Origin of the sequence: Marinomonas sp. ef1 (assembly GCF_002806845.1) — a bacterium.
GTDB classification, from domain to species: domain Bacteria; phylum Pseudomonadota; class Gammaproteobacteria; order Pseudomonadales; family Marinomonadaceae; genus Marinomonas; species Marinomonas polaris.
The window spans coordinates 1-49044 of sequence record NZ_NHTT01000023.1; the positions used below are offsets into that span (position 1 = coordinate 1).

Sequence of the window (49044 nt, forward strand, 5' to 3'; positions counted from 1 at the left end):
AGAAAACCAACCACATGTAGGTCAGACTTCAGGCCATCAAAAGCCTAGTTAAACCAAACCAAAACCCTTGACGCGCTAAAGCACGACCTACAACAAACTTGACGCACTAACGCGCGACCTAAAAAATCATTTTATTAATGCATTACTGTTTCATGCGCTCAGCAAGGTTCCCTTGCTCATAAGCTTCTTCTTCAATATGACTAATATTGACGACTATATTTTCCGCGCGCTCAATACTGTTAATACTTAATGCGTCGACATCTTGCATCTTTTCATTAAGATCTCTAGCTACACTAGCTTGCTCTTCAGAGGATACATTGATCTGTGCCGTCATCTCTACAACACGTTTTATAGCCGCTTCTATATCACCCATTTTCTGAGCCACTTTATTAACGCTATCAACACCTTCTTGTGCAACCGCAGTGCCTTTATCAATAGTATTAGTTACATCTAAAGTGTTTTTCTTCAGCTCTTCCGTCATGCTATGAATACTTTGTGTGGCATTCTGAGTGCGAATTGCCAATGCTCGAACCTCATCCGCAACCACCGCAAAACCACGCCCAGCTTCACCCGCACGAGCAGACTCAATGGCCGCATTCAACGCCAACAGATTTGTTTGCTCAGCAATACCACTAATAGAATTAACCACTTCGTTAATGCTATCACTGCGTTCAGCTAATATCGCGACAACTTTTTTAGCATCCGAAATGTCTTGATAAACCTGACGCATAGTCTCACCCGTTTGCTGAGCCAACAAACGACTCTCACGAGATAATCCACCGACAGACTCAGTTGCCTCAACCGCCACATGAACATGCTCTGCAACATCAGTCACACTAGACAAGAGTTGAGAACTCGCCGCAACCACTTCCTGAAAGGTATTTCGTTGCTTATTGAAATTGACCAAATTCGTTGTCACACTGGCTTTCGCATCCGATGCTCTTTGACGAAGCTGTTGAGCACCCTCTTTTAGGCGATAGCGAAAAGTATTACCAGCCGCTTCTTGATGAATTTTTGCAAACTTGATCGCGGCTTTGGTTCCAACCGTTTTACAGTATAAATACTGACCTATTGGGTTATGCGACTCGGACGATAAGCCAGAGACAACCGAGTGCAAAGACTGAGCCTGGAAATAGGTTAACCACATCCCGAACAAAGCCAAAATAGGCCCAGCAACTTGCAAAGCTAATACGTTAGACAATAAACCAATAATGGCCAATAAAATAAAACTGGACATTAAAGGCCAAGAAGCATTGCTTAAATGCGCAGATACCTTGGTCGTTATTGGTAACAAACCTTTTCCCGCATTAATACGATCATAAATAGACTGAGCATGTTGAATTTCATCTCGCGTTGCTTTGCGGCGAACAGATTCATAACCAATCACTTTACTGCCATCTAATAGCGGACTTACATGAGCACTTACCCAGTAATGATCTCCATTTTCACAGCGGTTTTTTACCAACCCCATCCAACTCTTACCCTGTTTCAAATTGGCCCACATATCAGCAAAAACCGCTGCTGGCACATCAGGGTGACGGATAATATTATGTGGCGAGCCAATCAGAGCTTCACGCTTATAACCTGCTATCTCACAGAAAACATCATTCACAAACGTAATGCGTCCCTTCACATCTGTACTGGAAACTAACACGTAGCTTTCGGGAAAATCATTTTCTTTATTTGTTACTGGCATTTTTCGCATAAACAACTCTCGATTTTTTATATTAGTTATTTTTATCACGTATGCTGGATTGTTACTATTTGTAAATATACCCTAAAAATATATCACATTGACTTATTCATCATCAAAGTCTCGGTAAGCATCCGGCGCTAAATCTTCAAAGCGAGTATATTTACCCACAAATGCCAATCGGCATGTACCAATTGGACCATTACGCTGCTTACCGATAATAATTTCAGCAATACCTTTATGCGGTGTATCTTCGTGATAAACCTCATCTCGATATACAAAGGAAATAACATCGGCATCCTGCTCAATTGCCCCAGATTCACGCAAATCAGAGTTAACTGGGCGCTTATTGGGTCGATTCTCCAAACTACGGTTGAGCTGAGAAAGCGCCACCATAGGGCATTCCATTTCTTTGGCTATAGCCTTAAGAGAACGAGAGATTTCAGAGATCTCATTGGTACGACCTTCAGTGAAACCTGGAATTTGCATCAACTGAAGGTAATCGACCATGATCATTGCAACACCACCGTGTTCACGAGCAATACGTCGCACACGTGAGCGCATTTCTGTTGGGCTAATACCACCAGTATCATCAATAAAGAGCTTGCGATCTTTTAGCATTTTTACCGCAGACATTAACTTATCCCAGTCTTCCTGAACCAGTTGCCCAGAACGCATTCGAGTCTGATCGATTCGACCAAGGGAAGACAACATACGCATCATGAGTGATTCAGCAGGCATCTCCAAACTGAATACAATAACGGGCTTATCACTAATCATGGCGGCATTTTCTACCAAGTTCATCGCAAACGTCGTTTTACCCATGGAAGGTCGCCCTGCCACAATAATTAAATCCGACTTCTGCAACCCTGCCGTCATAGCATCTAAATCAGTAAAGCCCGTACTTAAACCTGTAATGGCACCTTCTTGATGGTACAGCTCATCAATTTTATCGACGGTGGCACTTAAAATATCTGCTGCAATTCGCGGGCCGCCTTTTTTCTCTCCACCCTCAGCTATTTGAAATATTTTTCGCTCAGCTTCATCCAATACTTCAGCAGCAGTCATACCTTCTGGATGAAAAGCTCGCGCAGATATATCGTTTGTTGTAGAAATAAGACGGCGCAAAATAGAACGCTCACGAACGATATCAGCATAGGAAGCGATGTTGGAGGCACTTGGCGTGGCTTCAGCAACCTCAATTAAATATGCCATACCACCAATAGATTCTAGATCGCCACGCTTATCTAATCGCTCACCAATGGTAACCACATCAATAGGTTCTGATTCGTCAGCTAGGCGAGCAATAACGGTAAAAATTGCCTTATGCTCTGGACGATAAAAATCATCAGCAATAACAAGCTCGGAGACTTTCTCCCAAGCTTGGGGATCCAACATCAATCCGCCAACAACTGAACGCTCAGCCTCAATGGAATACGGTGGTAATTTAATAGAAGCGACTTCAGAATCATTTAGTTGCACGCAAAATACCCATACAAATACAGAAAAAATACAGAAAGATTAGCTTATCACGCCAACAAAAAAAGGGCATCTTGCAAAGCAAGATACCCTTCTCTTATTTAAGAAAGATTCGCATCTTTCTTAAGTAATTTACCGAAGCAAATTACTCAGCGATTACTTCTAAAGTAACCGTTACAATAACTTCAGAATGAAGTTGAACGTCTACTTCGAAAGAACCTGTGTGACGAATCGCGCCTTCTGGAAGACGGATTTCAGCTTTCTCTACTGCTACTTGCGTAGAAATAGCATCAGCGATGTCACGAGTACCGATAGAACCAAAAAGCTTACCTTCATCACCAGCATTTGCAGCGATAGTGAAAGTTTTGCCTTCTAATGTTAGAGCACGAGCTTCAGCAGCAGCTTTACGCTCTGCAGCTTGCGCTTCTAATTCAACACGGCGCTCTTCAAAGCTAGCCAAATTAGCTTTAGTAGCCATTACAGCTTTTTTGTTCGGAATCAAAAAGTTACGAGCATAGCCTGGTTTAACAACTGCAACGTCACCAATACCGCCTAGCTTGTTTACTTTGTCGAGTAGAATAACTTCCATCTCGATCACCTCTAATTAATCATTAGCTATCACTTGAGTTGGACGCCTTACCTTGTATTCTAGAACGAATATCTACAAAGCTATCAATCACACAAAGTGCGACAAGAATATTTGCAAAGTACACATTCAGTACAAAAAAACCTACAAGATAAAATGCGATCAGTCCAACAATCCCAATTTCTTTTTTTGCTAAAACACCATGCACTAGAGCGAGCCCCGGCAACACCAAAGCAGGCACAGCGGCTTGGGATAAAATACTAAAGGATCCACCTAAGCTTTCACCTATTAGAATCATTCCTCCCAATACCAAACTAAACACTACTGGCAATCTTAACTGATGAAATTCAGTACGTAATCCGCCTGGATTATAGAGCCCTGCTTGCCATTTTCTTGCCAAAAACAAAGAAATAATAGCAATAACCACTTGGAAGATGGATATAGCCATCACTGCCTGGTTAAAAATTAAATTTCTATCAGGAACTTCAACACCTTCTTTCGTCAAAACACTCTGAACCAACGTTACCGCCAAATTCAAAATATCTGCCATCAAAAGAGGCTGAAGCAGAGTACTAATAACCGCCAAAAAGCTGCCGACTAGTAGCACCCAACTCCATGACATTGTTGATCTAAGCAAATAGCTCAACAACATCACATCAACTAATACCATGAGCGCCGTAGCATCTCCTTGGAACATCCACAACACAAGTGCTGGTAGACAACCCCAAGCTAATACAGGTATTCCTTCTTTTACACCTTTACGAAGCACCACCAATCCTAAGATTGCAGCCGCCAGCCAAAACATCATAGGAATTAGACCAAACACCATCACACCAATAATGGCATTCAAGCGTTTTTTCATTACCCATTTAGCTAAACCACCCATAGTAGCGCTTCTTTCAGCCTATTAATTAAAGTGGCTGTCAGTGTAAGGAAGAATAGCAATGTAGCGAGCGCGTTTGATTGCAGTCGCTAGCTGACGCTGGTAACGAGCCTTAGTGCCAGTAATACGGCTAGGAACGATTTTACCAGTTTCAGTGATATAACCTTTCAGTGTGTCTAGATCTTTGTAATCGATCTCTTTAACGCCTTCTGCTGTAAAACGGCAGAACTTACGACGACGGAAAAAACGAGCCATGAGTGTCTCCTAATAAAAATAGATTAATCTTCAGATTCTTCAGATACTTCGTCAGAATTGTCGTGGTTACGCTCTTCACGTTGAGGAGCAGAACGACGATCTTCACGACCTTCAGAAGCTTTAATAGGAGATACGTCAGTTACCGCTTCTTTACGACGAATCACCAAGTTACGGATGATGGCATCGTTGTAGCGGAAAGTGTCGTTTAGTTCAGACAAAACACTGTCAGAACACTCAATGTTCATAAGAACATAGTGTGCTTTGTGAATTTTGTTAATTGGGTAAGCTAGTTGACGACGACCCCAATCTTCAAGACGGTGAACTTGACCACCATCTTCAGTGATTAGGTTAGTGTAACGCTCGACCATTGCTGGTACTTGCTCGCTTTGATCTGGGTGAACCAGAAAGACGATTTCATAATGACGCATTTAAGCTCTCCTTATGGGTTCTTAGTCTCCACGCTCCCCCTGTTAAAAAAGCTGTGAGACAAGGAGTATTGATTTACAGGGACGCGCATTATATAGCACTAGTGAACAATAAGTAAACGAAATCAACCAAAGTAATACTCGCACCACCCTTCTTAGTCTAAAACAGTAAAAATAAAACCTATTTTAGTTTGGTTATTTTACAGCCTCAATTAAAGACAATAGAATTAGATTCTTCATAATTCACTCTAACCCACGGATATGGACATCATGAAAAAAATATTTTCTGCGCTATTACTATCCACGCCTGTTGTTGCTCAAGCTGATGCTAACTTAGGCGTCATTGGAGCTATATCAGAATCCGTGTACAAAGAAACAGATAATCAAGCTAAATTCCTGCCAAACGTAGGTTATGAAGGTGAACACTTTTTCCTTCAATTACCTGAAATTGGCTATCGCTTTTTACCCAAACAAGCACCACAAAACTTTGCTATCGGCTTATCCTACGAAAGTTCGAACTTTGACCCTGATGACTCAGATGATATAAACATCCAGCAATTAGATGATAGAGATGACAGCATCATGGCTTTTGCTAGTTATCGAGCGGGGCCGATTTCAGCAAAAGTTGCTCAAGATATCAGCGGTGAACATGATGGCTACTATGCACAAATCGCCTTAGGATATCCACTTCCTGTCGGGGCATGGAAGGTCATCCCTTCTATATCATATCGCTACATGGACAGTAAAATGAGCAACCACTTATTTGGCGTCTCTCAAAGCGAATCAGTAAATACTGGTGGTGCTATCGCTGCATACGATTCAGGTGCCGTTTCTCAAATCAGATATGGGGTAAGAGGCATTTATCCACTTTCAACAAGTGTAAATCTGATGTTAGGCATCAATCACACTAAATTCGATAGTGAAATTTTAAAAAGCCCTATGGTAGAGGACAATACGATCACATCTATTCTAGCTGGTATTATCTTTTCATTTTGATAGATACAACATAAATATCGCCTCACAGGTAAATCTGAGTTTTCGGAATAATAAGTCATGAGTAAATTTTCCAACAACACCCAAGCCATGCTGTTTGGCCTTGGGGCTGTGTTACTTTGGTCGACCGTAGCCACTGCGTTTTCGATATCACTCAAGTACTTCTCGCCAACACAGTTATTGCTTGTTGCGAACATCGTCTCATTGATTTTTTTAACAACCCTGATTACATTAAAGGGTGAAACAAAGCGATTAATTAGCTTCGCCAAGCAATCATGGAAATCATCTTTATTTTTTGGCGCAATCAACCCCTTTCTTTATTACCTAATATTACTTCAAGCTTACAACATGCTTCCCGCACAAGAGGCACAAGCGATAAATTATACTTGGGCCATTATGCTTAGCTTTATGGCCGTCCCAATACTCAAACAACGCCTAAAAAGCGCGGACTATATCGCAGCTGCGGCGTGCTATTTTGGCGTACTTTATATATCTACTCGCGGCCAGATAGCGTCACTAGAGTTTTCAAACGTCACAGGTGTTGCCTTCGCTCTTCTAAGCACTATTATTTGGGCACTTTATTGGTTATTGAATACGAAAGACAAACGCCCTAGCTTAATCGGTCTAACGCTTAATTTTGCCTTTGCACTCCCCTTAATCATGATATTTGCAGGCGTAACAGGTGAACTAAACCACTGGAATAATGACGGATTATGGGGCGCAATTTATATTGGTTTATTTGAAATGGGGCTAAGTTTTGTATTGTGGAATAGAGCATTAAAACTAACAACTAATGCCAGCCAAGTAGCGAACTTAATATTTCTATCCCCATTGCTATCAATTATCTGGCTTTCACAATTCGCAGGTGAACCTATCTTACGCTCCACACTCATTGGTTTAGCTTGTATTCTAGTTGGCCTATTTATTCAAAACTGGGCAAAAAGAAAAAAACAATAAGGACAAAAAATGCCAGCATTCATCTACCTATTACTGCCTATATTTTTCTGGTCAGGCAATTACATTTTAGGACGATTAACCGTTTCCAATGGAATAGACCCGTTTTCAATATCTTTCTTACGCTGGAGCCTTGCCTGCCTAATCATTTTGCCTTTTGCTTACAAGAAGCTTTGGCGAGAACGAAGCATTATCGTAAAAAACTGGCCTTTGCTTGTTCTTTTTGGCTGGCTTGGCATTTGCAATTACAATCTTTTCCTTTATATAGGGCTCGGTACCACAACAGTCACCAATGCAGTACTACTCAATTCCATCATGCCGGTGATGATACTAATTACAGCTCGTCTACTGTTGGGGAATAAAACATCTTGGTTACAGAATACTGGCATACTTATTTCCACCCTTGGTGCAATTACGATCGTTAGCCGCGGCAGTTTAGAAACCTTTTTACACTTGAGTTTCTCACAAGGCGACTTATGGATTATTACCGCGGCTATTAGCTGGGCTATTTATTCGGTACTCATTGCAAAACGCCCGAAAGAAATGTCTTTGATTGGTTTCTTTGCCTGCACAGCAATTATAGGAACCTTGTTTCAGGCTCCACTATTCTTCCTATTTGGACATAGTCAACTAACTGACTTCACAGTAAGTAACTGGGGCGCCATCATTTATATGGGGCTATTTGCTTCAATTGGGGCTTTTTTATGCTGGAACACTGGCGTACAGAAACTCGGTGCGGCAACCGCAGGACACTTTATCCACCTCCTCCCAGTATTCAGTATCGGCTTATCAGTGATATTCCTAGGCGAACAACTGCTTAGTTTCCATTACATCGGTATAACATTAATTTTTTCAGGAATATTTGTGGCGACAATACTAAACAAAAAAAAGCTGCGAACGGCCTAGCCTCTATTTCGCGCCATTCGGGTACTAATCAAAATGCTTGAAAAAATAAACAACATTCCAAGAATGGCGTAAATGTCAGGGACATGGCCCCAGACAACCCATCCCCAAAACCCACTAAACACCACACCAACATAACTAACGGGAGAAACAACACTTGCTGGCGCATAGGTATAAGCCAAATTATAAAGGTACATACCTACATACAAAGTGATGGTGACCGCAGCCACCAGAGGCCATACAGCAATAGGTAAAACCAAAGAATCACCCTGCACTAACATCAATGGTAGAGACAATATTGTCGACACGAAAAAATACACAAACAAGGTTTCTTGCCCAGATACTTGCTGGGATAGCATTCGCGTCGTCACCATAGACAAGGCCAAGCCTATCGCGGAAATAAACCCAACAATATGCCAAGGATTTAAGTGGTCCGGCGTAGGCTGAATAACAAATGCCACACCAATAAAACCGATTATAAGCGGTAACCAACGCGCCTTTGGAATTCTGATTTTATGCAGTATTAGCACCACAAAAGGAACACACAATGGCGCGCAGGTTCGAAGTAAAGAAGCTTCCACCAAAGGAATATGATTCAACGACCAATAATAAAAAAGAAAACCAATGAAGCCACCAAAACTGCGCAAAAAGTGAATTTTCCACACAGAAAGCGATCGTTTTTGCCAGCGTCCGCGCATTTGGGGTAGAAGTATTAAGGCACAAAATAAACTCTGCCAAAAAACCAGGGTTGATACCGCGATCATGGTTTGAGCCTGTTTGGCAGCCAATGCAGTAAGCGACATAACAAACGCATAAGCGATTGTCATCACAATGCCTTTCTTTAATAACTCGTTATCATCTAACACTAAATCGCTCTTTCTATGTAAGTGAAACAGGAAGACTGTTTAACTCAATCAAGCTAGATTGTCGAGCTATTAGCTCCTTCAGCGCTCGGCAATCCAGAACTAGGCATTCCAAGGTAACGAGAAAAAAGCGGATGAGGCTCGATTTGAGATAAAACAGATACGGGTTCATAAGCTGTAACACGACCTTGCTCAATCAAGATAACTCGTCCGCCGACCAAACTCGCTTCTTGCGGCAAATGCGATACCAACAAGGTGGTTAATCCCAATTCTAGCGTTACATCATTGACCAAGTAGAGCATTTCTTCACGTAATGCAGGATCCAAAGCACTAAAAGGTTCATCGAGTAACAGGATAGGTTTTTTTCGTACCAATGCCCGTGCAATAGCGACCCTCTGGGCTTGCCCGCCAGACAAAGCCTGTGGATAGCGGTCTTTTTTATCAACAAGCTGTGTTTTTTCAAGCGCCCACTGAATTCTTGTTTTTTGCTCACCGCTTAAAGAGAGAGAAGGAGACAAACCAATGGCGACATTTTGCCAGACGGTTAATTGCGGAAATAAATTATCACTTTGAAATAAGGTCGATATTGGCCTTTCGTAAGGGGGTAAAGAAAGCAGTGATTCTTCGTTGAAAAAAAGCTCTCCACGGCCGTCTAAAAAGCCACCCAATAAATGCAATAGCGTACTTTTTCCTTCGCCACTACCACCAAGTAAAGTGGTGACACCAGGGGAAATCTCCACACAATAATTGGCATGAAAATTCTCCCAATCATATTGAAGGTTAATTTTTAACACGTGCTGTTACTCCACCAATAAAGCGAGACGAACAATAAAACAAGATCAAGCATAGAGAAATTAATACCACAGCAACACAAGCCCCCTCTTCCAACCGATAAGAGCCAATCAATTGAAACAGATATAAAGGCAGAGACACCAAACTCTGACTTCCAAATAACGCAATCACTCCCATGTCACCCAAAGACAATAACAGCGCATAACCAAATGCTTGCCCGATACTGGCTCTCATTAAAGGCCATTCCAGACGCCATCTAGACCAAGAGCGAATCCCCAAACTCAAGTATACATTTCGAAAACGCCGCTCTTGTTGATACATAACTGGCATCAAAGCTCGCAGCACGAAAGGCAGCGCCATGACCGCGTTGACCCATACCACAATCCAATAACTCGATTGCAGCCCCCAGCCAAAATCACGCAGTGTCAAAAACAAGCCAGTGGCAATCACCAAACCCGGCACCATTAAAATCATATTCCCTAGATGCTCGATTTTATTCGGAAAAAAAGCAAAATACTGACGCGCCATACAAAACCGCGCCAGCACACCAAAACAGACACCAAGCAGCAAACTTACCAGAGCCGCTGGAATAGCAATTTGCAATGAAACAAGCACAGCATTCCACAAAGCAACAGACTGTAATGTCTTCAAAAAAATAGGCGAGATAATCGGATCAAAAATCGCTAAAAAAGGTGGAATGACCAATACAAACGCACAGAGTAAGGCCAAAAAATCTGCCGACTTAGCCCAAAAAGAATCTTTAAGTGAATAATTCTTTACCGCCAATAAACTCACATCTTGACGGTTAATCGGTGCGATCCGATAAACAACAACCGCAAATAAAGTGCATATGGACACCTGAAGCAAAGCTAAAAAACTGGCTTTGTTGAGGTCAAAATCAAATCTAAGCGCCTGATAAATGGCCACTTCCAAGGTACTATATTTTGGACCGCCACCTAAGCTTAACACCACAGCAAAGCTAGAGAAGCACAACATGAAAATTAGTACAAAGGCTCCAGGCAGAACCTTTTTCATGTAGTGCCATTCAATCCAACGAAAGGCCGCCCAACGAGAAAAACCTAACTGCGAAGCCTGACGCCACTGCCCTGATGGAATTAAGTCATAACCTTGCAACAAAAGGCGTACGGCCAACGGCATATTAAAAAATACATGGGCAAGCAAGATACCCACCAAACCATACAAGGGAACTTGCACCCCAAACAACTGATTCAGCCACCCGGTACGACCATAGACAACCACCAAGCCTAAAATCGCCACAATGGTTGGCACCACCATGGAAACTGAAAACAATTGCAGTAAAGCAGATCGGCCATAAAACTGGCGATGAATAAGACAAGAAGCAACAGGAATAGCAATAAGTAAGCTAATACTACTGCTTAGCAGCGCTTGCCATAAGGAAAAGCGTACAACCCGCCAAAGATAAGGCTGCTGCATATAGCCAAGCCAAGAGTGTAATTCGCTATAACGCAAAAGAGCCGCCAAACTGGCAGCTCCCATTAGCAGGAAAAAACCAACACCTAATAGCGCCGGCAATAACCCTTTGACGGTTCGAAAGAAAAACAACTTAACGTCGATTATCGAGTCGTGGCATTTAACCACTCATCAATCCAAGCTTTACGATGTTGCGCCACGTCTTTTGCCGGCAGAACCAAACTCTTTACCGGTTTTAAAGCACTGTCAAAAGCCGCTGGTAATTTTTCATCTAGCTTAACCACGGGTAACATCCAATTGCCCGTTGCAACTGTCAATTGGAAACCTGACTGCAAAATAAACTGCATAAACTGCTTCGCCAAGGCAGGATGAGGCGCACCTTTCATCATCGCTGCCACTTCGATTTGTGGATAAAGACCTTCACTGGCTGCAGCAGCCATATACTTATTATCCCCTTCCGCAACAATGTGATAAGCAGGAGATGTGGTGTAACTCAACACAACATCCGCTTCGCCTTTCAAAAATAAACCATAGGCGTCAGACCAACTTTTCGTTACTGTCACGGTATGAGAAGCCAAACGCTCCCATGCTTCAGCAGCATTATCGCCATAAACAGATTTCACCCATAACAACAGACCAAGCCCTGGCGTGCTCGTTCTTGGATCCTGATAAATAACACGCAGGTTTTGATTATCTACCACTTCTTCCAAACTAGTTGGCGGACTTTTAAGCGTTTCAGAATTGTAAATAAAAGCAAAGTGACCTTGATCAAATGGCACGAAGGTTTTATCCGACCAGCCACCAGCAATAGTGATAGCTGAAGTATCAACAGCATGGTTCGCCAATAGACCTGTCTGTTTTGCGGCTTCCATTAGATTTAGGTCTAACCCCAAAAGTACATCAGCTTGTGACGACTTCCCTTCTAGTTGCGCGCGGGACAAAATACCAACCGAAGAGTCCAATGCGACAAAATTCACTTCACAGGCACATTCTTTTTCGAAATTAGCTTTTATCTTCGGACCCGGCCCCCAATCGGATGCAAACGCATCATAGGTATAGATATTCAGAGTATCTTTGGCTAATGTTACAGGCGAAAAAGCTACGCCAAGACTAACAACAGCCGCAGAAAAAAGAGTGGTTAACAAAAATGGTTTCAAAGTGTCGCTCCTAAAATAAGTGAGCGGCGTACAGGGGAAATGGCAAGGATGATTTTTGAGCTACTATATATGTCGGCAGTTCAACTTGCTATCTCGATTCCTACGCCAGCATGATCTGGATCAGGTTCGGTGGGTTAGCAGACAATCTGCTTCTCAGCTCTAACATTTACTAAATGCTAAAGCACCCCATGAGATAATGAGCGTTTATTGTAAAGAGTCGATCAACGGAAGTCTATTTCAGCAAGCACTCTGGTGACTGCACCTTGATTTTTTTCTGCAAAACGCAATGCAGTTTGACCGAGACGGAAACGCTGAGACGATTGCCCCGCAAGATCCACAACTACTTTTGTCAATTGCGCTTCGTCTTGACAACGAATAGCGCCATTCACCTGCAAAAGCTGTTCAGTAATATCCATAAAATTAAAGGTATAGGGTCCAACTAAAATTGCCTTTCCAAGCAAGGCGGGCTCAATCGGATTGTGGCCACCGCGTTTAATCAAACTGCCACCAACAAAAGCCATATCAGATGCTTGATAGTAATACATCAACTCTCCCATGGAGTCGCCAATCACCACATCAAAATTAGCCCATTGATCGAGTGCCGTTTGAGTACGAAGAGCGACTCGCTCAAAAGACTGCATAGCTAAAGCTTGTACTGCTTCAAAGCGTTCAGGATGACGAGGAACCAGTACCAATAACGCATCTGGATATTTTTGTAGCAGCGCCTTATGAACGCGCAATAGCATTTCATCTTCACCTTGGTGAGTACTTCCTCCCACCCAGACAAACCTTGAACCTAACTGTCGACGCCAGTTAGCTTGAAATACTTCAGGCGGCACAGCAAGATCGAATTTAATACTTCCTGTCACTAATACTTTTTTTGCTCCCAACGCTTCAAAGCGCACTGCATCAGCTTGTGCATGCGCCAAAAAACAATCCGGTAAAGCAAATAAGGGGCGCGAGATAGCTGAAAACTTCTGATAGCGCTGGAAAGAACGCTCACTCAAACGAGCATTCACTACCTCAACACGTAGACCTCGCTGCTTAGCCAGTTGTAACAAGTTAGGCCAAAGTTCGGTTTCTACAATTAATAAATGCTTACAGGTTAGTTTTTTAAGTGCCCTTTTAACACTTGAGCGCCAGTCCATTGGCAAATATCGATGCTCTGCAAAAGGAAAGGTTTTTACTACTTGCTCTGCCCCCGTCGGTGTCATAGTGGTAATTAATAATCGCTGTGTAGGGTATTTTTCACGCCACTGAAGTACCAAGGGGCGTACAGCAAGCACTTCGCCCACAGACGCACAATGAATCCATAAATCCGCTTCAACAGAAGGCCAAAAGCCAAACGCTTCTTTAGCACGATAGTGCTGATAGGTTTTCTTAAAACGCCGTATTTTCGATAAAATAACCGGCGTTAATAAGACTAGTAAAGAACGGTACAGCCACATAATTAAGCTGGTGTCTCGCTGAATTGCTGATTATGAAGCTGTGCATAAGCACCATTCATCGCTAACAACTCACTGTGCGAGCCTTGTTCAATGATCTCACCATGATCCACAACCGCAATAATATCGGCATTCTCAATGGTCGATAATCGATGGGCAATAGCGATAGTGGTACGATTCGCCATTAGACCATCCAGGGCAGTCTGAATTGCTCGCTCTGATTCCGTATCCAATGCTGACGTCGCTTCATCCAAAATCAAAATAGGCGCATTTTTCAAGATAGCTCTAGCTATCGCAATACGCTGTCGCTGACCACCAGACAAGAGAACACCATTCTCGCCAACCATGGTATCTAGACCATGATCAAGCTCTTGAATAAAGTCCCAAGCATTGGCTGCTTTAGCTGCTTCAATGACATCTTCTACACTGGTATCACGCAAATAACCGTAGGCGATATTATCTCGAATCGTGCCATTGAAAAGTACAACTTGTTGATTTACCAAAGCGATATTAGAGCGCAGCTCAGTCAACTTATAATCATTGATACGAACACCATCTATACTCAAAGAACCATCATCAATATCATAAAAACGCGGAATTAAGTTCGCTATAGTAGATTTACCACTACCTGAACGCCCTACTAACGCCAAAGTTTTTCCAGCTGGCAAAGACAAACTAATATTTTTTAATGTCTGTTTCTCAGCACCAGTGTATTTAAAGGACATATTATCCCACTCAATATCCCCCTTAAATCGGGTTGCGGGTGTTAATCCTTTATCAACCTCTTCTGGCAAATCCAAGAAATCAAAAATACTGTAAGAAGCGGCAATACCTTTTTGCAATATACTGTTTACATCTGTCAGCTGACGAATAGGCTTACCTAACATACCAGCAGCAGTCAGGAAGGCGATAAAATCGCCTGGAGACATATGTGAACTGATAGAAGGGCTTAAAGCAAACCAAATTAGAATCGCCATCATCAGCGCAAGAATGAACTGCACAATCGGAATATTAAGAGATTTAGTCATTTCCATTTTTAACTGAGAACGACGATTTTCATTCGCAGCCTTATGGAAACGCGATATTTCATACTGGCTACCGCCAAATATTTTAACCACTTCATGACCTTTAATCGCTTCTGATGCCACATCAGTAACACCACCCATCGCATTTTGAATTCGAGTACTCAGTTTGCGAAAACGCTTAGATGCATAAGAAACAATTAAGCCAATTAAAGGCACAACCAATAAAAACAATAAAGAAAGGCGCCAGTTCATATAGATCATATAACCTAACAAACCAACAACTGTTAGGCCTTCACGCAAAAGAACACGTATTGCCTGGGTAATAGAGCCAATGACTTGTTCAGTATCGTATGTCAGCTTAGCGAGAAGTCGTCCAGTAGGAATAGAATGATAATAATTAGAAGGTAGGAGTACGAGCTTATTAAACATGCTGGTACGTAAATCAAAAACCACATTATTGGCAACTTTCGCCATAAAGTAGTTACCCAAGAAAGTACCTATCCCTCGAGCAATAAAAACCCCCAGAATAGCCAAAGGTATTAATAGACGACTATCTGATATTTGCCCTACAGAAACAATATCTACAATATGCTTTAGTAAAGCAGCTAAAGCTGGCTCCATCGAAGCATAAATGACATAACCTATTATACTAAGAACCAAATACAACCAAGATGAGCGCACATAACCCAAAAGGCGAAAATAGTTTTGCATACCAGAAACAGGAGCTTTTGGAGCCGGAGTTTCGATTTCTATATTTTCTTTATCTTGCATTTATAAATTCGCTTTTTCGATGATAGAGGTAGTTGAGTAACCATCAACAAAAGTCAAAACTTTCACTTCCCCTCCATGAGCTAAGACATGATCAGCACCAACAATTGTTTCTATGGTGTAATCCCCACCTTTAACCAAAACATCAGGCGTTAAGAATTCAATAATTTCTTTTGGTGTGTCTTCGTCGAACCAAGTTACCCAGTCAATAGAGCCCACGCCTTCAAGCACAGACATGCGGTGAATTAAGTTATTAATTGGACGTTTTTCGCCTTTAAGTCGCTTAACTGATGCATCGGTATTGACGGCAACAATTAAACGATCTCCAAGCGCTTTGGCCTGCTTCATGTAAGCAATATGTCCAGGATGAAGAATATCGAAACAACCATTCGTAAAAACAATCTTTTCACCATTCATCTGCGCCAGTTTAATTTGCTCAAGCAGATCTTCTGGAGAAAGCACGCCAAAGTTTGTGTTATGTGAACGCTGAAACATGATGGCGTCTAGTCGCTCAGCACTGATTGATGCCGTACCCAGTTTTCCAACGACATAACCCGCTGCTTGGTTAGCGTATTCAACAGCATCAATAAAACGCTTGCTCGTAACATAAACCGCTGTCAAAACTGCAACAACGGTATCGCCAGCGCCCGTAACATCAAACACCTCTTTGGCAGCCGTCGCCAATGAAAAAGGAGGTTTATCATCACTCAATAAAATCAAACCGTCTTCACCACGAGTGACCAATAATGCTTTCCAGCCAAATTGCTCGCGCAGAGCTTTGGCTTTTTCTTCCAACTCTTTCGTTGAGCGGCATTTACCCACTATCGTTTCGAACTCAAGAAGGTTCGGCTTAACTAAGGTTGCTCCTTGATAGATTGAGAAGTCATTACCTTTAGGGTCAACAAAACTAGGCACTTTCGCCGCATTTGATAATTTAATCAAAGACTGAACATCAGCAAGGCAGCCTTTTGCATAGTCAGAAAAAATGACAGCATCAGATTCAGGCAAACACTCCTCGACGACTTTTGCCAATGCTTCATTTTGAGAAAGACTGTCTTCACGCTCTTCAAAATCCAAACGAATAAGTTGTTGATGACGACTCATCACACGCAATTTAGTGATGGTTGGTAAGGTTTCTGAGCGAACAAAACGACAAGTCACCCCTACCTCTTCTAGGCAACGAGACAAAACATCAGCATTTTCATCGTTGCCGACTACACCTACTAACGTTACAGATACACCTAATTTAGCCAAACCAAGTGCTACGTTTGCGGCACCACCGGGGCGATCTTCAATACTGGAAACCTTAACGACTTGAACCGGAGCTTCAGGAGAAATACGCGAGGTGCCACCATGCCAGTAGCGATCTAACATCACATCCCCAACAACAAGGATGTGTTTATCTTTAAAATTCAAATACGAAGAGTTCATAGGCACATAATAATCGATTTTTAGAGACACTCATCTTATCATACTCCCACACCAAGTTGGACATACCTAAAACATACGAAATAAGGCTTTTACACAATGCTGAATTCCGCTCTATTATCTAGCCAATCGTTCTTATTTGATGAACTTTTAAACAATTGGTCTTGTTATGGTATCAACAAGGAAGATGGCTATAGTTATGAAAGCATGAACCATGACTGGACCAACAATAGTGTTGGCCGTGTTCGTTTATTAACTCAATGTCGTCAGCTATATACTTTTAGTCATGCCTGCCAGATCAAAAACATGCCAGAGTGGCAAGTGAAGCTAACCCCGCTTTTCGACTTCATCACTTCTCATTATTTTATCGATGAACGCTGGATTTTTTCGTTGCATGACGATCTTTCAATCAAAGACACACAATCAGACGCATATGCTCTTGCTTTCGTATTACTGTCTTTTAGCCATTATTACAGAGTAACAAAAGATGATCGCGCTCTTATTTTTATGAAAAAAACGCATCTCTTTTTATTAGATAATATGCGAGCCCTATCAGGTGGTTTTTATGAATCCTATCCTGTCGATACAAGCCAAATTCGTCGCCAAAACCCACACATGCACTTACTAGAAGGTTATGTTGCTGCTTTTAATACAACTAACGATGACGATTATAAAGAGGCTATCCAATCTCTACTTTCATTAGCACTTGAACGTTTTTATCACAAAGAAACGAAGACACTACGTGAGTTTTTTAGTGCTGATTGGAGTATTGACCCTCAAACAGGCAATCAAGTAGAACCTGGGCATCACTTCGAATGGGTCTGGTTGCTTTACCAAGCAAATAAAATAATCCCTAACCCCGACTATACTGACTTAGCACAACAACTATGGCTAACAGCAACCAGACATGGACTAGCCAACAATGGCGGCATTTACAATCAAATAGACGGAGATACCAAGCACCCCCTTGATAAAGAAAAACGTATCTGGCCGATTACCGAATATTTAAAAGCAGTCACAGTAATGCCGATTGGCAAAGAAGAGAAAATCGACCGTTTAGAGAAATGCATCAATTTTGCTCAGCAGCACTATTTTCTAACAAACGGCCGTTGGAATGAATACCTTAACGAAGACAACACACCAAAAAACTATCCGCTTCCCGGAACCAGCAGCTATCATATTTTTCTCGGCCTGACAGAAGTGATAGCATGGGCAAAAGCAAACAACGGTTTTCTGGGCTCTTTCTAGTTTTAGCTTACTGGCTTAGGCTTATACGTAAACTTAGCAAAGGCAAAACCTTAGATATTAGGACAAATATATTATGTATATAGTAACTGGTGGTGCCGGATTCATTGGCAGTAATATCATCAAGGCCTTAAACAACAAAGGCATCAAGAATATCCTTTTGGTAGATGATTTGACGGACGGTAAAAAATGTCTAAACCTGTCCGATCTTGATATTGCTGATTACATGGATATGTATGACTTCTTGGATGCTATTAAGAACGATACATTAGGCATTAACCCTATTGCCGTTTTCCATGAAGGTGCTTGCTCAGCAACCACAGAGTGGAACGGTAAGTATGTTATGGACGTGAATTATCAATATTCAAAAGCGGTACTAGATTTTTGTTTAAAACATGATGCACCATTTTCCTATGCGTCTTCAGCTTCTGTTTATGGTTCTGGCCCCGTTTTTCAGGAGTCCCGTGAAAACGAAAAGCCACTTAACATGTACGCCTACTCAAAATTCCAATTTGACCAATACATTCGCGCTATTTTGCCGAAAGCGAAAAGCCAAATTGTTGGTTTCCGCTATTTCAACGTGTATGGACCTCGTGAGCAACATAAAGGCAGCATGGCAAGCGTGGCTTTCCACCTTCGTAACCAAGTACTTGCTGGCGAGAATCCAAAGCTTTTTGGCGCTTACGATGGCTACGAAGCTGGCGGTCAAAGCCGTGATTTCATTTACGTTGAAGATTTGGTTAATACCAAACTTTGGTTCCTAGAAAACCCAGAGAAGTCAGGTATTTTTAATCTAGGTACAGGTAAAGCAGAGCCTTTCCGCACAATCGCTGAAACTGTTATAGCCCATTATGGAAAAGGCGAAATTGAATACATTCCCTTCCCTGAACACTTAAAAGGGGCTTATCAAAGCTTCACTGAGGCAGACATATGCAAGCTTCGTAAAGCTGGATATGAAGGAAATTTCCGTGGACTAGCGCAAGGCGTTCAAGATTACTTAGGTTGGCTCGATACGAATGGCTAAATATTTAATTGTTGGCCCATCTTGGGTTGGTGATATGGTCATGGCGCAGAGCCTCTTTATTACGCTAAAACAGCGTGATGAAGAGGCTATCATAGATGTCATTGGTCCAAACTGGTCATCACCTATATTGGCTAGAATGCCAGAGGTTCGTAACGCAATTACCTTGCCCACAGGTCACGGTGAATGGGGGATCAGTACGCGCCACAAACTAGGGCATTCACTCCGTTCAGAACACTATGATCACGCAATCGTGATGCCTCGTTCATGGAAGTCTGCCCTGGTACCCTTTTTTGCTAAGGTTACGCATCGCGTCGGCTTTACTGGTGAGCAGCGCTACATTCTGCTAAATGAGCGTCGCAAGCTAGACAAAAGCATTTTAAATCAAACCGTAAAACGCTTTACATCTTTAGGATTGCCTAACGAGTTAGCCTATCCACCTATGGATATCCCGTTACCTGCGTTACGAGTTGACTCAGATAATCAGAAAAAACTCTTTCGATTACACAGCTTATCAAATAGACCTGCAATCGCTCTTATGGCGGGTGCAGAATTTGGTCCTTCTAAACAGTGGCCTATCGCTTATTTTCATGAGTTAGCCAAAAGCGCCATTGAAGCGGGTTATCAAGTCTGGGTATTAGGTGGACCAAAAGACCAAAACGACGGCGAGGCAATCATTAGCCACCTAGGTGAGTTTGCCGTAAATCTTTGTGGAAAAACCCAATTGGTAGACGCTATAGATTTACTGGCGGTAGCAGAAAAAGCCGTTAGTAATGATTCTGGATTAATGCATATTGCAGCTGCCGTTGGCACTGAAGTACATGGAATCTATGGATCTACAAGCGAATTATTTACACCACCTCTCACAAGCAACAAGACCATTCATAATCTTCACCTTGAATGCTCTCCTTGCTTTAAAAGAATCTGTCCGCTCGAGCACACTAACTGCCAGAATCAACTGACTCCTGACATGATTATAAGGACAGTCATCACCCAATGAATCTTGTATTACTCAGAAATAGGCCACATTTTGGAGCTCAAATAACCAGTATTCCGGTGCTGTTTTTCTTCTTCCAAAACTACGGCAATCAAGACCTGACTCTTTTATCAAAAAGCAATGTCGGATGGATTTACAACCAGCTGCCTTGGGTAAAAGAATGCATTCAGTCAAAAAGTAGACTCGAAGATCTTAAAAAACTTAAGCATTGCGACAACCTGCTTAATTTGAGACCTAGCAATCGCCTTCCTGTCATTTTATATAAATTTATTAAAGGTGGGAGAGTCTTCGACTTTGTAAAAAATGATTTTCTTATCCACTTAACTTCTGAAAAACATAACGTTTTATGTGATACAGAATACAGAGCGCTAGCTTATCTAAAAATCTTCATTAGAGATGAGCGTGCCCTACTGAATGCCCTAGCAGCGCCCTTTTTAGCGTTATTACAAGACTCCAATTTGAATCTAGAAAGAGCAGAACTAAACATACTTATAATGCCTGGTGGCGGTGCTGGTGAAGGAAAAAAATGGGGAATTGAGAACTTTATTAGCGCTGTACAATCCATTGCCAATACACTAGAAAAAAATTGTCATCTCCATATTCTATTAGGGCCAGATGAGAAAAGAGAAATTCAATACATGCAGGAGCTGAATATCAAAAACTCATCTCTTCACGTAAACATCCCTCTTAACGACATAGCAAAGCTAGTCGATCACTGTGACTTAACAATAGCAAATGACTGTGGGCCATCTCACATAGCGCAATGCATGCAAAAACCATATATAGGTCTATTTAGAGAGCCTAATACTGAGTGGTTTCTAAGCCATGCAAAGTCGGTTAAAGTGCTCCCACAAAAAGGAAATGACATCAAAACCATTACCACCAAAAGCGTCACCGAATACGCTGTTAATTTATTGAAGAGCCAAGCATGAAAATTTCAGGCAATATCATTACCCTCAACGAAGAGAAAAATATCGCCGCTTGTATAGAATCTATGCGAACTGTCTGCGATGAGATTATCGTAGTTGACTCAGGAAGCACCGATAATACGATTGAAATCGCTAAAAGCTTAGGCGCAACCGTAGTAAAGCAGCCCTATCTAGGCGACGGCATCCAAAAAAATGTCGCACTAAACCACACTCAAAATACTTGGGTACTAAGCTTAGATGCTGATGAACGCTTAACACCAGAAATGACACAAGCCATTCAGCAGTTAGACCTAGAATCTACTAGCATTGAAGGCTACTCATTTCGCAGACAAAATATGATTGGCAACCGCTGGATCAAGCATTGCGGCTGGTACCCTGACCGCTGCATTCGGTTATACAATACAGACAAAACTCGCTTTGCCGATGTCAAACAACACGCCAGCGTGCAAACTAAAAACGTCAAAAATATCGATGCCGATATCATCCACTATTCCTTTAAAAATATTGGCGAATTATTTGCCAAGCCTGGTCGTAATTTCAGTGGAAGAGCAGCTAAAATCATGTACGCAAAAGGCAAGCGCGCGAATTGCTTCTCTCCTTTTACTCACGGCCTAAATGCTTTTATCCGTAAGTATATTTTTCAAAGGGGATTCATGGGTGGCGTAGATGGAATGACAGTAGCATTGAGTGCGGCGGTCAATAGCTATCTCAAATACGCTAAACTGCTTGAATATCAACGCGATCCTAGCGTCACAAAACAAGACGACTTTAAAAACATCTGGTAACAAAACAGGCGATACACCTTGAGCAAAATGCTAACAGTACTTCATGTCAATCTCGCTAAAGGCTTCCGTGGCGGCGAGAGACAAACAGAGCTTCTTATAAGAGCCCTAGCAAAGCACTTTAAAATAAAGCAATTGCTTGCTTGTCGAGAAGATTCCCCGCTTCGTACTAGGCTTGCTGACGTCGAGGACCTGTCTTTTGTTACGGCAAATAACCAGTTATCAGGCCACTATGCAGCTCCTCATGCTGATATCGTTCATGCGCATGAAGCCAAAGCTGTCCATTGGGCTTATATTCACAAGCTATTAAGAAACACCCCTTACATACTTACTCGACGAGTCGATACTGTCGTAAAAGATAAGTGGTTAAATAAAAAGACATACAGTAATGCGTCTGCATTAGTGGGCATATCCACACTTATTGCTAACCAAATTCGTGATAAAAAATGGGGAGAAGTCAATCAGATCCCTAGTACCTTAGCCCATTTAGAAACCGATCACAAAGAAGGCGAAGCCTTTCGAAATGCTTTTCCTGGAAAGACAATTATTGGCCATGTAGGTGCATTAGTTGATAAACATAAGGGACAAAAAGTTCTTATTGAAGCTGCTAGCCTATTAGAAAAAAGCCATCCCGACTTACATATTGTTTTTTTCGGCGATGGTGCAGATAAAGAAGAACTTGAGTCTTTATCCAAAGACATTAAAAATATTACATGGATGGGATTCAAACCAAAGATTGGTGACTATTTACCTTACTTCGATCTTTTTGCCTTCCCCTCTAGAAATGAGGGTTTAGGGTCTACATTGTTAGACGTTATGGATGCAGGTGTGCCTATCATTGCCTCTAATGTTGGTGGCATTCCAGACATTGTTATTAATAACGAGACTGGAATATTAATCGAAGCAAACGATAGTTCTGCACTCAAAGACGCCATAATAAAGCTTTCCAGTGATAAGGCACTTCAAACGAGATTGGTCGAGGGAGCCAAAAAACAAATTGAAAATTATACGCCACAAAAAATGGCTGAAAGATATTTTTCCATCTATGAAAAAATAACGGCCTGATATACAAAAACAGACCGTTATTTAAAGCCTAACTATTTCCTAAATCGACTAACACTTTCTAGTGCATCCTTTAAATAGATATAGTTAGGCTCTGCACCTTTTTTTACTCTATTTGTTAAATCATAGATTTTATATTGACCACCAGCACCCACTTCCAAAATACTATCATTAGTAATCAAGGCATAAGCAGCATAACTTGACGAAAGCACCCAATCTCGCTTTTCACTACTACCTAAAAGATCAATGCCTTCTGAATAAGTATTTAGAGGACTAGTAACGCCAAGATAATTTTTCATTAATGTAGGTACAACATCTTCATGGCTCGTTATAGAATCTAGCTTTTCTTTTTCTAATTTCACTCCAATATTAGGTCCAACCATAATAAATGGTACATGAGTTTGTGCTGCCGTAAAATTACTATTATGCCCCCAATAATTGAGTTTATTGTCATTCAACTCTTGGGCATGATCACCCGTAATAATAACAAGGGTATTCTCGGCATCACCAGTTAACTTCAACTCATCCAGCACCTGTTTAGCCAAATCATCAACATAGCGGACACTCGTTTTATAACGATTCATAAATGGTGTAGGATCAGAATCTTTATTAAGAGCTAAGTAATTTACATCCGCCAACATAGGTTCATATTTTTTGTCGTAATCTTTCGGAAAATCGTAGCCATGCGGAGCATCGTAAAAAAGAAACGAGAAGGTTGGTTTAGACTTATCTCTATGTTGATACCACCGCAACCAATCTTCGGTCAGATTTTTATCTCTTTCAGCAGGAGAGCTTCCTTCAGACCTTAGACGCAAACCATTCACTTTGGCGAAAACAGTTTGATTAAACTCAGGATCTGTCAAAGAAGCAGAAGTAAAAATACCTAGCTGATAATCCAACGCTTGAAGGCGATCCATAAAAACGGGAGATCTTTGATTCGATAGCATGCTTTGCCAATACGTCCCAGGTAGACCATAGAAAAGGCCAAAAATACCTGTTCGAGTCGCATTCCCTGTTGATATGTGATTAGCGAAAGAAACGCCGTTTTGAGCATAAGCCCACATGTTAGGTGAATTATCAGCATTAAAGGTATCAAAACGCCATGAGTCCACTACCAAAAACATAATATTCACAGGCTTATCGACAGTAACTGTATTCAGCTCTCCAATTGGATAGTTAAGGTTACTGCTTACTTTTAAAGACAGCTTCTTTTGCTGCTCTAATGCCTTCTCATCAATCCAACCATGTTTTCGCATCCAATCATTTGCAGTAGCAGGTTGAAATAGAGGCAAATAGCTTTTACTGATAGTAACAGGCTGGTATGCGTTTGCTGCAGCCCATATGTGAATAAAATTACTAACAAAAAAACATAAAACAAAAAAATATACAAAATATCTTTTTTTAAGTTTTCTTTCTGGATAGGCACTTAAAAAATGCAGTAAAGCATACTCAATTAAAAATATAACGAGAAAGCTAAAAGCAGCGATAAGCCAAGTAACGATGGAAAAATCAACAACATCACCGGACAATACAAGTTTAAGGACGACCTCGTTGATATGAAAACGATACTGGGCAAAAACAAAGGTATCAATCAGTTGCACAAATAGCGAAACCGACGCCAAAAGACTAACAATCAAATAAAATATTTTTCTAGGAAGAAAAATAAATATAAAAGCAAAAAAACCTAAAATCCCGCCTAATAATGCCATTTGCCCTATTAAACTCGTGACAATAAAAGAGGACCCTAAAATATCTGTAGGAAATTCAGGTAAAAATGAGAAGTACCTTATTGCTAAAAGTATAGAAAAAAATATGTTTATTATTAGGAAGCAACCAAAAACTGAACGCTTATTACCAAGAGCCATGATAAAAACCTAGAAGATTAATTTAAAAAGCAAAAAATGAAAATAAAATCATGAATCAACACCAAATAAATCCCGCGTATAAACTTTATTTTTTACGGCAGATATATCATCTGTCATTCTGTTTGCTACGATCACATCGGATATCGCTTTAAACTCCTCTAAGCTTTTTATTACTTTCGAGTTAAAAAAGTTATCTTCATTAAGCGCTGGCTCATACACAACAACTTCTACACCTTTGGCTTTTATACGTTTCATAACACCTTGAATAGCAGACGCTCTGAAATTATCAGAACCAACTTTCATCACGAGACGATAAATCCCGACGACTTTGGGGCTATTTTTCAAGATAGATTCAGCAACAAAATCTTTACGTGTAGCATTTGCGTCAACAATCGCTCGCACCAAATTGTTTGGGACTTTGTCATAATTAGCTAGTAGCTGTTTGGTATCTTTTGGTAAGCAGTATCCACCATAACCAAATGACGGATTGTTATAGTGACTACCAATACGCGGATCAAGCCCAACACCTTGAATAATTTGACGACTATCTAAATGGTGAGATTCCGCATAGCTGTCTAACTCATTAAAAAATGCAACGCGCATGGCCAAATAAGTATTAGCAAATAGCTTAATGGCCTCAGCTTCAGTTGCCCCTGTGAGCAGCACATCTATGTCTGTTTTTTCCGCGCCCTGAACAAGCAGATCTGCAAAAACCTGCGCTCTATCTGAGACCTCCCCAACGACAATCCGCGAAGGATATAAGTTGTCATATAACGCCTTGCCTTCACGCAAAAACTCAGGTGAAAATAAAAGATTATTAGTAGAAAAACGCTCGCTCGCGGACTTTGTAAAGCCTACCGGGACAGTAGATTTCACCACCATGACCGCATTAGGATTGATACGCATAACATCCTGAATTACGGACTCAACATGGCTAGTATTAAAATAATTTGTTTCTGGATCATAATCGGTAGGGGTTGCAATGATCACATAGTCTGCACCAAGATAAGCCTCTTCCTTGTTTAGCGTTGCAACAAAATTAAGGTTTTCTTCGGCTAAATAACGCTCTATATCACGGTCTTCGATAGGTGACTGTTTTTTATTAAGCATATCTACCTTAGCGGCAACAATGTCCAAGGCGACGACATGATTGTACTTTGCTAATAACAGAGCATTAGAAATGCCAACATACCCAGTTCCAGCCACTGCTATTTTCATTCAGTTTACCTTTTGTTTTAAAGATAGAATTTGTATTCAAAAGAGGCTATTTTACAGTTTGCACCATAATTAAAAATGCCAAATCGTGTTTTTTTATTATTTACATCAAGAAATGCAGCAAATCGAGAACACCACAGCTAATCTTAATAAAAAACAAGGAGTTCTATATGAAGTTTGAACTGGTAGATCGTCAAGGCTATATCCCTGATCTTATCTATGGCGCCTCAGGACAAGAGCTTTCCTGCTTTATTCCCAGTGACTATCCATTCCAACAAGTCAGCTACAACAATGGCGAAGGCGAAGCCATTATCGATAAACACACATGGCACTTTTTCTTTACTCAAGAAGGAATTGGCATCAAATTAATGGACGGCATCGTAACATTAAAAGAAGCCGAACATTTCTTGCTTGCAGTTAAATCACACATTTGGGGGGAAACACACCAACAAGTGCAAATATTTATGGCAGGAGCAACACCAAAATAACTAGGTTTCATGACGGAGCTTACCTCGATCAAAAGGCCCAGCTCCGTCATATTCACTATGCAAAGTCTATGTCATTACAAAGCAACAGCTCGCAGCATTCTTTTTGACCATTGACTCCACGACCCAACATAAACTTGCTTTGCCTCTATCCCAGCATAGTTTAAAGCCAAGACATTATGGCAAGCAGTTACACCAGAACCACAATAATACACGTATGCATCACTACTATTAGATAGCCAATCTTGCCATTCCACATGAAGCTGCTCAGCGGGTTTGAAACAAGCATTTGCATCTAAGTTATCTGAAAATGGACGATTTATAGCACCTGGAATATGCCCAGCAACAGCATCAATGGTTTCGTTCTCGCCATTAAAGCGATCTGATGTTCTAGCATCCACTAATTGAAACTGATTCGTTTCAAAGTTTTCAACTATCGCTTGCTCACTGACCGCCCAAGGAAAAGAAACCTCAATTTGATTGGATGTCGATTTTGCTATGACTGGAGTTAGTGAAACATCCCTTCCTTCTCTCAACCATGCAGGAAAGCCACCATTTAAAACACGTACATCAATATTTTGCTGGCTAAGCATCCACCAAGCTCTTGCGGCAATCGCTCCCCCCATATCGTCGTACACAACAACTTGAGTACTAGAGTCTATTCCCCAAGCCAGCAATTGCTCGGAAAAGACAATTTCATCCGGCAAAGGATGTCGACCAGTCAATTCTGTCTCTGGCGCTGCCAACTGACGATGAACATCCACAAAAATAGCACTTGGAATATGCCCTTTATTATATTCAGACTGACCTTTAGCGTGATCCGTTAAATAGAATCTACAGTCTAAAACAACCACATTAGGCTGCCCAAGTAATAGGGCCAGTTCATTTGTATTAATTAATGTTTTTAATAGCACAGGCTTTCCTCAGACAATCGTAGGTGGTCATAAACAAACTTTTTCTGTTTCTTTTAAATCTACTTTGATTATTCATTTTTTGCTAATATTCGCAGCAATTATCTTACTACTGAGTTTTCTATGTTACGTATCGACCTAATTCTTACCGAGCAAGGCCTTGCTAAATCTCGCTCGCAAGCACAAACCTTTATTAGTGAAGGACGAGTATCGTACAAACAAAACGAGAAGTGGATAAAAGTCACCAAACCTAGCTTGAAACTGTCATCCGACATTGAGCTGAACGTCATCTCAGACGAGGCCGATAAATACGTTTCCCGTGGCGCCTTGAAACTTGAAGGTGCTCTGCTACATACAAAACTCAATATCGAAGGTTTCCTTGTATTAGATATCGGCCAATCTACCGGTGGCTTTAGTGATTGCGCGATTCAACACGGTGCTGCGCATGTTGTTGGTGTTGAGGTCGGACATGACCAACTGGACCCTCGCCTACGTAACCATCAAAATATTATCTGCCTAGAAGGAATTAATGCTCGAAACTTGAGTATTAAAGACCTAAGTGAACACTTCCCAGAAAAAGGCTTTGATCTTATTGTCATGGATGTTTCTTTTATATCACAGACTAAAATTTTGCCTCAGCTACCAATTTTACTAAGTAAAACAGGGCACCTGATTACATTAGTAAAACCTCAATTTGAAGTAGGCAAAGAATTCATAGGTAAAGGCGGAATAGTAAAAGACAAAACGCGTGTAAAACAGCTCGAACAGGACATGCAGGACTTCATCAAAGAACTAGGCTTTGAGGTCAAATGCTATATAGAAAGCCCAATAAAAGGCGGTGACGGTAATCAAGAATTTTTACTTTGGGCAACCAGATCCTAGATCTTAAAATCTCGGTTTATAAAGGTGGTTAAATTACCTCATCATAACTATGGTGACTATTAGGTAAAACCTCGCGAGCTTCTTTTTCTTCAAGCTCGGTAATGTAGTTTCTTGCCATGTAGAACCCCAAACAGCCAAAGATAACGGATCCTACAGCCTGCCCAAAAAGTATCCCCTCTGCGCCCATAAAGAGAGAGAAGATAGTAATTAATGGCCATGTACCTAACGTCGCACGACCAAAATTTAGCAAGGTACTATTTAACGGTTTACCAAGGTTGTTAAAAACAGCAATCGCAATAAACAACAAACTCTGGAAGAAAAAGCTAAAAGATACAAAGGTAGCAAAGAATCGAATTAGGTCAGCACTACTTTGTGTTGCATGAAACACTGATACAAGCCAATCTTGCATTTGATAAAGACAAAAACACAATACCAAGCAATATCCGAAAGCATAAACGACAGCACTACTAATTGCACTGTGCATTCTATCAAAACGCCCTGCCCCATAGTTCTGCCCTAATATAGGCCCAACGGCACCAGATAAGGCAAATATCCCGCCAAACACCACAGGAATAATACGCCCAATAACCGCCACAGCAGCAACTGCATCATCACCAAACGACGAAGTATGCTCCATGACAATGGCATTCGCTAACGGCGAGGACATATTAGTTAACATGGCAGGAATGGCAATTACGGAAATCGATTTAGCATCTTTGAAGAAATCCATTAGATCAAACTCGCCCAGCATCCTATGGATATGAACCACACCATAATACGACACAGCAACCATGGAAAAGCGCGCAATCAAAGAAGCAATAGCCGCACCTTGCACGCCCAATCCGAAAGCAAAAATAAAGATAGGATCTAATAGCGCATTGACCAATCCACCAACCATTGTGGCGTACATAGCACGGCGGGCATCACCCAACGCTCGCATAATTCCAGAGCCAATCATGCCTATCATTACCGCTGGCATGCCTATGACTAAAATCTGCAAATACCCTGTTGCCAAGTCAAGCGTTCGCCCTGTGGCACCAACATACAAAAGGATATGAGGAATATTAGGCCATATAAGCCAGACCACGCCGGTCGAAAAGAAAATACCAAATGCCAGCACATTGACTGCACGACGTTTAGCCAACTCGATCTGCCCCTCACCAACCGCTCTTGAGACTAAGGCTGTCGCCGCAATAGACACAGCAATGCTCAACGAAATGGTAAAAAACATGATGGTGCTGGCAAATCCTACCGCCGCCACCGCTTCTTTCTCGCCCAACATAGAAAGGAAAAGCATGTCGACCAGATCAACCAAAAACATGCACATCAAACCAAACGCACCAGTGGCAGACATGCTAACAACATGTTTAAAGGTTGAACCTTCTGTAAGCTTTGCCGGACCAGGCATTTGTTTCCCCTAAAGTGACGCATCTAACTACTATGCGGCAAAAAACGCGACAAAAAAATTCGCCAATAAATAAAAAAACCGGACAAGCAAATACTTGTCCGGTCGGGTATTTTCTCATGTATGACGATTTGAGAAAATGCTTACATTGTGGATAACCTAGTGAAGATCGTTATTTGATCGATTAAAAACAATTTTTTCAACATCTGCAAAGCGTTCGGCAAAGTGTACAGTCATGCCCTCTTTCACCGATTCAGGCAATTCTTCAAAATCACGACGATTTGGCTCAGGCAAAATTACTTCACTAATTTTACTACGCTTAGCGGCAATGATTTTTTCGCGAATACCACCAACAGCTAAAACCTGACCAGTAAGCGTCAACTCACCTGTCATTGCTAATCCACGTCGAACCGGTTCACCTTTAGCCAATGACAGCAATGCTGTAGCCATGGAAATACCTGCGCTTGGGCCATCTTTCGGTGTAGCGCCTTCTGGAACATGCAAATGCACTAAGCTTTTATCAAAGAATTCTGGGTGTTTCTGATAGCTTTTTGCATGAGAGAAGACATAGGAATACGCAATTTCGGCTGATTCTTTCATTACATCGCCAAGCTTACCCGTGAGTTTTAAGCCTCGCGTTAATTCATGTACCTTGTTGGCTTCAATCGGTAAGGTCGCCCCGCCCATAGAAGTCCAAGCCAAGCCAGTAACAACACCAACCCCTTGTAATGTTTTTTCTGGTCGGAAATAAGGCATACCTAACAAGGTCTCAACGTCTTTCACGCCAACATTGATATGCTCTTTTTCACCCGTCATTAACTCAACGACACTCTTGCGCAAGATTTTTTGCAGCAGCTTATCTAAGCCTCGAACACCAGCTTCTCGAGCATAATGCTCAATAATATGTCGAAGTGCAGCATCAGTAATATTCAGCTGCTTCTTCAACAGCTTATTTTTCTTAAGTAATTTCGGCCATAAATGCTGCTTAGCAATCGCTAGTTTTTCATCACCGATGTAACCAGACAATCGAATAACATCCATCCGATCTAACAAAGGCGCAGGAATAGTATCCAACTGGTTTGCCGTACAAATAAACAGCGCCTTAGATAAATCGATGCGCATATCTAAATAATGATCAAGAAACTCAACATTTTGCTCAGGATCAAGCGCTTCCAATAAAGAAGACGCTGGATCACCTTGGAAAGAAGAACCAATTTTATCAATCTCATCCAACATGATGACAGGGTTTTCGACCTCAACATCTTTCAATGCTTGAACAAACTTGCCCGGTAAGGCGCCTACATAAGTCCGTCGATGACCTTTAATTTCAGCTTCGTCGCGCATACCACCAAGACTAAAGCGATAAAACTTACGATTCAAAGACTCAGCAATCGATTTACCGATCGACGTTTTACCAACACCTGGTGGGCCAACTAACAATAGAATGCTACCGCCCATTTCGCCGCGGTGCGCGCCCAAAGCTAAGAATTCAACGATGCGGTCTTTTATGTCACCAAGGCCTGCATGATGAGATTCAAGAACCTCACGCGCTAGCTTGATATCCAAATTGTCTTTCGAGTGAACGCCCCATGGCAAAGACGTCGCCCAATCCAGATAGTTACGCGTCACACCATACTCTGGAGAACCTGTCTCAAGAATGCTCAGTTTATGCAACTCTTCTTGGATTTTATCGTTCACTGCTTTGGGTAAAGTTTTACCTTCTAAACGAGCTTCGAATGTTTCTACATCAGAAGTACGATCGTCTTTTGAAATACCCAGCTCTTTCTGGATGATTTTCAATTGCTCTTTTAGGAAAAAGTCTCGCTGATGCTTACTGATTTTATCATTCACTTCGGCGCTAATTTCGTTCTGCAAGCGTGCAATTTCAAGCTCTTTTCTTAGCAAAGTAAGAGCCAAATGCATGCGAGCATTTACTGGAATGGTTGCCAAAACATCATATAAATCTTCCGCATCCGCAGAAGTGATAGATGCAGCAAAATCTGCCAACAAACCCGATTCATTAAATGAGAACCGACCTAGATACTGCCTTAGATCTTCACTAAACAACGGGTTTAAACGAATCAGCTGTTTAATCGCATCCAGAATGGCAATAGAATAAGCTTTCGATTCATCATCATTGGATTTCACATCATTAAGATAACGAACGCGAGCGAGGTAAGGCGCTTCTTCACTTAGCCATTCAATAACTTCAAAACGTTTTACACCTTGAGCTAGAAAGGTCAATTTATCATTTTGCTTCTCGGCTTTATGTACTCTTGCAACGCAACCAATAGAGCGAAATTCGTCTACTGAAGGCGCTTTTTTCGTTTTCTTATCAGCATAAACCAAACCTACGACCGCTTGAGGATGTTCTGCGATTCGCTCTAAAGTATCTTCCCACTGCTCGGCATCCACCATAACAGGCTGTACCTGAGCGGGAAAAAATGGGCGGCTTGAAATAGGCAAAATAAACAATGTCTCAGGCAAAACATCATCTGGAAGAGCAAGACCTCTAGGATCACTAATAACAATGCCTTCCTCTTCTGTTACTTCAACTTGGCCTTCTTGTGCATCTAAGTATTGCTCGTCATCACTCATAATAAACTTCTCAATAAATCTGTATTTTTGTAAAAAATGACGCCAGAAATGTCTGTGGCTATTTTTTATAAGCTTTTGCTATGGATAGATCTTATGTAATGACGATATTGCCGAAAACAATACCATAGGCTATTTTCCCAAATACTTACTCACTTCAAGAAACAAACTAACCCTCAGGACAGGATTAGTTATTTGGCCTATTCCGACTTAGTGTTATTATAGTAGCCATGCTATAGATAGAACTCGCTCAATTTCACACTCTCGACTCAGAGTTACAAAAAAGGAAAGGCTAATGACCCGCGATGAACTCCTTAAGGCTTACAACGATATATTTGTGATCAAACACCCTTTTGTTAAACACAAATTAACCAGTCTTCGCGATAAAAACACCAGCACACGTGAATTTCGCATGTTAGTAGAAGAGCTAGGAACGCTAATTGGCTACGAAGCAACACGTGATTTAGAAACAACTGATGTTGAAATTGAAACACCTCTAGAAAAAGCTATGTGCCCAGTTCTAAAAGGCAAGAAGCTTTGTATCGTTACAATAATGAGAGCGGGTAATGGACTTGCTGAAGGAGTATTAAAACTGTCTCCTAGTGCACGAGTTGGGCACGTTGGCTTATATCGCGATCCTGAGACAAAGCAGCCTGTTGAGTACTACCTAAAAATGCCACACTCAGTGAATGAGCGTACCATTATTGTGGTTGACCCAATGCTGGCAACGGGTAACTCTGCCATTATGGCCATCGATAAGATGAAAGAAATGGGCGCAACAGATATTCGCTTTATCTGCCTATTTGCGGCACCAGAAGGCATTCAAGCATTTAAACAAGCGCATCCTGATGTTGCCATGTATATCGGATCAATCGATCGTGGCCTTGATGAGCATGCCTATATTCGCCCAGGTGTTGGCGACGCTGGCGATCGTATTTACGGCACGCGCTAATTACTGAATAAACAAATAAAAAGCCGCCTCTTAGTTCAATAAAGAGACGGCTTTTGTATCATTCAAAAGTAGCAAATTAATTGTAACGCTAGCCCTTAAGAGCCAGGAAAGCTCCGGCACTTGCCATGATTCCACCAGCCGTCCTATTCAATGTTTTCATAGAGCGTTCAGACTTCATAAAACGTCTCGCCTGAGAAGCCCCAACAGAAATTATTGTCAAACCAAGTAACAGCGCAACAAAAGTAAGAAACGACGCCAACACAATATCAGAGGCACTTAAGACTGTTAAATCCATAAATGTCGGCAAAAAAGCGACATAAAAAAGTATAACTTTAGGGTTAGAAGCAGAAATCATAAAGCCTTGAATAAAACTCGCCATCTCGTTATTTGCGTCTTGCAGATTATCACCTGAGGAAACAGTAGAAACTGGCGATATCCACATTTTCCAACCCAGATAAATAAGATAAGCAGCACCAGCATAACGTATGATAAGAAACACTTCCTCCCAAGCTGATGCAATGGCTGCCAAGCCGTAACACGCCATAACTAAATAGACGATATCGCTCATTACCATACCAAGACTAAGAGAAAAGCTCGCTCTCGCGCCTCTAGAGATACTTCTTGCCAAAATAGCAAAAATCCCAGGTCCCGGAGTAATGCTAAAAATAAAAATAGCGATAAAAAATGTAATTCCGCTTTCTAGAGTCATATCAAACCCTCCACCAACTTACGGCTAATGCTCAGCAACACCACAACCAGCTAAAATCATGCGAGTAATAAATTGCCTAGCTTCTTCATAATCACTTTTTTCTAACTCATTTTTCTGCAATAGAATTTTCACTTGTGCATCAAAATCAGCATAAGTCTGAGTCATCGCCCAAATACTAATAAAAAGATGTTCGGTTGAAACAGGGTTCATCAAGCCTTTATCTACCCAAACCTGAATTGTCGCCTTTTCGCGACTTAATTCAGTAACAAACAAATTTCTAAGATAATCTAAAACAAAGGTTTCTTCACCTATTAATGCCATCGCAAAGATCTTAGAAGCATTTTTATTGGTACGAGATTGATCTATTTTTTCACTGATATAACGCGTTAGATTTTGCTTAGGTCCTTCTTCAACATTAAATTCGCTGACGGAATCTAACCAAAGACGAAGAATGCGCTCTAACACAGCCTCTAGAAGGTCTTTTTTAGAGCGATAATAGTAATGAACATTTGCCTTAGGTAACCCAGCTTCATCGGCAATCATCTGAGTAGTGGTTTTCGCTAAACCTTGTCGAGCAAAAACACGTTCAGATGTTTCTAAAATAAGGGTTTGATTTTGAGCACGAATGTGCGCTTTCAACTGATCTTTTGGTCGTTTTACTTCGGTCAAAGGTGAAGCCTCACTGATCAACATGTCACTAAAGGGGGAATGTTTTTTATATCGACTTACCATCCTGTGCGATACATCGGAAGAATAACATTCTTTACAATAGGCACGAAGCCTTAAGAAAAAATTGCATAAAAAAAGGGAGCCGAAGCTCCCCATTTCCCCTCGTAGCAGAGACGTTAATGACTATAGGCATTCGTCATTAGGCTAACTGCTACACCACGTTGGCGCTGTAATTGAGACGCAAAACCAATAAAATTCAGCGTACTTCAATGTTCTTGATCGATGGTTATTACCATCGCTGGTCACTGATACTAGTAAACCAAAAATACTCTACCATTTTCTAATAGTTAACACTTTTAGAAATTAAATCAGGCGATTCAGACAAGTAAATACTGTCTTTTATAAAATCTATATAACGATTATAAACAGCTGATTTTACAGTGCAATAGATGAGAGCTAAAAAACTGACCGATCGATCAGTTTTTTTATAATTTAGACATTTTTAGGAGATGGGGATTTAGAAACTCGGTTGCGCCCCTTCTTTTTGGACTGATATAAGGCTTCATCTGCCCTCTTTAAGACAGAATCAGGAGATTCACCACTAGCAGCAAAAGCCACACCGACACTGGCAGTAACCTTCACTTCTATCTCTTGTTTTTTCTTGGGATCAAACACCTCAACCATGGCGTCTTCGATATTTTCTCGAATCAATTCCAAAATGCCATCAACCTCAGAAAGGCGCTTGCCTCGAAAAATAATGGTAAATTCTTCACCACCGAAACGGAATGCTTTCCCAGGGCTAGAAAATAGCCTCAATTGAGCGGCAACACTCTTCAGCACTTTATCGCCCATATCATGCCCATAAGTGTCATTAAATTTCTTAAAATGATCCACATCGACCATAGCAATAGCATAGTGCCTAGACAGCCCTACAAGTTGCTCATTCAAGGCGCGCCTACCTGGCAATTTAGTCATATCATCCAAATAAGCCATACGATGACTTTCCATCAGTAAGAACCAAATCCACAATAAAAACTGTGCAGATAGCAAAGCATCAAACTGAATGTCCGAAGAAACAAAATGGCTGACAATCAACAAACTGACAATACTAATCAGACCACTTGCTCGAAAAGTATCACCACTTAACCACCAAGCCGTACCTATTGCCAAAGTACTTATAAATAGAACACACCACAACAAAACAGTAGACCAACTTACGTTAGTACTTAAAAAAGCATGATCCAAAAAAGCAAAAGACACCCAATTACGCTCAATGGCGTAACACCAGCTCACAAGCATCAAAACGAATAATATACGATTAACCACAAATCGATTAAAAAAGCCCCGTTCAGGGACGAACCCCAACAAAGCAATACAGAAACAAGAAATGACCAAGTATGCAGTTAATGATGCAGCCTGATCCGAGTCACCATAGAGCTTCGGAATCAGTAACAGCAAAACGAGAATAAACACTCGGCCTTTATTAAAATGCCAAGCCAGTAAAATAGCTACGCCAGCAAAGATAAGGGGAAGTAAAGGCAACAGACTAAACCACAAAGGTGGCAATAGGCCAACATACAAACTAGCATAAACACTCACTAGTAAAATGAAGCACGGAACTAACAATGAACTTAAGCGTTCGGACATAAAAAAATCAAACCCATCGAATCATTCGATTAAATACGACCAATATATTGCCCCGAAAACGATTCGATTTCATTAATAATAGTGTGAATTCTAAACGAGAAGGAAAATACGATGGGATTACTTGTAGATGGTCAATGGGTCGACCAATGGTACGACACAAAGGCAAACCAAGGTAAATTCGTACGCAGCGAGTCTGCATTCAGAAACTGGATTTATCCAGAAAGCGAATACCAATCAAATAACCCAAACCATTTTCCCGTCCAAGCAGGACGTTATCACCTGTATGTTTCGCTTGCCTGTCCTTGGGCTCACCGAACTTTGATTTTCATTAAATTAAAACAACTAGAGGACATTATTAGCATTAGCTGCGTCCATCCAGACATGCTTGAAAATGGTTGGGAATTTAAGCAAGACGACAATTTCAAAGACCCTAACATTGACATAGGCGATCCATTACACCATTTTGATTTTGCTTATCAGCTTTATACCAAAGCTAAACCAGACTACAGCGGTAGAGTCACTGTACCTATTCTGTGGGACAAAGAACGCCAAACCATTGTATCCAACGAATCGTCAGAAATTATCCGTATTTTTAATCGTGCATTTAATGAAATGACAGGAAATCATTTGGATTTTTACCCAAGTAGCATAGCCAATGAGATTGACGAGCTAAATGAGCGAATTTATAACACGGTTAACAACGGTGTCTACAAATGCGGCTTTGCTACAACTCAAGAAGCTTACGAAGAAGCATTAGAACCGCTTTTTGATACTCTGAATTTTTTAGAAGAAAAACTATCCACGAGAACTTATTTATTGGGAGAGGAACAAACAGAAGCAGACTGGCGCCTTTTTACAACGCTAATCCGCTTTGATGCTGTCTATTTTGGACACTTTAAGTGCAACCTAAAACGCATTTTAGACTACCCAAATATTAATTCTTTTTTAAAACGACTCTACGACGTACCCAATATTGCTAACACAGTAAACTTACAGCACATCAAACGACATTATTACTACAGCCACAAAACAATCAACCCAACTCAAGTGGTTCCAGTAGGACCCGCTAAATTATTTCCTTAGACATCAGTTCACAAAAAAAGGAATTAAGGCAAATTCAAGAAGCCTGAGTTAAAGTCTATTAAAGTGAGCTATTTTTAAGGATAATAGACTCACTTTTTTATCTGCGCACCCCTTCAGTTAGTCATTACTAGCCTTGTAATGTCAGCTGAAAAATATAAATATTTGAGACTTGTGGCTATTTATGGAAAAGAAAATACTCTGGATTATCTCTTTTGCACTAATATTTATTTTGTGGATAAAAGCTGGCCCATTTAAAAATGACCTGGACGATACGAAAGATGGAGCATCTGAAACAAGCTCTCTATACGAAGAGTCTGGGGAAGCAACGTCTGATGAAAAGAACTACTTTAAATCACATCCTATTCAAAAAAACAGCCCTGACTTTGCCGCGATAACTGATGTAAAAGAACGCAAAAAAGCCTTCTTTGATTACTTAACACCTTTTATAAATGAAAAAAATAGTCTTATTTTAAAAGATCGCGAGCGTCTAAATGCTCTGCTTAAAAGTAATAAAAAGTTATCAACAAAAAACAAAAAATGGATTTCTACACTTCGTCAAAACCACAAACTCAAAAAACTTGAGAACTATTCAAAAGACGATATACAAGCATTACTTAATAGACTCGACATTATTCCTGCCTCACTGGTTTTAGCGCAAGCAGCCAATGAATCTGCGTGGGGAACATCTCGCTTCGCCACAAAAGGTAACAACTACTTTGGCCAATGGTGCTTTAGAAAAGGCTGTGGTCTAGTTCCTGAGTCGAGAGACAGTGACGCTGACCATGAAGTACGAAAGTTCAACGATGCTCGCGAATCAGTCTTTGCTTATATAGATAACTTAAACACCAATGCAGCTTACAAAAAACTCAGAGCCTCTCGTGCACAGTTAAGACAAGATAAAGAAGTTGTCACTGGCCTTGCCCTAGTTCATGGTTTAGAACACTATTCGGAACGGGGCCAAGCCTACGTAGAAGAAATAGAAGGTTTAATTAACTACAACAAACTTTGGCGCTTTAATCGCTCTCAGCCAAAACCAGAGCAACCATAATCCAATAACAACATTCAAAGCTCAAACAAGAAAAAAATGTAATAAAATGCAACTTATTGTTACGAAATTACTTTATGTGGGGTGGCTAAGCGTTACCCCCTTCATTACAATACCGTAATATTTCACCCACTCATCAAACGAGGAAATTCAATTGGCCCGTTTACCTGTTATTGTTGGCTTTGGCGGAATCAATTCGGCTGGTCGTACCTCTTCACATCAAGCATATCGCCGAATTGTCTTTGATCTTCTTCCAAGTTCAATCCAGCAGGATGTTTTACTCGATCTTGCCACTATTACTAACATGGCCGAACATAAAAATGGCCTTTGGTATACAAATGGTGGGGAAGCATTAGATGCTGCTGCACTTGTTGACAGCATCGGGGAATCTCTTCTTGCTCGCACTTTGATTCGTCGTATTCACCCTAGTTTATTTGATGTTGACCATGTGGTTTTACACAAATCAACAACATTGCAGTCGAGCCAAAGCGAAGAAAAACTCAGCTTTACTATTAAGACACGCTCTCTTCCAAATGATCGCCCTACAAACTGGCAAGTAACTGAACTTTCAGACACCCTAAGTGAAGTTGTTGTTGATGGTAATCTAGAAACCTTCATAAAAGACACGCGACCTCTTTCTGTAAAAGCCGCCGGACAACTGCCTACTGGCTTTGATCCATCTAAGCTATACCAAAGCCGAAATCATCCTCGTGGCTTACAGATGACGGTCTATGGCGCATCAGATGCAGTTAAGAGTAGTGGTATTGATTGGGAAATTATTCGCAGTAAAGTCGCTCCAGATCAAATGGCAGTTTACGCAGCCAACTCAATAGGTCAAATGGACGACTTAGGATTTGGCGGCATGCTGAAATCTGCCCTTATGGGTAAACGCACAACATCAAAGCACTTGCCTCTTGGCTATGCTCAAATGCCAGCAGACTTTGTAAATGCTTATATTCTAGGTAGTGTTGGTAACGTAGGTACAGCAATAGGCGCCTGCGCAACATACTTTTTTAATTTAGAAAAAGCCATAGAAGGCATCAAAACTGGAAAATTTCGCGTCGCAATGGTTGGCGGTAGTGATGCTCCCATCACCCCTGAAATTATTGAGGGTTTCAGAACCATGGGAGCCTTAGCAGAAGATACTGCTTTACTTGCTCTAGACGAAATTACAAATCAAGAAGAACCAGATCATACCCGGAGCTGTCGACCATTTGCTCAAAACTGCGGCTTTACCATTGGCGAATCTAGTCAATGGACGCTATTAATGGATGATGAACTTGCTATTGAGTTGGGCGCAGAAATTTTTGGTTCTATTCCAGCAGTATTCTCCCATGCGGATGGGCATAAAAAATCCATTTCAGCGCCAGGTATTGGTAATTATTTGACCATGAGCAAAGCTATGGCTTACCTACAAAACATCATAGGTAATGACGGCTTAACTCAGCGCACCTTCATCCAAGCGCATGGCACCAGTACACCACAAAACCGCATCACTGAGTCCCATGTGCTAAGCAAAGCAGCCACAAGTTTTGGTGCAACGGAAATACCTGTTGTGGCGATGAAAGCGTTCCTTGGGCACTCTCAAGGTACTGCAGGTGGTGATCAGTTACACTTGTCTTTAGGTGTGTGGAAAGATGGTATTTTGCCTGGTATCACAACATCATACGCTGTTGCCGATGACGTTTATCAAGATGGCCTAAAATTCCAGCTAAAACACGAAGCCTATGGAAAAGACTATTTTGATGCCGCTTTGCTAAACTCAAAAGGTTTCGGCGGAAACAACGCAACCGCAGTTTTGCTATCTCCGATTCAAACCATGAAAATGCTAAGTAAGCGCTATAGTACTGAGCAAATTAACGCTTACCAAGCTAAAAACATTGAGGTTGCAGCAGCGGCGGAAGAATACAACCAATCCGCAATTCGTGGTGAAACCCTTCCTATCTATAAGTTTGGGTTTAATGTTTTGGGTGGCGAAGAGCTTAGTATCACGGACCAAGAAATCCGTCTACCTGGCTATGATATGCCGGTAAATCTTAATATAGAAAATGAATTTAGCGATTTAAAATAACGCAAAATCAAGACCCAAAAGGCTAGCCAATACACTATTAAAATTTTGTATTGGCTAGCTCTTCTTGTAAAAAATCAAGCAATAATCGAGTCTTTCTAGACATTAGCTTTTGCTGTGGATAGATAGCATAAAAGCATATTTCATAACCTTTATATTTAGGTAGCAAGTTAATCAACTCACCTGATGCTATGTATTTAGCCACTAAAAAGTCTGGCTGATAAATCACCCCTAAACCAGCCAAAGCAAACCGTGTTAAGGCGCCACCATTATTTGTAGTAACACCCCCGGTAATTAAAATCGTTCTAGAAATACCGCCTTCATCCGTCAATGACCAACGATTTGGCACCAGTGCATTGCTATACAAAAGACAGGAATGACCTTCTAAGTCTTCTATACGATCAAGTTCTCCATACTGTAAAATGTAATCTGGTGACGCACAAACAAACCCTCTGGAATAACATAAGGGCCTCGCCACAAACTGATCCCCACCTAAATCACCACCCCGAATGGCTATATCCACGCCAGATTCAGTCATATCAACACGCTTATCGCTAAAATCAACATCCAGTTCAATTTGAGGATACAAACGACTAAAGCTGTCCAACAAAGGAACAATATGCGATAAACCAAAATCCATTGGCACACTTATCTTCAAAAGCCCTTTTGGCTTTTGCGTCAGTTCACCTATTTCACTTTCTGCTTCCTCAATCGCGTCGAGTATTGCAATACAATGCTGATAGTACTTACGGCCAGCATGAGTAATACTGATATTACGAGTATTTCGCTGTAAGAGCTTAGTGCCTAGCTCTTCCTCAATGGCGTTTATATAGCGTGTCACCATAGGGCGAGAAATTCCCAAAGAGTCACTTGCCAACTTGAAGCTCTCCGCCTCATAAACACGGCAAAACACCTTCATTGCTTGCAGCTTATCCATTCACTCACCTAAAAAATAAAAAGTTCCCCCATTATCATTTCTTTTTAGTGAATATTGAATTGTTTTTTTGGTTGATTATTTATTAAAAAAAACAATTTAAACTATTCACATCTTTGAATCTCATAAAGGAACGCAAGAATGAAAGTAATTACTATCAGTGCATTAATGCTCGCATCAAGCCTAACAATGGCAGCGGATTACAAAATTGATCCTGCCCATTCAGGAGTAGTGTTTAAAGTCGGACATTTGGGTGTTAGTACAACTGTTGGCCGCTTTAATGAATTCGAAGGTGGCTTCGTATATGCAGAAGACGGTAAATCAGGTAGTGCATCCCTAACTATCAAAGCGGATAGCATCGATACCAACCACGATGCTCGTGACAAACATCTTCGTAGCCCTGATTTTTTAGATGTTAAGCAATTTCCAACATTGACATTTAAAAGCACTAAATTTGAAGGTGACACTTTAACTGGTGACCTAACAATACATGGCGTAACAAAACCAGTTAGCTTTGATGTTAAAAAAATCGGTGAAGGTAAAGATCCTTGGGGCGGCTACCGCGCAGGTTTTGAAGCAAAAACAGTTATTCAACGCAGTGACTTTGGTGTGACTTACTTTATTCCTGGCGTAACAGATACAACTGAAATTGAAGTTTACGTAGAAGGCATTCGCCAGTAATCAATTTAAAAAAAGCACCAAGGAAAGCGATCATGTACGAAGAAGCCAGCAACTCTACTTTTTTAATGCTATTACATACGGCAGTTTACCCCTTTCTCGCCGCACTAATAGTCAGCATTGTTGCTGGCAAACTGTTACGTGCATCGTCTTATCTTGGTTACCTTGGCGGTTTTATTGTCGGACTCGGCCTGATACATTCAGGCTTGAGTTTCCCTCCAAACCAAGCGATAGATTATTACAGCGTAACAACGTTAATTGGCATAGCATCAGTACTTTGCTTAACTTTAATTAACTCACTAACACTTCGTTTCAGTGCTAGCTTTGTGCTATTTGGGCTGTCATTTTATTTCTTACTTAACCCTGTACTAAAGCACTCAGGGCTTGTCATTAGCCTTAGCTGGGCAGTCAGTTGCGCACTTGTCACACTGATATACCACCTTCTCACCCAAGAGAAAGCCCAAGAAACAGTTAAGTTTAAAACAAACAATGCGCGTAGTATCTCCCCACTGCTTTTACCAATAGGATTGATGATTACTGCTGGCGCGGCGGCACCTGTTATATCAATTGGAGGAAGCCTACTAATAGGACAGTTATTAGGAGCTTTAGGAGCTGCATTATTTGGTTATGTGGCTGTTAGTTACTTTATAAAAGCGACCAAAAGCCACTCAGCTATCCCTGCATTCTTAATATTAGGCGGACTAATTACACAAAGCCACGTTCTCGCAGACATTCCGTTAAACGTTATGCTCATGCTTGTTGCAAGCTGCTTTGTAACACCATTAGCTACTGCATTAGGAAACAAATTAAGCAATAAACAAAGTACTTTTATCATTATTGGCCAGACAATCGTCAGCATCCTAATCAGCGGGCTAAGCTTATGGCTGGTTTGGCCAGAAAGCAGCTTATATTGATTAAAGACTTAATCTTTAAAGATTGATCTAGAAGATCGCCATAACGGTAATATAATCGCCGCTATGGCGCAGCTAGCTGCGCCATATGACAACAAATACAAGACGTCAGATTCACTAAGATGAAGATTAATAAATACAAAAATATAATTAGGTACAACAATAAATAACCATATCCCCATAACTAAAAAAAAGCGCCCAAATCCAGACAACCCTTTAACTTTAACCAAAAGCCAAGCAGTAAAATACAAATACACAAAAGTAGAAAATGCGAACAATAAAACCATTCCAACGGTAGGTTGTTTAGCCATATCCTCCAAGGCTGTGCGCCCTAAAAATGAAAAGGGTGTAGAAGCATACCAGATCCCCCCAACAACCATTTGAAAGATAAAAACCAATACGACCGCTTTATGATTTATTTTGTACACATCACCCCCCTATTTTGTCTATTTAGCCCAACGAAAAACCGCCTACTAACTAGCTTGATATAACTCTTTAACTAAACTTCGCAATTTTGATCGCCACGGACGCTGCTTTATTCCAAAGTGATTAAATATCTTTCGACAAGACAATGATTGCCGTTGCATAGCTGAGGTTTCTTGCACCTCTGGAAATGAATCACCAATAGCCTCAACTTCTACTTGCGCCTTCGGGTCGAACTGACTAGACGTTGCCAAAATAGCCTCAACTAAACGAATCCAACTAATCTCCTCAGCACAACAATAATGGTAAACACCTTTATTTTGAGCTCCGTAATGCCCTTGATTCACAATAGACAAAATAACTCGAACTAAGTCTGATACAGGTGTTGGGCTACCAATCAAGTCGTCTTTATAAGCAAGATTAACACCGTCTTGAATCAAACCCAGCGTCCTACAAACAAAGTCATCACCTTTACCACTGAATAACCAACCAGTTCGCAATACAATATTTTCGGGATTACTAAGCACAATCGACTCAGCTGCAATCAAAGCCTTTGCATAAGATTCAGTACTATCTGGAACCTCTGTTTCAGCATATGGCACATCTTTATTGCCAGAAAATACCCTAGCACTACTAATCATGATTAATGTCGTGTTCGCTTTTTCACTCAAATACCGCAAAGTGGACTGGAATTTTCCATAATCATTTTGCAGTGCATAACGTAAGCTTAACGCATCAATAATCACGTCAAACTGCATCGCATCTAATTCAGCTCTTCTTGCAACATCAAGTAATAACGACTCTTCTGGACACAACCATTCAAATTCATTTTTTCCTTCAGAGAGAAGCAATAAAGACGAACCAACTTCTGTACCACTTCCTAAAAGAAGAATACGAATCGGGGCATTAATATTTTGTGTATTATTCAAAGCAAGTCCTCATTCCACCTAGGAAAAACCCTCAGTAGATTATCATATGTCTGCACTGCTATATGCTCTTCACTCTCTTCTCTTATCATCGCAACACATTGTGCAATAAGTGGAATAGAGAGCGGGGTATTATTTTTACCTTGAAAACCATGAAGTGGCATATCAGGCGAGTCTGTTTCAAGAATAAACGCTTTATCACTAAGCGATGCCAATACTCGATGAGCTTTGTGTGCTCTCGGATACGTTACCGTGCCACCAATTCCCAACACAAAACCCAAATCTATAAATCGTTTGGCTTGCTCAATACTTCCATTAAAGGCATGAACAACACCACCGTCATTAAAACCAGTTTCCCGTAGGCATTTAAAAACCAAATCATAACTTTTTCTGGCATGCAAAATAACAGGCAATTTCAATGATTTAGCAATCTTTAGCTGACGAGAGAAAAAATCTAACTGAATCCTCATATCGACAGCATTTGGCCAACAATCTAACCCTATTTCACCCACAGCAACCACACGAGGTGCATCACATTGCTCAGCAAGAAAATCGATCTGATCTAAAGAAGCTTCTGCCAAAAAATATGGGTGTAAGCCATAAGCAGCACGCCACTCAGGATAACGCTTAGTTAATGTTGCTAACTTAGGCCAACTGACAAAAGTAGTCGCAGGCACTAAAAAGCCAGCCACCTTATTTTCCAAACAGGACAGCATTAACGAATCACGTTGCTCGTCGAACACATCAAAATCTAAATGACAATGGCTATCAATAAACATACACAAAAGATTACATTATTTAGACACTAAGTGTTAGCGCATAAATCACTAAAAACAAAAAAGCCGTGCAAAATGCACGGCTTTTTGAGAGGTTCTATAAAATCAGCTTAAAGCGATGGACCAGCCTTAACAATAGCATCAGATACAGTATCGAATTTCTTAAAGTTCTCAACAAATTGATTGATCAGATTTTTCGCTTGCGCTTCATAAGCAGCCTGATCAGCCCATGTTTTACGAGGGTTCAATAAAACATTATCAACACCAGGAACCTGAGTAGGAACATCTAGGTTAACATCGGCTAAATGCTCGGTTTCCACATCAGCCAACACGCCAGATTGAATAGCCGAAATTACCGCACGAGTCGTTGGGATACTAAAGCGTTTACCGCCTTGACCATGAGCACCACCTGTCCACCCAGTGTTAACTAGATAAACCTTACTACCAAACTCTTCAATACGCTTGATCAAAAGATCTGCATACACGTCAGCAGAGCGTGGGAAGAAAGGTGCACCGAAACAAGTCGAGAAGGTTGATTTAATACCAGTACCCGCACCCATTTCCGTTGAACCAACCAACGCAGTGTAACCACTCAAAAAGTGATACGCCGCAGCTTCTTTCGTCAGAATAGAAACTGGAGGAAGAACACCAGTCAAATCACACGTTAAGAAGATAATGGCATTTGGCTCACCAGCACGATTACCCGCAGCACGTTTTTCAATATGCTCACGAGGGTAACCAGCACGACCGTTCTGAGTCAAAGACGTATCTGCGTAATCAGCAATACGTGTTTCAGGATCCAAAACGACGTTTTCAACAATAGTACCAAATTTGATTGCATCCCAAATGATCGGTTCATTCTTTTGAGAAAGATCGATAGTTTTTGCGTAGCAACCGCCTTCAATATTGAAAACAGTATCTTTACCCCAACCGTGTTCATCATCACCAATCAAAAAGCGCTCAGGATCAGCAGACAAAGTTGTTTTACCAGTACCAGACAAACCAAAGAACAAAGTCACATCATCTTCTGTACCGACGTTAGCAGCACAATGCATTGGTAATACATCATGAGCTGGCAATAAGTAGTTCTGTACAGAGAACATCGCTTTTTTCATTTCGCCAGCGTAACGCATACCAGCTATAAGCACTTTACGCTCAGCAAAGTTTAGAATCACGCAACCATCGGAGTTAGTGCCATCGCGCTCAGGCTCACAAACAAAGTTTGGCGCATTAAGAATCTGCCACTCACCTTTGCTTGATGGATTATATACATCAGGACGAATAAACAGGTTGCGACCAAACAACTGATGCCAAGCGGTTTCAGTACGCATAATCACAGGCAAATAATACTCATCTCCCGCACCGACATGAATGTTAGATACAAACGACTCTTGACCATCAAGATACGCAGCAACTCGCTCCCAAAGCGGAGCAAATTTTGCTTCGGAAAACGGGCGATTAACAGGGCCCCAGTGAATGCTATCTTTGCTGGATGCTTCCTCTACGATGAAACGATCCATAGGAGAACGACCAGTACGAGCACCTGTTTCAACAACAAGCGCACCGTTATCGGCAAGAACACCTTCGCCATTTTGCAGAGCTTTTTCAACCAACTGCGGCGTAGTTAAATTTTTATGTATGTTAGTTACGTCTGATGCGGAGTTCATGTTACTAAATCCTCTGAACTAAAAAGATTGTCTGGTCATTCTTGTTATTATGCGAAGTTTTTTCTGTGAAAAGGATAGTAACAAAACAATCTAAAAAAAAATATTGTTATAACAATATGTTATTTTATTACCATTTTGAAACTTTCCAATATTACATAAGATATTGATATATATTAGTTTTTATAAAAATTAACTTTAAATAACTCATTTTCAACACTAGGTTATACTACTCAATACCATTTTTTTTGTAGTTTTCTTTCTTTTTTGTAGGCTTTCTACCAAATGGAAAACTTATTACCAATTAAGAAAACAACAAAAAAGACTTATCAACTCGCCACAATTCCCGACTAAAAAGCCATCAAGAATGTAAGGTTTCTACTAAAAAACATCAAAAAAACACAATTATTTGAATTTTTATTACCTCTAGTATGTCCTGAATCATAGCGCTTCATGGTAAGATTCTTTCTTCAATTTCCCCCCAATTGTTCAAAAGGTTGATCGATATTTATGTTAAAAACGAATCAGAACTGCAATATTGGATTTGTCGGCCTGGGTGTCATGGGTAAAAACTTGGCCTTAAATTTAGCTGACCATGGCTACCGAGTTGCAGGTTTTGATCTTGACGCGCATAAAGTACAAGACGTTTTAGACACAGAAAAGGCAGAACGACCAGATCCATCAGCAGAAGCACGAATCGTTGGCTGCTCCAACATGGAAGACATGCTAGCAAACTTAGTAAAACCTCGTGTGATCGTTGTTTTAGTTCCTGCTGGAAGCCCTGTAGATGCAGTATGCAATAGCCTAATTGATGCAGGACTAGAAGCAGACGATATCGTCGTAGACTGCGGAAACAGTCAGTGGACAGATACCATTCGCCGTGAAGCAGAGTACAAAGAAAAATTCAAATTCTTTGGTACCGCGGTATCTGGTGGCGAAGTGGGTGCGCGTTTTGGTCCATCTCTTATGCCTGGTGGCGACGCAGACTCTTGGAAATATCTACAACCAATGTGGGAAGCCGTTGCTGCTAAAGTAGACGAGAATGGCAAACCTATCGAGAGCAATACGCCTGGCAAACCTGTTACTGAAGGCGAACCTTGTACCGCTTACCTTGGGCCAAATGGCGCAGGTCATTACGTTAAAATGGTTCATAACGGTATTGAATATGCCGACATGCAGCTTATTTGTGAAGCTTACCACCTACTACGCTCTTTGCTTGGTTACGAACCTGAAGAAATTGGTAAGTTGTTTGAGAAATGGAATCAGGGCGTTTTAAACAGCTACCTTGTTGAAATCTCTGCAGACATCCTTCAACAATACGACCACAAAACTGGCGCTCCGTTAGTTGATATGATTCTAGACAGCGCAGGCCAAAAAGGTACTGGCCGCTGGACATCTATCAGCGCGACACAAATGGGCGTTCCAGCGGGCATTATCAGCGAATCCGTTTATGCTCGCGCACTAAGCACACTGACAGGCGAACGAGAGCTTGCTGCAAGCAAACTTGTTGCTGATGTAGAAAGTGGCGAGATTGAAGCCGAAGAAGTAGAGAAAGCAATCGAAGAAGCGCTTTACTGTGCAAAAATTTGTGCTTACGCCCAAGGCTTCCAGTTAATGCGTGCAGCTGAAAAAGAATACGATTGGAAATTCAACTTTAGTGATATCGCGAAAATCTGGCGCGGTGGCTGTATCATTCGAGCATCTTTCCTACAGAAGATCGCCGATGCGTTTATCGAAAACCCAGGGCTTGAAAACCTATTGCTAAGCGATTATTTCGCTGACGCCATGGCGAGCAAGCAAACAGGTCTTCGTAAAGCCGTTGTTCTTGCTGCGCAATCAGGTATCCCAACGCCATCTTTCTTCTCTGCGTTAGCTTACTTCGATGGCTATCGCTCTGAAGTTTTGCCTGCTAACTTGCTACAAGCGCAACGCGATTACTTCGGTGCTCACACGTATGAACGCGTAGACGCAGAGCAAGGTCAAAAATTCCATACTTACTGGCAAGAAGAAGGTCGTCCAGAGCGTAAAGCTTAAGACCAACTTCTAGCTAAAAGAAACGCTGAC

At 41.1% G+C, this 49044-nt stretch carries 44 protein-coding genes and 1 riboswitch; of the genes, 18 read left to right on the forward strand and 26 right to left on the reverse strand.

Translation table 11 applies throughout. From position 1 onward, the window contains the following. Nucleotides 1–142: 142 nt before the first annotated feature. The 6 genes from CCS02_RS20815 to rpsF form a co-directional block, all read right to left on the reverse strand. Nucleotides 143–1705: a methyl-accepting chemotaxis protein gene (locus CCS02_RS20815; RefSeq protein ID WP_072841054.1), complete on the reverse strand. Its 1563-nt coding sequence runs from the start codon at nucleotides 1703–1705 to the stop codon at nucleotides 143–145. Between the two features lie 93 nt (nucleotides 1706–1798). Then, on the reverse strand, nucleotides 1799–3175 hold the full coding sequence (gene dnaB / locus CCS02_RS20820) for a replicative DNA helicase (protein WP_072841055.1): 1377 nt from the start codon (nucleotides 3173–3175) through the stop codon (nucleotides 1799–1801). Nucleotides 3176–3317: 142 nt separating this feature from the next. Then, nucleotides 3318–3761 carry a 50S ribosomal protein L9 gene (gene rplI / locus CCS02_RS20825; protein WP_012071132.1) on the reverse strand — a complete coding sequence of 148 codons (444 nt, stop codon included), beginning with the start codon at nucleotides 3759–3761 and terminating at the stop codon, nucleotides 3318–3320. Nucleotides 3762–3783: 22 nt separating this feature from the next. Further along, nucleotides 3784–4644 carry a hypothetical protein gene (locus tag CCS02_RS20830; RefSeq protein ID WP_100187897.1) on the reverse strand — a complete coding sequence of 287 codons (861 nt, stop codon included), beginning with the start codon at nucleotides 4642–4644 and terminating at the stop codon, nucleotides 3784–3786. Between the two features lie 21 nt (nucleotides 4645–4665). Further along, the gene (rpsR, locus tag CCS02_RS20835) at nucleotides 4666–4896 is read right to left on the reverse strand and encodes a 30S ribosomal protein S18 (protein WP_012071134.1); all 231 of its coding nucleotides are present in this window, start codon (nucleotides 4894–4896) and stop codon (nucleotides 4666–4668) included. 23 nt (nucleotides 4897–4919) lie between these two features. Further along, on the reverse strand, nucleotides 4920–5324 hold the full coding sequence (gene rpsF, locus CCS02_RS20840) for a 30S ribosomal protein S6 (protein WP_012071135.1): 405 nt from the start codon (nucleotides 5322–5324) through the stop codon (nucleotides 4920–4922). Between the two features lie 267 nt (nucleotides 5325–5591). Between rpsF and CCS02_RS20845 the strand changes: the two genes are divergently transcribed. Genes CCS02_RS20845 through CCS02_RS20855 form a run of 3 tightly spaced genes read left to right on the forward strand, consistent with a single transcriptional unit; the run spans nucleotide 5592 to nucleotide 8174 of the window. After that, on the forward strand, nucleotides 5592–6317 hold the full coding sequence (locus CCS02_RS20845) for a MipA/OmpV family protein (protein WP_232728936.1): 726 nt from the start codon (nucleotides 5592–5594) through the stop codon (nucleotides 6315–6317). A 57-nt stretch (nucleotides 6318–6374) separates the two neighbouring features. Next, nucleotides 6375–7271, forward strand: coding sequence for a DMT family transporter (locus CCS02_RS20850; protein WP_100637603.1), 897 nt, complete (start codon nucleotides 6375–6377; stop codon nucleotides 7269–7271). A gap of 9 nt (nucleotides 7272–7280) precedes the next feature. Beyond that, a complete protein-coding gene (locus CCS02_RS20855) occupies nucleotides 7281–8174 on the forward strand; it encodes a DMT family transporter (RefSeq protein WP_100637604.1) in 894 nt (297 codons plus the stop codon). On the opposite strand, the gene CCS02_RS20860 is transcribed toward CCS02_RS20855, so the two are convergent. The 7 genes from CCS02_RS20860 to hldE form a co-directional block, all read right to left on the reverse strand. Then, nucleotides 8171–9037 carry a DMT family transporter gene (locus CCS02_RS20860; RefSeq protein WP_100187893.1) on the reverse strand — a complete coding sequence of 289 codons (867 nt, stop codon included), beginning with the start codon at nucleotides 9035–9037 and terminating at the stop codon, nucleotides 8171–8173. The genes CCS02_RS20855 and CCS02_RS20860 overlap by 4 nt on opposite strands. A 53-nt stretch (nucleotides 9038–9090) precedes the next feature. Beyond that, nucleotides 9091–9828: a thiamine ABC transporter ATP-binding protein gene (locus CCS02_RS20865; protein ID WP_100187903.1), complete on the reverse strand. Its 738-nt coding sequence runs from the start codon at nucleotides 9826–9828 to the stop codon at nucleotides 9091–9093. Beyond that, nucleotides 9815–11446, reverse strand: coding sequence for a thiamine/thiamine pyrophosphate ABC transporter permease (thiP, locus tag CCS02_RS20870; protein ID WP_232728937.1), 1632 nt, complete (start codon nucleotides 11444–11446; stop codon nucleotides 9815–9817). The genes CCS02_RS20865 and thiP overlap by 14 nt, the downstream gene beginning before the upstream one ends. Continuing rightward, nucleotides 11422–12435 carry a thiamine ABC transporter substrate binding subunit gene (gene thiB, locus CCS02_RS20875; protein ID WP_100637605.1) on the reverse strand — a complete coding sequence of 338 codons (1014 nt, stop codon included), beginning with the start codon at nucleotides 12433–12435 and terminating at the stop codon, nucleotides 11422–11424. Before thiB ends, thiP begins: the two co-directional genes overlap by 25 nt. A 79-nt stretch (nucleotides 12436–12514) precedes the next feature. Further along, a riboswitch (TPP riboswitch) is annotated at nucleotides 12515–12634 on the reverse strand. A gap of 22 nt (nucleotides 12635–12656) precedes the next feature. Then, nucleotides 12657–13883 carry a 3-deoxy-D-manno-octulosonic acid transferase gene (locus CCS02_RS20880; RefSeq protein ID WP_100637606.1) on the reverse strand — a complete coding sequence of 409 codons (1227 nt, stop codon included), beginning with the start codon at nucleotides 13881–13883 and terminating at the stop codon, nucleotides 12657–12659. A gap of 2 nt (nucleotides 13884–13885) precedes the next feature. Then, complete coding sequence (gene msbA, locus CCS02_RS20885; protein ID WP_100187890.1) at nucleotides 13886–15676, reverse strand: lipid A export permease/ATP-binding protein MsbA; 1791 nt, start codon at nucleotides 15674–15676, stop codon at nucleotides 13886–13888. Next, the gene (hldE, locus tag CCS02_RS20890; RefSeq protein ID WP_100187901.1) at nucleotides 15677–17104 is read right to left on the reverse strand and encodes a bifunctional D-glycero-beta-D-manno-heptose-7-phosphate kinase/D-glycero-beta-D-manno-heptose 1-phosphate adenylyltransferase HldE; all 1428 of its coding nucleotides are present in this window, start codon (nucleotides 17102–17104) and stop codon (nucleotides 15677–15679) included. 96 nt (nucleotides 17105–17200) lie between these two features. On the opposite strand from hldE, the gene CCS02_RS20895 reads away from it, so the two are divergent. From CCS02_RS20895 to CCS02_RS20920, 6 genes are all read left to right on the forward strand, one after another. Further along, nucleotides 17201–18349, forward strand: coding sequence for an AGE family epimerase/isomerase (locus CCS02_RS20895; protein WP_100637607.1), 1149 nt, complete (start codon nucleotides 17201–17203; stop codon nucleotides 18347–18349). 73 nt (nucleotides 18350–18422) lie between these two features. Next, nucleotides 18423–19370, forward strand: a complete 948-nt coding sequence (gene rfaD / locus CCS02_RS20900; protein WP_072841065.1) for an ADP-glyceromanno-heptose 6-epimerase — start codon at nucleotides 18423–18425, stop codon at nucleotides 19368–19370. Next, nucleotides 19363–20367 carry a lipopolysaccharide heptosyltransferase II gene (gene waaF / locus CCS02_RS20905; protein WP_100637608.1) on the forward strand — a complete coding sequence of 335 codons (1005 nt, stop codon included), beginning with the start codon at nucleotides 19363–19365 and terminating at the stop codon, nucleotides 20365–20367. The genes rfaD and waaF overlap by 8 nt, the downstream gene beginning before the upstream one ends. Continuing rightward, nucleotides 20364–21296, forward strand: coding sequence for a glycosyltransferase family 9 protein (locus CCS02_RS20910; RefSeq protein ID WP_072841067.1), 933 nt, complete (start codon nucleotides 20364–20366; stop codon nucleotides 21294–21296). Before waaF ends, CCS02_RS20910 begins: the two co-directional genes overlap by 4 nt. Then, complete coding sequence (locus CCS02_RS20915) at nucleotides 21293–22078, forward strand: glycosyltransferase family 2 protein (RefSeq protein ID WP_100637609.1); 786 nt, start codon at nucleotides 21293–21295, stop codon at nucleotides 22076–22078. The genes CCS02_RS20910 and CCS02_RS20915 overlap by 4 nt, the downstream gene beginning before the upstream one ends. Before the next feature lie 27 nt (nucleotides 22079–22105). Then, entirely contained in the window at nucleotides 22106–23140 is a 1035-nt protein-coding gene (locus tag CCS02_RS20920) for a glycosyltransferase family 4 protein (protein WP_100187900.1), read from the forward strand. Nucleotides 23141–23172: 32 nt separating this feature from the next. Here CCS02_RS20920 and CCS02_RS20925 read toward each other — a convergent pair whose 3' ends face one another. Both CCS02_RS20925 and CCS02_RS20930 read right to left on the reverse strand, forming a co-directional pair. After that, entirely contained in the window at nucleotides 23173–25002 is a 1830-nt protein-coding gene (locus tag CCS02_RS20925) for a DUF3413 domain-containing protein (RefSeq protein WP_100637610.1), read from the reverse strand. Nucleotides 25003–25050: 48 nt separating this feature from the next. After that, entirely contained in the window at nucleotides 25051–26220 is a 1170-nt protein-coding gene (locus CCS02_RS20930) for a nucleotide sugar dehydrogenase (protein WP_100637611.1), read from the reverse strand. 167 nt (nucleotides 26221–26387) lie between these two features. On the opposite strand from CCS02_RS20930, the gene CCS02_RS20935 reads away from it, so the two are divergent. After that, nucleotides 26388–26705 (forward strand): hypothetical protein, encoded by a 318-nt coding sequence (locus CCS02_RS20935; RefSeq protein ID WP_072841070.1) that lies wholly within the window; start codon nucleotides 26388–26390, stop codon nucleotides 26703–26705. A gap of 74 nt (nucleotides 26706–26779) precedes the next feature. Here CCS02_RS20935 and CCS02_RS20940 read toward each other — a convergent pair whose 3' ends face one another. Beyond that, complete coding sequence (locus tag CCS02_RS20940; RefSeq protein WP_100637612.1) at nucleotides 26780–27616, reverse strand: sulfurtransferase; 837 nt, start codon at nucleotides 27614–27616, stop codon at nucleotides 26780–26782. A gap of 120 nt (nucleotides 27617–27736) precedes the next feature. Here CCS02_RS20940 and CCS02_RS20945 point away from each other — a divergent pair, with 120 nt between their 5' ends. Then, a complete protein-coding gene (locus CCS02_RS20945) occupies nucleotides 27737–28495 on the forward strand; it encodes a TlyA family RNA methyltransferase (protein ID WP_100637613.1) in 759 nt (252 codons plus the stop codon). A 28-nt stretch (nucleotides 28496–28523) separates the two neighbouring features. Here CCS02_RS20945 and CCS02_RS20950 read toward each other — a convergent pair whose 3' ends face one another. Together CCS02_RS20950 and lon are read right to left on the reverse strand one after the other, a co-directional pair. Beyond that, nucleotides 28524–29903 carry an MATE family efflux transporter gene (locus CCS02_RS20950; RefSeq protein ID WP_100637614.1) on the reverse strand — a complete coding sequence of 460 codons (1380 nt, stop codon included), beginning with the start codon at nucleotides 29901–29903 and terminating at the stop codon, nucleotides 28524–28526. Between the two features lie 156 nt (nucleotides 29904–30059). Beyond that, nucleotides 30060–32498: an endopeptidase La gene (lon, locus tag CCS02_RS20955; protein WP_100187880.1), complete on the reverse strand. Its 2439-nt coding sequence runs from the start codon at nucleotides 32496–32498 to the stop codon at nucleotides 30060–30062. 292 nt (nucleotides 32499–32790) lie between these two features. Here lon and upp point away from each other — a divergent pair, with 292 nt between their 5' ends. Next, the gene (gene upp, locus CCS02_RS20960) at nucleotides 32791–33447 is read left to right on the forward strand and encodes a uracil phosphoribosyltransferase (RefSeq protein WP_072841075.1); all 657 of its coding nucleotides are present in this window, start codon (nucleotides 32791–32793) and stop codon (nucleotides 33445–33447) included. Between the two features lie 88 nt (nucleotides 33448–33535). Here upp and CCS02_RS20965 read toward each other — a convergent pair whose 3' ends face one another. From CCS02_RS20965 to CCS02_RS20975, 3 genes are all read right to left on the reverse strand, one after another. Then, entirely contained in the window at nucleotides 33536–34156 is a 621-nt protein-coding gene (locus CCS02_RS20965; protein ID WP_072841076.1) for a LysE family translocator, read from the reverse strand. Nucleotides 34157–34180: 24 nt separating this feature from the next. Then, the gene (locus CCS02_RS20970) at nucleotides 34181–34825 is read right to left on the reverse strand and encodes a TetR/AcrR family transcriptional regulator (protein ID WP_232728938.1); all 645 of its coding nucleotides are present in this window, start codon (nucleotides 34823–34825) and stop codon (nucleotides 34181–34183) included. Between the two features lie 492 nt (nucleotides 34826–35317). Continuing rightward, on the reverse strand, nucleotides 35318–36472 hold the full coding sequence (locus CCS02_RS20975) for a GGDEF domain-containing protein (RefSeq protein WP_072841078.1): 1155 nt from the start codon (nucleotides 36470–36472) through the stop codon (nucleotides 35318–35320). Nucleotides 36473–36583: 111 nt separating this feature from the next. Between CCS02_RS20975 and CCS02_RS20980 the strand changes: the two genes are divergently transcribed. From CCS02_RS20980 to CCS02_RS20990, 3 genes are all read left to right on the forward strand, one after another. Continuing rightward, nucleotides 36584–37555, forward strand: coding sequence for a glutathione S-transferase family protein (locus CCS02_RS20980; protein WP_100637616.1), 972 nt, complete (start codon nucleotides 36584–36586; stop codon nucleotides 37553–37555). Nucleotides 37556–37736: 181 nt separating this feature from the next. Further along, nucleotides 37737–38603 (forward strand): glucosaminidase domain-containing protein, encoded by an 867-nt coding sequence (locus CCS02_RS20985; protein ID WP_100637617.1) that lies wholly within the window; start codon nucleotides 37737–37739, stop codon nucleotides 38601–38603. A 151-nt stretch (nucleotides 38604–38754) separates the two neighbouring features. After that, complete coding sequence (locus CCS02_RS20990; protein WP_100187876.1) at nucleotides 38755–40671, forward strand: beta-ketoacyl synthase; 1917 nt, start codon at nucleotides 38755–38757, stop codon at nucleotides 40669–40671. A 37-nt stretch (nucleotides 40672–40708) separates the two neighbouring features. Here CCS02_RS20990 and CCS02_RS20995 read toward each other — a convergent pair whose 3' ends face one another. After that, a complete protein-coding gene (locus tag CCS02_RS20995; RefSeq protein ID WP_100637618.1) occupies nucleotides 40709–41605 on the reverse strand; it encodes a LysR family transcriptional regulator in 897 nt (298 codons plus the stop codon). 138 nt (nucleotides 41606–41743) lie between these two features. Here CCS02_RS20995 and CCS02_RS21000 point away from each other — a divergent pair, with 138 nt between their 5' ends. Both CCS02_RS21000 and CCS02_RS21005 read left to right on the forward strand, forming a co-directional pair. Further along, the gene (locus tag CCS02_RS21000; protein ID WP_100637619.1) at nucleotides 41744–42283 is read left to right on the forward strand and encodes a YceI family protein; all 540 of its coding nucleotides are present in this window, start codon (nucleotides 41744–41746) and stop codon (nucleotides 42281–42283) included. A gap of 32 nt (nucleotides 42284–42315) precedes the next feature. Beyond that, nucleotides 42316–43194 carry a hypothetical protein gene (locus CCS02_RS21005; RefSeq protein WP_100637620.1) on the forward strand — a complete coding sequence of 293 codons (879 nt, stop codon included), beginning with the start codon at nucleotides 42316–42318 and terminating at the stop codon, nucleotides 43192–43194. Nucleotides 43195–43202: 8 nt separating this feature from the next. On the opposite strand, the gene CCS02_RS21010 is transcribed toward CCS02_RS21005, so the two are convergent. The 4 genes from CCS02_RS21010 to CCS02_RS21025 all read right to left on the reverse strand — a co-directional run bounded on the left by CCS02_RS21010 (nucleotide 43203) and on the right by CCS02_RS21025 (nucleotide 46983). Next, entirely contained in the window at nucleotides 43203–43619 is a 417-nt protein-coding gene (locus CCS02_RS21010; protein WP_100637621.1) for a hypothetical protein, read from the reverse strand. A 45-nt stretch (nucleotides 43620–43664) separates the two neighbouring features. Next, nucleotides 43665–44543: an SDR family oxidoreductase gene (locus tag CCS02_RS21015; protein WP_100187871.1), complete on the reverse strand. Its 879-nt coding sequence runs from the start codon at nucleotides 44541–44543 to the stop codon at nucleotides 43665–43667. After that, nucleotides 44540–45319 (reverse strand): TatD family hydrolase, encoded by a 780-nt coding sequence (locus CCS02_RS21020; protein ID WP_100187870.1) that lies wholly within the window; start codon nucleotides 45317–45319, stop codon nucleotides 44540–44542. The genes CCS02_RS21015 and CCS02_RS21020 overlap by 4 nt, the downstream gene beginning before the upstream one ends. Nucleotides 45320–45426: 107 nt before the next feature. After that, nucleotides 45427–46983, reverse strand: coding sequence for a phosphoenolpyruvate carboxykinase (locus tag CCS02_RS21025; protein WP_100637622.1), 1557 nt, complete (start codon nucleotides 46981–46983; stop codon nucleotides 45427–45429). Between the two features lie 507 nt (nucleotides 46984–47490). Here CCS02_RS21025 and gndA point away from each other — a divergent pair. Continuing rightward, the gene (gndA, locus tag CCS02_RS21030) at nucleotides 47491–49014 is read left to right on the forward strand and encodes an NADP-dependent phosphogluconate dehydrogenase (RefSeq protein ID WP_100637623.1); all 1524 of its coding nucleotides are present in this window, start codon (nucleotides 47491–47493) and stop codon (nucleotides 49012–49014) included. Nucleotides 49015–49044: the final 30 nt, after the last annotated feature.

Coding starts and splice junctions, on each gene's coding strand:
- rfaD (WP_072841065.1), top strand. CDS start 18,423: ATGTATATAGTAACTGGTGGTGCCGGATTCATTGGCAGTAATATCATC.
- CCS02_RS20845 (WP_232728936.1), top strand. CDS start 5,592: ATGAAAAAAATATTTTCTGCGCTATTACTATCCACGCCTGTTGTTGCT.
- CCS02_RS20945 (WP_100637613.1), top strand. CDS start 27,737: ATGTTACGTATCGACCTAATTCTTACCGAGCAAGGCCTTGCTAAATCT.
- waaF (WP_100637608.1), top strand. CDS start 19,363: ATGGCTAAATATTTAATTGTTGGCCCATCTTGGGTTGGTGATATGGTC.
- CCS02_RS20975 (WP_072841078.1), bottom strand. CDS start 36,472: ATGTCCGAACGCTTAAGTTCATTGTTAGTTCCGTGCTTCATTTTACTA.
- CCS02_RS20880 (WP_100637606.1), bottom strand. CDS start 13,883: ATGTGGCTGTACCGTTCTTTACTAGTCTTATTAACGCCGGTTATTTTA.
- CCS02_RS21005 (WP_100637620.1), top strand. CDS start 42,316: ATGTACGAAGAAGCCAGCAACTCTACTTTTTTAATGCTATTACATACG.
- gndA (WP_100637623.1), top strand. CDS start 47,491: ATGTTAAAAACGAATCAGAACTGCAATATTGGATTTGTCGGCCTGGGT.
- rplI (WP_012071132.1), bottom strand. CDS start 3,761: ATGGAAGTTATTCTACTCGACAAAGTAAACAAGCTAGGCGGTATTGGT.
- CCS02_RS20895 (WP_100637607.1), top strand. CDS start 17,201: ATGCTGAATTCCGCTCTATTATCTAGCCAATCGTTCTTATTTGATGAA.
- CCS02_RS20930 (WP_100637611.1), bottom strand. CDS start 26,220: ATGAAAATAGCAGTGGCTGGAACTGGGTATGTTGGCATTTCTAATGCT.
- CCS02_RS20965 (WP_072841076.1), bottom strand. CDS start 34,156: ATGACTCTAGAAAGCGGAATTACATTTTTTATCGCTATTTTTATTTTT.
- CCS02_RS20925 (WP_100637610.1), bottom strand. CDS start 25,002: ATGGCTCTTGGTAATAAGCGTTCAGTTTTTGGTTGCTTCCTAATAATA.
- CCS02_RS20850 (WP_100637603.1), top strand. CDS start 6,375: ATGAGTAAATTTTCCAACAACACCCAAGCCATGCTGTTTGGCCTTGGG.
- CCS02_RS20980 (WP_100637616.1), top strand. CDS start 36,584: ATGGGATTACTTGTAGATGGTCAATGGGTCGACCAATGGTACGACACA.
- lon (WP_100187880.1), bottom strand. CDS start 32,498: ATGAGTGATGACGAGCAATACTTAGATGCACAAGAAGGCCAAGTTGAA.
- CCS02_RS20915 (WP_100637609.1), top strand. CDS start 21,293: ATGAAAATTTCAGGCAATATCATTACCCTCAACGAAGAGAAAAATATC.
- CCS02_RS20830 (WP_100187897.1), bottom strand. CDS start 4,644: ATGGGTGGTTTAGCTAAATGGGTAATGAAAAAACGCTTGAATGCCATT.
- CCS02_RS20995 (WP_100637618.1), bottom strand. CDS start 41,605: ATGGATAAGCTGCAAGCAATGAAGGTGTTTTGCCGTGTTTATGAGGCG.
- CCS02_RS20950 (WP_100637614.1), bottom strand. CDS start 29,903: ATGCCTGGTCCGGCAAAGCTTACAGAAGGTTCAACCTTTAAACATGTT.
- hldE (WP_100187901.1), bottom strand. CDS start 17,104: ATGAACTCTTCGTATTTGAATTTTAAAGATAAACACATCCTTGTTGTT.
- rpsF (WP_012071135.1), bottom strand. CDS start 5,324: ATGCGTCATTATGAAATCGTCTTTCTGGTTCACCCAGATCAAAGCGAG.
- CCS02_RS20815 (WP_072841054.1), bottom strand. CDS start 1,705: ATGCGAAAAATGCCAGTAACAAATAAAGAAAATGATTTTCCCGAAAGC.
- upp (WP_072841075.1), top strand. CDS start 32,791: ATGACCCGCGATGAACTCCTTAAGGCTTACAACGATATATTTGTGATC.
- CCS02_RS20910 (WP_072841067.1), top strand. CDS start 20,364: ATGAATCTTGTATTACTCAGAAATAGGCCACATTTTGGAGCTCAAATA.
- CCS02_RS21020 (WP_100187870.1), bottom strand. CDS start 45,319: ATGTTTATTGATAGCCATTGTCATTTAGATTTTGATGTGTTCGACGAG.
- msbA (WP_100187890.1), bottom strand. CDS start 15,676: ATGCAAGATAAAGAAAATATAGAAATCGAAACTCCGGCTCCAAAAGCT.
- CCS02_RS20935 (WP_072841070.1), top strand. CDS start 26,388: ATGAAGTTTGAACTGGTAGATCGTCAAGGCTATATCCCTGATCTTATC.
- CCS02_RS21025 (WP_100637622.1), bottom strand. CDS start 46,983: ATGAACTCCGCATCAGACGTAACTAACATACATAAAAATTTAACTACG.
- CCS02_RS20985 (WP_100637617.1), top strand. CDS start 37,737: ATGGAAAAGAAAATACTCTGGATTATCTCTTTTGCACTAATATTTATT.
- rpsR (WP_012071134.1), bottom strand. CDS start 4,896: ATGGCTCGTTTTTTCCGTCGTCGTAAGTTCTGCCGTTTTACAGCAGAA.
- CCS02_RS20920 (WP_100187900.1), top strand. CDS start 22,106: ATGCTAACAGTACTTCATGTCAATCTCGCTAAAGGCTTCCGTGGCGGC.
- CCS02_RS20855 (WP_100637604.1), top strand. CDS start 7,281: ATGCCAGCATTCATCTACCTATTACTGCCTATATTTTTCTGGTCAGGC.
- CCS02_RS21000 (WP_100637619.1), top strand. CDS start 41,744: ATGAAAGTAATTACTATCAGTGCATTAATGCTCGCATCAAGCCTAACA.